Origin of the sequence: Kitasatospora arboriphila (assembly GCF_039528095.1) — a bacterium.
In the GTDB taxonomy this organism is placed as follows: domain Bacteria; phylum Actinomycetota; class Actinomycetes; order Streptomycetales; family Streptomycetaceae; genus Kitasatospora; species Kitasatospora arboriphila.
In genome coordinates, this window is sequence record NZ_BAAALD010000019.1 from 8,051 (window position 1) to 63,678 (window position 55,628).

The 55,628-nt window shown below is 74.2% G+C and carries 52 protein-coding genes and 1 pseudogene (1 of these 53 cut by a window edge); 21 read left to right on the plus strand and 32 right to left on the minus strand.

Annotated features, from left to right (window positions below):
• Nucleotides 1-371 precede the first annotated feature (371 nt).
• The gene (locus ABD353_RS12690; protein ID WP_344623726.1) at nt 372-1,367 is read left to right on the plus strand and encodes a LuxR C-terminal-related transcriptional regulator; all 996 of its coding nucleotides are present in this window, start codon (nt 372-374) and stop codon (nt 1,365-1,367) included.
• Between the two features lie 7 nt (nt 1,368-1,374).
• On the opposite strand, the gene ABD353_RS12695 is transcribed toward ABD353_RS12690, so the two are convergent.
• Together ABD353_RS12695 and ABD353_RS12700 are read right to left on the minus strand one after the other, a co-directional pair.
• Entirely contained in the window at nt 1,375-2,289 is a 915-nt protein-coding gene (locus ABD353_RS12695; RefSeq protein WP_425555147.1) for a 1-phosphofructokinase family hexose kinase, read from the minus strand.
• 64 nt (nt 2,290-2,353) lie between these two features.
• Nucleotides 2,354-3,208: an Fpg/Nei family DNA glycosylase gene (locus ABD353_RS12700; RefSeq protein ID WP_344623648.1), complete on the minus strand. Its 855-nt coding sequence runs from the start codon at nt 3,206-3,208 to the stop codon at nt 2,354-2,356.
• A gap of 131 nt (nt 3,209-3,339) precedes the next feature.
• On the opposite strand from ABD353_RS12700, the gene ABD353_RS12705 reads away from it, so the two are divergent.
• Nucleotides 3,340-3,549, plus strand: a complete 210-nt coding sequence (locus ABD353_RS12705) for an EF-hand domain-containing protein (protein ID WP_344623649.1) — start codon at nt 3,340-3,342, stop codon at nt 3,547-3,549.
• Between the two features lie 73 nt (nt 3,550-3,622).
• Here ABD353_RS12705 and ABD353_RS12710 read toward each other — a convergent pair whose 3' ends face one another.
• Entirely contained in the window at nt 3,623-5,527 is a 1,905-nt protein-coding gene (locus tag ABD353_RS12710) for an NAD-binding protein (protein ID WP_344623650.1), read from the minus strand.
• Between the two features lie 129 nt (nt 5,528-5,656).
• Here ABD353_RS12710 and ABD353_RS12715 point away from each other — a divergent pair, with 129 nt between their 5' ends.
• Nucleotides 5,657-6,496 (plus strand): EamA family transporter, encoded by an 840-nt coding sequence (locus ABD353_RS12715; protein ID WP_425555149.1) that lies wholly within the window; start codon nt 5,657-5,659, stop codon nt 6,494-6,496.
• Between the two features lie 82 nt (nt 6,497-6,578).
• Here the strand turns inward: ABD353_RS12715 and ABD353_RS12720 are convergent, their stop codons facing one another.
• The 5 genes from ABD353_RS12720 to ABD353_RS12740 form a co-directional block, all read right to left on the minus strand.
• The gene (locus ABD353_RS12720) at nt 6,579-7,157 is read right to left on the minus strand and encodes a GTP-binding protein (RefSeq protein WP_263102872.1); all 579 of its coding nucleotides are present in this window, start codon (nt 7,155-7,157) and stop codon (nt 6,579-6,581) included.
• Nucleotides 7,158-7,179: 22 nt separating this feature from the next.
• A complete protein-coding gene (locus tag ABD353_RS12725) occupies nt 7,180-7,551 on the minus strand; it encodes a DUF742 domain-containing protein (RefSeq protein WP_263102871.1) in 372 nt (123 codons plus the stop codon).
• The gene (locus ABD353_RS12730) at nt 7,548-7,982 is read right to left on the minus strand and encodes a roadblock/LC7 domain-containing protein (protein WP_030265945.1); all 435 of its coding nucleotides are present in this window, start codon (nt 7,980-7,982) and stop codon (nt 7,548-7,550) included. The genes ABD353_RS12725 and ABD353_RS12730 overlap by 4 nt, the downstream gene beginning before the upstream one ends.
• Nucleotides 7,982-9,850 (minus strand): sensor histidine kinase, encoded by a 1,869-nt coding sequence (locus tag ABD353_RS12735; protein WP_344623652.1) that lies wholly within the window; start codon nt 9,848-9,850, stop codon nt 7,982-7,984. Before ABD353_RS12735 ends, ABD353_RS12730 begins: the two co-directional genes overlap by 1 nt.
• A gap of 251 nt (nt 9,851-10,101) precedes the next feature.
• The gene (locus ABD353_RS12740; protein WP_344623653.1) at nt 10,102-11,328 is read right to left on the minus strand and encodes an acyl-CoA dehydrogenase family protein; all 1,227 of its coding nucleotides are present in this window, start codon (nt 11,326-11,328) and stop codon (nt 10,102-10,104) included.
• Between the two features lie 324 nt (nt 11,329-11,652).
• Here ABD353_RS12740 and ABD353_RS12745 point away from each other — a divergent pair, with 324 nt between their 5' ends.
• Entirely contained in the window at nt 11,653-12,726 is a 1,074-nt protein-coding gene (locus ABD353_RS12745; protein WP_344623654.1) for a GAF domain-containing protein, read from the plus strand.
• Nucleotides 12,727-12,811: 85 nt separating this feature from the next.
• Here the strand turns inward: ABD353_RS12745 and ABD353_RS12750 are convergent, their stop codons facing one another.
• Nucleotides 12,812-14,242 (minus strand): aminotransferase-like domain-containing protein, encoded by a 1,431-nt coding sequence (locus ABD353_RS12750; protein WP_344623655.1) that lies wholly within the window; start codon nt 14,240-14,242, stop codon nt 12,812-12,814.
• Between ABD353_RS12750 and ABD353_RS12755 the strand changes: the two genes are divergently transcribed.
• Nucleotides 14,241-15,134, plus strand: coding sequence for a DMT family transporter (locus ABD353_RS12755; RefSeq protein WP_344623656.1), 894 nt, complete (start codon nt 14,241-14,243; stop codon nt 15,132-15,134). The two genes, ABD353_RS12750 and ABD353_RS12755, sit on opposite strands and share 2 nt — an antisense overlap.
• Before the next feature lie 28 nt (nt 15,135-15,162).
• Here ABD353_RS12755 and ABD353_RS12760 read toward each other — a convergent pair whose 3' ends face one another.
• Nucleotides 15,163-16,248 (minus strand): sugar ABC transporter substrate-binding protein, encoded by a 1,086-nt coding sequence (locus ABD353_RS12760; protein WP_344623657.1) that lies wholly within the window; start codon nt 16,246-16,248, stop codon nt 15,163-15,165.
• Between the two features lie 226 nt (nt 16,249-16,474).
• Entirely contained in the window at nt 16,475-17,464 is a 990-nt protein-coding gene (locus ABD353_RS12765; protein WP_344623658.1) for an EamA family transporter, read from the minus strand.
• 227 nt (nt 17,465-17,691) lie between these two features.
• Here ABD353_RS12765 and ABD353_RS12770 point away from each other — a divergent pair, with 227 nt between their 5' ends.
• Nucleotides 17,692-19,149, plus strand: coding sequence for a lipase maturation factor family protein (locus ABD353_RS12770; protein ID WP_344623727.1), 1,458 nt, complete (start codon nt 17,692-17,694; stop codon nt 19,147-19,149).
• Nucleotides 19,150-19,301: 152 nt separating this feature from the next.
• Complete coding sequence (locus ABD353_RS12775; RefSeq protein ID WP_344623659.1) at nt 19,302-21,245, plus strand: hypothetical protein; 1,944 nt, start codon at nt 19,302-19,304, stop codon at nt 21,243-21,245.
• A gap of 87 nt (nt 21,246-21,332) precedes the next feature.
• Here the strand turns inward: ABD353_RS12775 and ABD353_RS12780 are convergent, their stop codons facing one another.
• A complete protein-coding gene (locus ABD353_RS12780) occupies nt 21,333-22,325 on the minus strand; it encodes an isopenicillin N synthase family dioxygenase (RefSeq protein ID WP_344623660.1) in 993 nt (330 codons plus the stop codon).
• Nucleotides 22,322-22,747, minus strand: coding sequence for a nucleoside deaminase (locus ABD353_RS12785; RefSeq protein WP_344623728.1), 426 nt, complete (start codon nt 22,745-22,747; stop codon nt 22,322-22,324). Before ABD353_RS12785 ends, ABD353_RS12780 begins: the two co-directional genes overlap by 4 nt.
• Nucleotides 22,748-22,939: 192 nt before the next feature.
• On the opposite strand from ABD353_RS12785, the gene ABD353_RS12790 reads away from it, so the two are divergent.
• The 4 genes from ABD353_RS12790 (at nt 22,940) to ABD353_RS12805 (ending at nt 28,116) form a co-directional block, all read left to right on the plus strand.
• Entirely contained in the window at nt 22,940-24,220 is a 1,281-nt protein-coding gene (locus tag ABD353_RS12790) for a PucR family transcriptional regulator (RefSeq protein WP_344623661.1), read from the plus strand.
• A 223-nt stretch (nt 24,221-24,443) separates the two neighbouring features.
• The gene (locus ABD353_RS12795) at nt 24,444-25,298 is read left to right on the plus strand and encodes an EI24 domain-containing protein (protein ID WP_344623662.1); all 855 of its coding nucleotides are present in this window, start codon (nt 24,444-24,446) and stop codon (nt 25,296-25,298) included.
• A 59-nt stretch (nt 25,299-25,357) separates the two neighbouring features.
• Complete coding sequence (locus tag ABD353_RS12800) at nt 25,358-26,611, plus strand: cytochrome P450 (RefSeq protein WP_344623663.1); 1,254 nt, start codon at nt 25,358-25,360, stop codon at nt 26,609-26,611.
• A gap of 212 nt (nt 26,612-26,823) precedes the next feature.
• Entirely contained in the window at nt 26,824-28,116 is a 1,293-nt protein-coding gene (locus tag ABD353_RS12805) for an ATP-binding protein (RefSeq protein WP_344623664.1), read from the plus strand.
• A gap of 66 nt (nt 28,117-28,182) precedes the next feature.
• On the opposite strand, the gene ABD353_RS12810 is transcribed toward ABD353_RS12805, so the two are convergent.
• Together ABD353_RS12810 and ABD353_RS12815 are read right to left on the minus strand one after the other, a co-directional pair.
• Nucleotides 28,183-28,443, minus strand: a complete 261-nt coding sequence (locus ABD353_RS12810; protein ID WP_030265899.1) for a hypothetical protein — start codon at nt 28,441-28,443, stop codon at nt 28,183-28,185.
• A 194-nt stretch (nt 28,444-28,637) separates the two neighbouring features.
• On the minus strand, nt 28,638-29,114 hold the full coding sequence (locus ABD353_RS12815; protein WP_344623665.1) for an Lrp/AsnC family transcriptional regulator: 477 nt from the start codon (nt 29,112-29,114) through the stop codon (nt 28,638-28,640).
• A gap of 122 nt (nt 29,115-29,236) precedes the next feature.
• Between ABD353_RS12815 and ABD353_RS12820 the strand changes: the two genes are divergently transcribed.
• From ABD353_RS12820 to ABD353_RS12830, 3 genes and pseudogenes are all read left to right on the plus strand, one after another.
• Nucleotides 29,237-29,860, plus strand: coding sequence for a LysE family translocator (locus ABD353_RS12820; protein ID WP_344623666.1), 624 nt, complete (start codon nt 29,237-29,239; stop codon nt 29,858-29,860).
• 109 nt (nt 29,861-29,969) lie between these two features.
• Nucleotides 29,970-30,269: pseudogene (locus ABD353_RS40405) on the plus strand (NAD-binding protein); the annotation flags it as partial.
• Nucleotides 30,270-30,687: 418 nt separating this feature from the next.
• Complete coding sequence (locus ABD353_RS12830) at nt 30,688-31,815, plus strand: NAD-binding protein (RefSeq protein ID WP_344623668.1); 1,128 nt, start codon at nt 30,688-30,690, stop codon at nt 31,813-31,815.
• A 3-nt stretch (nt 31,816-31,818) separates the two neighbouring features.
• On the opposite strand, the gene ABD353_RS12835 is transcribed toward ABD353_RS12830, so the two are convergent.
• The 3 genes from ABD353_RS12835 to ABD353_RS12845 all read right to left on the minus strand — a co-directional run bounded on the left by ABD353_RS12835 (nt 31,819) and on the right by ABD353_RS12845 (nt 34,664).
• A complete protein-coding gene (locus tag ABD353_RS12835; RefSeq protein ID WP_344623669.1) occupies nt 31,819-32,646 on the minus strand; it encodes a VWA domain-containing protein in 828 nt (275 codons plus the stop codon).
• A gap of 98 nt (nt 32,647-32,744) precedes the next feature.
• Nucleotides 32,745-33,521, minus strand: a complete 777-nt coding sequence (locus ABD353_RS12840; RefSeq protein ID WP_095872351.1) for an enoyl-CoA hydratase — start codon at nt 33,519-33,521, stop codon at nt 32,745-32,747.
• 111 nt (nt 33,522-33,632) lie between these two features.
• Nucleotides 33,633-34,664: an enoyl-CoA hydratase/isomerase family protein gene (locus tag ABD353_RS12845; protein WP_344623670.1), complete on the minus strand. Its 1,032-nt coding sequence runs from the start codon at nt 34,662-34,664 to the stop codon at nt 33,633-33,635.
• 81 nt (nt 34,665-34,745) lie between these two features.
• Here ABD353_RS12845 and ABD353_RS12850 point away from each other — a divergent pair, with 81 nt between their 5' ends.
• Nucleotides 34,746-35,354, plus strand: a complete 609-nt coding sequence (locus ABD353_RS12850) for a hypothetical protein (RefSeq protein ID WP_344623671.1) — start codon at nt 34,746-34,748, stop codon at nt 35,352-35,354.
• A 51-nt stretch (nt 35,355-35,405) separates the two neighbouring features.
• On the opposite strand, the gene fahA is transcribed toward ABD353_RS12850, so the two are convergent.
• The 7 genes from fahA to ABD353_RS12885 form a co-directional block, all read right to left on the minus strand.
• On the minus strand, nt 35,406-36,614 hold the full coding sequence (fahA, locus tag ABD353_RS12855; RefSeq protein WP_344623672.1) for a fumarylacetoacetase: 1,209 nt from the start codon (nt 36,612-36,614) through the stop codon (nt 35,406-35,408).
• Nucleotides 36,611-37,423, minus strand: coding sequence for a hypothetical protein (locus ABD353_RS12860; RefSeq protein ID WP_344623673.1), 813 nt, complete (start codon nt 37,421-37,423; stop codon nt 36,611-36,613). Before ABD353_RS12860 ends, fahA begins: the two co-directional genes overlap by 4 nt.
• Nucleotides 37,420-38,619 carry a homogentisate 1,2-dioxygenase gene (locus tag ABD353_RS12865; RefSeq protein WP_344623674.1) on the minus strand — a complete coding sequence of 400 codons (1,200 nt, stop codon included), beginning with the start codon at nt 38,617-38,619 and terminating at the stop codon, nt 37,420-37,422. The genes ABD353_RS12860 and ABD353_RS12865 overlap by 4 nt, the downstream gene beginning before the upstream one ends.
• Before the next feature lie 27 nt (nt 38,620-38,646).
• A complete protein-coding gene (gene hppD / locus ABD353_RS12870) occupies nt 38,647-39,855 on the minus strand; it encodes a 4-hydroxyphenylpyruvate dioxygenase (RefSeq protein ID WP_344623675.1) in 1,209 nt (402 codons plus the stop codon).
• Nucleotides 39,856-40,020: 165 nt separating this feature from the next.
• On the minus strand, nt 40,021-41,310 hold the full coding sequence (locus ABD353_RS12875; protein ID WP_344623676.1) for a phosphoribosyltransferase family protein: 1,290 nt from the start codon (nt 41,308-41,310) through the stop codon (nt 40,021-40,023).
• 92 nt (nt 41,311-41,402) lie between these two features.
• Complete coding sequence (locus tag ABD353_RS12880; protein ID WP_344623677.1) at nt 41,403-41,702, minus strand: putative quinol monooxygenase; 300 nt, start codon at nt 41,700-41,702, stop codon at nt 41,403-41,405.
• Nucleotides 41,703-41,738: 36 nt separating this feature from the next.
• On the minus strand, nt 41,739-42,629 hold the full coding sequence (locus ABD353_RS12885) for a hypothetical protein (RefSeq protein ID WP_344623678.1): 891 nt from the start codon (nt 42,627-42,629) through the stop codon (nt 41,739-41,741).
• A 266-nt stretch (nt 42,630-42,895) separates the two neighbouring features.
• On the opposite strand from ABD353_RS12885, the gene ABD353_RS12890 reads away from it, so the two are divergent.
• Entirely contained in the window at nt 42,896-44,230 is a 1,335-nt protein-coding gene (locus tag ABD353_RS12890) for a M28 family metallopeptidase (protein ID WP_344623729.1), read from the plus strand.
• Between the two features lie 48 nt (nt 44,231-44,278).
• Here the strand turns inward: ABD353_RS12890 and ABD353_RS12895 are convergent, their stop codons facing one another.
• Together ABD353_RS12895 and ABD353_RS12900 are read right to left on the minus strand one after the other, a co-directional pair.
• Nucleotides 44,279-45,985 (minus strand): acyl-CoA dehydrogenase family protein, encoded by a 1,707-nt coding sequence (locus tag ABD353_RS12895; protein ID WP_344623679.1) that lies wholly within the window; start codon nt 45,983-45,985, stop codon nt 44,279-44,281.
• Nucleotides 45,985-46,551: a PadR family transcriptional regulator gene (locus tag ABD353_RS12900; RefSeq protein ID WP_344623680.1), complete on the minus strand. Its 567-nt coding sequence runs from the start codon at nt 46,549-46,551 to the stop codon at nt 45,985-45,987. The genes ABD353_RS12895 and ABD353_RS12900 overlap by 1 nt, the downstream gene beginning before the upstream one ends.
• Nucleotides 46,552-46,645: 94 nt before the next feature.
• Between ABD353_RS12900 and ABD353_RS12905 the strand changes: the two genes are divergently transcribed.
• Nucleotides 46,646-47,692, plus strand: a complete 1,047-nt coding sequence (locus tag ABD353_RS12905) for a winged helix DNA-binding domain-containing protein (protein WP_344623681.1) — start codon at nt 46,646-46,648, stop codon at nt 47,690-47,692.
• 143 nt (nt 47,693-47,835) lie between these two features.
• Nucleotides 47,836-48,261, plus strand: a complete 426-nt coding sequence (locus ABD353_RS12910; RefSeq protein ID WP_344623682.1) for an SPW repeat protein — start codon at nt 47,836-47,838, stop codon at nt 48,259-48,261.
• 103 nt (nt 48,262-48,364) lie between these two features.
• Here ABD353_RS12910 and ABD353_RS12915 read toward each other — a convergent pair whose 3' ends face one another.
• Together ABD353_RS12915 and ABD353_RS12920 are read right to left on the minus strand one after the other, a co-directional pair.
• On the minus strand, nt 48,365-49,759 hold the full coding sequence (locus ABD353_RS12915; RefSeq protein WP_344623683.1) for a class II fumarate hydratase: 1,395 nt from the start codon (nt 49,757-49,759) through the stop codon (nt 48,365-48,367).
• Nucleotides 49,760-49,853: 94 nt separating this feature from the next.
• Nucleotides 49,854-50,786, minus strand: a complete 933-nt coding sequence (locus ABD353_RS12920) for a carbon-nitrogen hydrolase family protein (protein WP_344623684.1) — start codon at nt 50,784-50,786, stop codon at nt 49,854-49,856.
• A gap of 108 nt (nt 50,787-50,894) precedes the next feature.
• On the opposite strand from ABD353_RS12920, the gene ABD353_RS12925 reads away from it, so the two are divergent.
• The gene (locus tag ABD353_RS12925; protein WP_344623685.1) at nt 50,895-51,218 is read left to right on the plus strand and encodes a hypothetical protein; all 324 of its coding nucleotides are present in this window, start codon (nt 50,895-50,897) and stop codon (nt 51,216-51,218) included.
• 31 nt (nt 51,219-51,249) lie between these two features.
• Here ABD353_RS12925 and ABD353_RS12930 read toward each other — a convergent pair whose 3' ends face one another.
• Nucleotides 51,250-52,266, minus strand: coding sequence for a chitinase (locus tag ABD353_RS12930; RefSeq protein WP_344623686.1), 1,017 nt, complete (start codon nt 52,264-52,266; stop codon nt 51,250-51,252).
• 169 nt (nt 52,267-52,435) lie between these two features.
• Between ABD353_RS12930 and ABD353_RS12935 the strand changes: the two genes are divergently transcribed.
• Together ABD353_RS12935 and ABD353_RS12940 are read left to right on the plus strand one after the other, a co-directional pair.
• Entirely contained in the window at nt 52,436-52,807 is a 372-nt protein-coding gene (locus ABD353_RS12935; RefSeq protein ID WP_344623687.1) for an ADP-ribosylation/crystallin J1, read from the plus strand.
• Nucleotides 52,808-52,895: 88 nt separating this feature from the next.
• Nucleotides 52,896-54,164: a multidrug effflux MFS transporter gene (locus tag ABD353_RS12940; protein ID WP_344623688.1), complete on the plus strand. Its 1,269-nt coding sequence runs from the start codon at nt 52,896-52,898 to the stop codon at nt 54,162-54,164.
• A 19-nt stretch (nt 54,165-54,183) separates the two neighbouring features.
• Here ABD353_RS12940 and ABD353_RS12945 read toward each other — a convergent pair whose 3' ends face one another.
• Together ABD353_RS12945 and ABD353_RS12950 are read right to left on the minus strand one after the other, a co-directional pair.
• On the minus strand, nt 54,184-54,996 hold the full coding sequence (locus ABD353_RS12945; protein ID WP_344623689.1) for a class I SAM-dependent methyltransferase: 813 nt from the start codon (nt 54,994-54,996) through the stop codon (nt 54,184-54,186).
• A 57-nt stretch (nt 54,997-55,053) separates the two neighbouring features.
• Nucleotides 55,054-55,628, minus strand: the 3' portion of a protein-coding gene (locus ABD353_RS12950) for an ABC transporter substrate-binding protein (RefSeq protein ID WP_344623690.1). Its footprint extends 334 nt past the window's final position; only the last 575 of its 909 coding nucleotides appear in the window; the start codon falls outside the window, past its right edge — the gene reads right to left on this strand; its stop codon occupies nt 55,054-55,056.

Here is a 55,628-nt window from a genome sequence, read left to right on the forward strand (position 1 = left end):
CCGGCCGCCTCCCACCGCGGCGCGGGCCGCCCCCCCCCCCCCCCCCGCCAGGTGGACGCGGATCGCATACACGTCGTCCAGCCTGACGGATGCACAACACCTTTGGCGGCGGCGGCCGGTGTCAGATCTCCGCATGGCAGCAACATGCCACCGCCGGTCGGCGGCCCCGGCGGCGGCGCTACCGTGGAGAACGCGCGACGGGGGTCCGCGTCCGTTCACAGTTCATCCATCGGACCGTCGGGATTGCCCGCAAGAGTGTTCTGTGTTCGAGCCGGTGGCGATATGCTCGCGCCCTGTCGGATCCGCCGGTCGACCCGCTCGGGGGAGGGTGTGATGGTGTTCGCACTTCTGGTGGCGGGCTGTTGAGCGGGGTGGCGCCGATCGGCCTCGATCCGTTCGGCGAAGCCGTCTACAGAACGATGCTCCTGCACCCGGAGCTCGACACCCGTGGCATCGCGGAGCGGCTGGAGTGCGCCGAGTCCGAGGTACGGGCCGCACTCGACCGGCTCGCCGACCTGGCGCTCACCAGACCCACCGGCGCCAGCGACCGCTGGCGGGCCGTCAACCCGGAGCTGGGGCTGGCGACCTTACTCGCCCGGCAGGAGGCCGAGGCCGCCCGCCGCCAGCAGGAGATCGAACGGAGCAGGGCCGCGATGGCCGGCCTGATCGCCGAGTACGCCAGCGTCCACGCGCCGGCGAACCAGCCCGGCATCGAGCTCATCAGCAGTCTCGACGAGGTGCGTGACCGCCTCGTCCAACTCGCCTCCGACGCCGCCGCCGAGGTGCTGTCGTTCGCGCCGGGCGGGCCGCAGCCGCCGCAGGTGATGGAGGCCAGCCGGGTCCTCGACCTGGAGACCCTGCAGCGCGGTGTCCGGATGCGCACCGTCTACCAGGACAGCGTCCGCAACGACCCGGCCACCGTGCACTACGCGCGCTGGCTGCACGGACTCGGCGGGGCCGTCCGCACGGTGCCCACGCTGCCGCTGCGGATGATCCTGGTCGACAACGCGACCGCGATCGTGCCGATCGACCCGGAGGACGCCCGCAAGGGTGCCGTGCTGCTGCGCAGCCCCGGGGTGATCGCGGCGCTGCGGGCCCTGTTCGAGCAGGTCTGGGAGCAGGCCCGGCCGCTGGGCGAGAGCGTCCAGCGCGACCCGCACGGGCTGACCGCGCAGGAGCGCGAACTGCTGCGGCTGCTCGCGGAGGGGCTGACCGACGAGCGGGCCGGGCAGCGGCTCGGCGTCTCGCTGCGGACGGTGCGGCGGATGATGGCCGACCTGATGGTGCGGATGGACGCCCGCAGCCGTTTCCAGGCGGGCATCCAGGTCGCCGCGCTGGGCTGGCTGGGCGAGGCCGGCGCTCGCTGACCGTCCGTCAGGCGGGCACCGCCGTGGCGGTGGTGGTCTCCCGGAGGCGGAGGTGCGCGGCCCGGTCGAAGTGGCCGGCCCGTGGGGCGAGCACGGTGGCGGCGGAGAGGGCGACGGCCTCCGCGAGCACGGCGGGCCAGGGTGTTCCGCTGAGCAGTCCGACCGCGAGGGCGGCGACCACGGCGTCGCCGGCGCCGGTGGGGTTGCCGGCCACGGCCTCGGGCGGCGCGCACCGCCAGGCCCCTTCGCCGGTCAGCGCGTACAGGCCCTCGGGGCCGAGCGAGGCGACCACGGCGCCGGCTCCGCGGCGGTGGAGTTCGGCCGCGGCCGCGGGGACGTCGGTGCGGCCGGTGGCGGCGAGCAGTTCGGCGGCGTTGGGTTTGACGGCGGTCGGCCCGGCGGTGAGCGCCGCGGTGAGCGCGGGCCCGTCGGCGTCCAGGACGGTCGGCACCCCGTGGTCCCGGGCGAGGGCGACGAGTTCGCGGTAGCCGTCCCCGGGGGCGCCGGGCGGCAGGCTGCCGGAGAGCACCAGCACGCCGGCGGCGGGGAGCGCGGCGGCGACCTCGGCGGCCAGTCGGCGCAACTCGGCCGGGGAGATCCGCGGCCCGGGCTCGTTGAAGAGGGTGGCGTCGTCGCCGTCCGCGACGGCGACGGTGCGCCGGGTGTCCCCGGTGACCGGCACGGCGCGGTACGGCAGTCCGGCGGCGGTCAGGTCGGCGGCGACGGCGGTGCCCGTCGGGCCGCCGAGCGGCAGCACGCAGAGCGCCCGGTGGCCGAGTGCGGTGAGCACCCGGGCGGTGTTGACGCCCTTGCCGCCGGCCTGTGCGGCGACCGTGCCGACCCGGTGGGTGGTGTGCGGGCGCAGCGCCGGCACGGTGTACGTCACGTCCAGGGCCGGGTTCGGTGTGACCACCAGCAGCACGGTCGATCCCCCACTCTGCGCAAAGATGCTTGCAATCGACTCTGATTGAGCAGATTCAAGCACACTACTTGAGCAGGCGGGAGAGTCTGCGGTCGGCGAGCGTCCGTCCGCCAGTCTGGCAGGTCGGGCAGTACTGCAGCGAGGAGTCGGCGAAGTCGACGGACCGCACGGTGTCCCCGCAGACCGGGCAGCGCTCGCCCTCGCGGCCGTGCACCGCGAGCCCGGCCTTCTTCTCCGCCTTCAGGCCGTCCGCGGGCACCGCCCTGGCGTGCTCCAGCGCCTCGCCGAGCACCGCGTGCAGGGCTCCGTGCAGGGCGGTCAGCCGCTCGGGCGTGAGGGTGGCCGCCGTCGCGTACGGCGAGAGCTTCGCCCGGTGCGCGATCTCGTCCGAGTAGGCGTTGCCGACCCCGGCGATCACGGCCTGGTCGGTGAGGAAGGTCTTCAGCCGCTGCCGGGCGCCGGCGGCGAGCCCCGCGAGCCGCTCCTCGGTGACGGCGAGCGCGTCCGGGCCGAGCCGGGCGACGCCGGGCACCTGGGCCGGGTCGGTGACCACGTACGCGGCCAGCCGCTTGGTGGTGCCCTGCTCGGTGACGTCGAAGCCGGAGCCGTCGTCGAGGACCAGCCGCAGGGCCAGCGGTCCGCGCCGGCCGGGCGGCTTCGCGGGGAAGGACGCCCGCCGGTGCACCCAGCCGGCCCGGGCGAGGTGCAGCACCAGGTGCGGGCCGCCGTCGGTGGCGAGGTCGAGGAACTTGCCGTGCCGCCCGACCCCGGCGACCGGCCGGTCCTGCAGTGCCTGCGGGGGCGGGTCGAAGGTCTTCAGCACCTGCACCGACAGGACCTCGACGCGGGCCAGCGAGCGGCCCGCGCAGGCCTCGGTCATCCGCTCGGCCAGTGCCTGCACTTCCGGTAGTTCGGGCACCTCCCCAGTCTGGCCGGGCCCGGCCGGGGCGGCCATCGGATCGCCCGCAGGGGTGGTGGGGCTCCTCGCGGCCACCGGGCGCCGGTATCGTACGGGCGTCATCGCATCACCCAGAAGGAGCACCTGCCGAGATGGACATCGACAAGGCCAAGGCGAGTTTCAGCCGGTTCGACATCAACGGGGACGGGTTCATCTCGCCGGAGGAGTACTCCAAGGTCATGGCCGAGATGGGCGACCCCTACGTGACCGTGCCGGTGGCCCAGGCGGTCATCGCCAAGGCCGACACCAGCAAGGACGGCCTGCTGAACTGGGACGAGTTCTGGGCGATCCAGAAGGGCTGACGCCCGGCCGACGGGCTCGGCCGCGCGGGGACGCCCCTGGTGCGGCCGGGCCCGCGGCGTCCCCGCGTCCGGGTCAGTGGCGCAGCAGCCGGCCGAGGCCCTCCCGGGTGGCCGCGACCACCACCAGGTCGTTCGCGTCGAGCAGGTGCTCCGCGGGCGGGTTCCAGCGCAGCTCGGGGCGGGCCCGGTAGGCGAGGCCGAGGTCCCGGGCGCGCCGCTCCGGCTCGGCGACGTCCAGGGCGAGCACCTGCCAGTGCCCGGGGCAGTGCGCCGCGGCGACCGTCCGCCCGGCCAGCTCCGGGTGGCCGCCGACGTCCACCGCCGCGAGCAGCAGCACCTGCCGGCCGACCGCGAACGCACCCAGTACCTGCCGCCCCATCATCGCGGAGGCGAAGGCCGGCGCCGACAGGAACGAGACGCTGTGGCTGCGGGTCTCCGCCGACGGGTACGAGTCGCGCAGCGCCCGGTACACGTCGGCGGCGAAGTCGTCGTCGAACAGGCCCATCACCACCCGCACCTCGGGATTGCACTCGCGGGCCGACAGCGCCGCCTCCAGGTTGGTGGAGTCGTTGCTGGTGAGCGCGAGCATCGCGCGGGCCCGGCCGACCCGGGCGGCCTCCAGCACCCCCTCCTGGGTGGCGTCGCCCAGCACCACCGGCACCCCGTAGGCGCGGGCCCGGGCGACCCCGCGGGCCGTCGGGTCGCTCTCCACGCAGACCACCGGCAGGTCCAGCTCGCGCAGCCGGTCCAGCACCCGGCTGCCGACCCGGCCGAGGCCGAGCAGCACCACGTGGTTGGAGATCCCGCGCGGCGGGCGGCGCAGCGCCGAGGCGGCCCGGAAGGTGCCGAGCGCCTCCAGGGCGAGGGCGGTGAGCAGCGGCATCAGCAGCAGGCCGCTGAGCGCGGTGAGGATCTGCAGCACCTTGCGGGCGGGGGTGTCGGCGGTGGCCGGGTCGGCGATCGCGATCACGTCCAGCACCGCGAGGTAGGCGGTGTGCACCGGGTTCTCCCCGGTGAGGGCCGAGGTGAGGCCGGCGAACAGGGCGAGCAGGGCGGTCAGCGAGCCGAGCGCGAGCCGCAGCCGACGGGAGAACAGCGCGGCGACCGGCAGGCCGGACAGGCCCGGCAGGCGGCGGCGCGGCCGCTGTTCCTCGGGGTGTCCGAGGAGTTCCAGGACGAGCCGACGGCCCTCCGGCGGCGGTGCCGCGCCCGGGCCGGGCAGCAACACGGGGGAGCGGCCCCGGCCGCCGGGGAGGAGGGCGAGGGTGGCCAGCTCGGTGCCGGCGGCCGGGGTGTCCGGGGGCAGTTCGGCGGCCCGCAGCAGCCGGCCGTCGACGTGCACCACGGCCGGATGACCGGAGACGGCGGCGGAGACGAGGGCGGGGGCCGCGGTCGCCGAGGTGGACAGCACGGTGGTGGAGGCCTCGGGTGCGGGCCCGCCGTTCGGCGTCCGGGCTGCGGCGGCCCGGTCGAGCAGCTGGCCGACCCGGCGGCCGAGCCGCCGGTTGTAGACCCGCAGCACCAGCCGGACCCCGGGGTTGAGCCGGCGGGCCCGCAGCGCGGCCTGCACGTTGGCCTGGTCGTCGGAGCCGGTCAGCGCCAGCGCGGCGGCCTCCCGGATGCCGGCCTCGGCGAGCACCGCGGTGCTCGGCTCGGCGGCCTCCACCACCCGGACGGGCAGCCGCCGTTCCTCGGCCAGCGCGGCGATCTGCGGGCTCTGGCCCTCCCGGAGGGAGCGCACCACCACGGTGACCCGGCGGCCGTACAGCGTGGTGAGTTCGACGGCGAGCCGGAGGGCGAGGGTGTCCTGACCGCAGACGATCATGTGCCCGCCCTCGTCCGGCCGTTCGACCGCGGCGGGCCGCTCGGCCTCGGCCGGCCCTTCGGCCGGTGCGGGCCGGCCGGCCGGGTCGGCGCCGCCGTCCGCCGGGGCGGGCTGCGCGGGCAGGGCGGGAACGGGCCCGGTGGTGGTGGACATGCCGCCATCCTGGCAGGACCGTGACCGTAACGCGATCTTCCTGCAGCCGCGTTGATGATTCGTCACGTTCGCACAGGTTGGTACCCTCGGACGTCTGCGACGGGGACGGGAGCGGGCATGGACGCAACAATGGTGCCGGTGGTCGTACTGGTGGCGGCCGCACTCCACGCGGTGTGGAACGCCCTCGCCCACGCCCTCCCCGACAAGGTGGTCGGCTTCGCCCTCATCAACGCGGCATTCCTCGGCGGCGGCATCCTGCTCGCCTGCCTCGCCCCGCTGCCCGACGCCCGCGCCTGGCCCTACCTGGCCGCCTCCGCGGTGCTCCAGGTGCTCTACCAACTGCTGCTCCTGCAGGCCTACCGGCTGGGCGACTTCGGGCAGATGTACCCGCTCGCCCGCGGCACCGCACCCTGGCTGGTGGCCGCCCTCTCGGTGCTGGTGCTCGGCCGCCCGCTCGGCACCGGCCAGTGGGCCGGCATCCTGGTGATCTCCGCCGGCCTGGCCGGGCTGGCGCTGGCCGACGGCGTACCCGGCCGCGCCCAACTGCCCGCGGTGGCCGCGGCCCTGGGCACCGGCGCGATGATCGCCGGCTACACCGTGGTCGACGGGACGGGCGTGCGGACCTCCACCACCGTGCTCGGCTACATCGCCTGGCTGTTCGTCCTCCAGGGCGCCGGCATGCTGCTCACCGCCGTACTGCTGCGCGGCCCCTCGCTGTTCTGCGAGCCCGGCCCCGGCTGGGTGCAGGGCGTCACCGGCGGGGTGCTCTCGCTCGCCGCGTACGGGCTGGTGGTGTGGGCCCAGGCGCACGGCGACCTGGCGACGATCGCCGCACTGCGGGAGACCAGCATCGTGATCGCCGCGGTGATCGGCGCCCTGGTCTTCCGCGAGCGGCTCGGGGTGGCCCGGATGGCCGCCGGGGCGGTGGTGGTGGCAGGCATCGCCGTCCTCCAACTCACCCCGGCCTAACGCGGGGACGGCCACGAAGGTCAAGCCACCCAGGGGCAGTTACTCAGGGGCGCGGGAGGTACCCCCAGCGCCCCTGAGCAGGTCAGGCAGGCTGCCCCGCTGCTGCCAGGGCTCCGGTGCGGACGCGGTCCAGCAGGGCGAGCAGCACCTCCTTGCTGGAGGCCCGGTCGCGGACGTCGCAGAGCACCACCGGTACCGACTCGTCGAGGTCCAGTGCGGCGCGGACGTCCTCGGCGCTCGCCTCGCGGCGGCCGTGGAAGCAGTTCACGCCCACCGCGAACGGGACCCCGCGCTGCTCGAAGTAGTCCACCGCGGCGAAGCTGGACTCCAGCCGCCGGGTGTCCGCCAGGACGATCGCGCCGAGGGCGCCGAGCGCGAGGTCGTCCCACATGAACCAGAAGCGGAACTGCCCCGGGGTGCCGAAGAGGTAGAGCACCAGGTCGTCCCGGAGGGTGATCCGGCCGAAGTCCATCGCGACCGTGGTCGTCGACTTGTCGCGGACGCCGTCGAGGCTGTCCACGCCGACGCTGGCCTGGGTGATCCGCTCCTCGGTCGACAGCGGCTCGATCTCGCTGACCGAGCCGACCATGGTGGTCTTGCCCACGCCGAAACCGCCGGCCACCAGGATCTTGACCGCCCCGGGGACCAGGCTCTGGGTCATCGTGCTTGCTCCTCAGCTGTTCTCAGAGATTGCGCACGCCGTCGATGACGGCCTGGACGAGCGCCAGGTCCGGCACCTCGGCCAGTGGGACCGGTGCCCGCGTGATGATCAGCGAGGCGTCGGCGAGGTCGCCGAGCAGCACCTTGACCACGCTCACCGGCAGGTCGAGCTGGGCCGCGATCTCGGCGACCGCCAGCGGCCGCTCCCGGCACATGCCGAGGATCGCCGCCGGTTCGGGCCCCAGCCGGGTGGTGTCGACGCGCGGGTCGGCGGTGACCACCAGGGTGATCAGCGAGTAGTCGGTGCGGCCCGACTCCGTCCGCCCGCCGGTGATCGCGTAAGGGCGGACGAGATGCCCGGCCTCCCGGTCGAACCACGCCTCCTCGGGGGTCACGCAAGGTCACCCGCCCGGTCCCGGCCCGCATCGCTGCGCGGCGCGGCGGTGAGGTAGGCGCCGACCTGCTTGACGAGCATGTTGATCTCGTAGGCCATCAGGCCCGCGTCGACCGCCTCGGAGGTGAGCACGGCCAGCCGGGCGCCCTGGCCCGCGGTGGTGACGAAGAGGAACAGGTGGTCCATCTCGATCACGGTCTGCCGGACGCGGCCGCCGTCGAAGCGCTGGCCGGCGCCGCGGGCGAGGCTCTGCAGCCCCGACGCGACGGCGGAGAGGTGCTCGCCGTCGGCGCGGTCCAGGTTCTTGTCCATGCCGACGAGCAGCCCGTCCTCGGACAGCACCACGGCGTGCCTGGTCTCCGGTACCCGGGAGACCAACTCGTCCAGCAGCCAGTTGAGATCGCGCTGGGTTTCGGTGTGCTGGGTCGTCATCAGGGCTGGTCCTCGCGAGCAGGGGCATGGTCGGGTGCGGTGGTGGTGGGGGTCTCGGCGGAGGCCCCGGCGGGCTCCTCGGCGGGGAACGCCTTCGGCGGTGCACTGTCGCGGGCCGTCCGGGTGCCGCGCTGGATGGCGGCCATGGTGGCGCGGGAGCGCTGCGGCGAGGGGTCGTCCTCCGGGGCGGGCCGGGCCGGCCGGGCGGCCGTGCCATCTGCCGGGGTGCCGCCGCCGGTGGCGCGCTCGGCCGCGGCGGCCTCGCGGAGCTGGTCGGCGAGGCTGGCGTTGCGCACCCGCTTCGGCAGCACCTTCGGGGTGCGCAGCTCGCCCCCGGCGGTGAGGTCCTGCGGGTCCTGCAGTTCCTGGACGTCCGGGGCGGCGGGCGGCTCGGCCACGGCCGGCCGGACGTAGGAGGTCCCGGCGGCGGGCAGTGCGGGCGGCTGCGACCGCCGGGTGGGCAGCTCGCGCGGCTCCGGGGCGGTCTCGTGGACGGCCCGTTCGGCGACCGGCGCCGGCTCGGGCGCCACGGGATCGGCGGGTTCGGCCGAAGGCGCGGACTGCGCCGGGACGGCGGGAAGGTCGGGCGCGGTCGGCGCACGGAACGGCACGGCGGAGACCACCGCGCCCGGCAGGCCGGGGATCGGCGCGCCCGCGGTGAGCCCGCCCGCGGGACGGGCGGCGGGCTGCTCGGCCACCCGGGCGCCGAACGGCAGGCCGGGGAAGCCGGTGGGCGCCGGAGCGGCCTCCAGCAGCGCGGTGGGCAGCAGGACGACCGCGCGGGTGCCGCCGTAGGGCGAGGGGCGCAGCGCGACCTGGATGTCGTGCCGGCCGGCCAGCCGGGAGACCACGAACAGGCCCAGCCGCAGGTCGTCGCCGAGCGCGGCGACGTCCAGCTCCGGAGGGTCGGCGAGGTAGGCGTTGAGCCGCTCGTACTCCTCCTCGGACATGCCGAGGCCGCGGTCCTCGACCTCGACGGCGAGGCCCTTGGGGACCTCCTGCGCCGAGACCAGCACCTGGGTGTAGGGCGGGGAGAAGGTGGTGCCGTTCTCGATGAGTTCGGCGACCAGGTGGATGACGTCGGCGACGGCCTGGCCGGCCAGCGCGGTGCGCGGCACGCCCTGGACGACCACCCGGGCGTAGTTCTCGGTCTCGGAGACCGCCGAGCGCAGCACGTTGACCATCGGCACGGCGTTGCGCCAGCGGCGGGCGGGCAGCGCGCCGCCGAGGACGACGAGGTTCTCGGCGTTGCGGCGCATCCGGGTGGCCAGGTGGTCGACCGCGAACAGCTCCTTGAGCAGCTCCGGCTCCTCGTGGCGGCGCTCCAGCTCGTCCAGCATGGTGATCTGGCGGTGGATCAGCACCTGGGTGCGGCGGGCGATGTTGAGGAAGACCTTCTTGGTGCCCTCGCGGCTCTGCGCCTGCTGGACGATGGCCGCGACCGCGGTCCGCCGGACGGCGTCGACGGCCTCGGCGACCTGCTGGATCTCGTCGCCGCCGGAGCGGCGGGCGGCGCGGCCGTCGGCCGGCTCCGGCACGCTCTCACCGGCCTCGATCTGCCGGACGACGCCGGGCAGTTCGGTCTCGGCGAGGGTGCGGGTGATCTCCCGCAGGCCGTCCACCCTGGCGGTGAGCACCTGGGCGGTGCGGCGGCCCTGGACGAGGCTCCAGGCCAGCACCGCGGCCACGACGGCGGTGCCGAGCGCGAACGCCAGGCCCTGCCCGGCGTGCAGCAGCAGGACGCCGGCGTACCCCCAGGCGACGGCGAGGCCGGCGCAGGGCACCAGCACCAGGGGGAGGAGGGAGGTACGGAGGGAGCCGGTGCGGCCGGCGCGGTGGCCGGGGCGCTGGGCCGGTATGCCTGGCATCTGATTCCTCGTGCGGGTGCAGACGGCGTGAGCCCGTGCGAGTCGACGGGTGCCGGCGGGGACGAGCGGGAAGGATATACCGCTTGTTGACTGTCCGTCATCAATTGGCTCCGCACGGCCTGGCCGCCGACGGCAGCACGGTATCAGCCCCTACTGGCCGAAGAGCAACATCAACTGACGGAATGTGGACTGTACGACGGGTGTTCGGGTCCGCCCGGCGCCGGGCGCGCCGGGCGGACGCCGGGCGCCGATCAGACCGCGAGCGCCTGCGGGGCCCAGACCGTGCTGTGCACCTTGACCAGCTCGGCGAGCTTCTCCGACCACTGCACGCCGTAGCTGCCGGCGGCCACCTGGCCGAGGCGCAGCCGCTGGACGTCGGAGGTGCCGGCCGGCGGGTAGACGTGCGTGGCGTCGCGCAGGTAGCGCTCGATCCGGAAGTCCGACTGCAGGCCGCGGGCGGCGTGGATCTCCATCGCGTTGCGCGCCGAGTCCAGGGCGTACTCGGTGTTCACCAGCTTGGAGTTCATGAGTTCCGCGTCGCACGGCCGGCCGAGGTCCAGCAGGTGGGCGGCGTGGTACGCGGCCAGCCGGGCGGTCATCAGCCGGGACTGCATCTCGCCGATCTTCAGGCTGATGTTGGGGAGTTCGGCCAGCGGCTTGCCGTAGAGCGAGCGTTCCTCGGCGAAGGCGACGGTGTCCTCGACGATCGCCCGGTGGATGCCGAGGGCGACCGCGGCGAGGTTCGGCCGGCCGTACAGGATGCTGGAGGAGTAGGCGACGTCCAGTCCGGTGCCCTCGTCGCCGAGGCGGTTGGCGGCCGGGATGCGGCAGTCCTCGAAGACCAGCTCGCCGAAGCTGAAGCCGTGCAGACCGCTCTGGCAGCCGGGGTCGCCGAGCCGGAAGCCGGGTGCGTCGCCGGGCACCAGGAAGGCGGAGAGGCCGCGGGAGCCCTTGCCGGTGCGGAACACCACGCCGTGCACGTCGCCGATGTGCGAGTTGCCGACGAACCACTTGCGGCCGTTCAGCACGTAGTCGCGGCCGCGCTTGCGGGCGGTGCCGGACATGCCGAGCACGTGGCCGCCGGACTCCGGCTCGGTGACCGCGATGGTCGGCAGCGCCCGGCCGTCCGCGAACTGCGGCAGCCACTGCCGGCGCTGCTGCTCGGAGCCGAAGTGGATGACCTTGGCCACGCCGAGCTGGGAGGCCTGGGCGATGGCGCCCATCGCGCCGCTGACCCGGGAGAGTTCCTCGATGACGACGGTCTTGGCCAGGTGGCCGAGCCCCATGCCGCCGTACACCCGGGGGATGGTGACGCCGATCCATCCTCTGCGGGCGATCTCCCGTGCGAGGTCGTGCTCGACGGTGCGCTCCGCCTCCATCCGGGCGATGTGCGGTCGTACCTCCTTCTCGGCGAACTCCCTGACCTCGGCGCGCAGTTGATCGTGCCGCTCGTCGGTGAAGTAGTCCTGGCCCAGCATGGGCGTCCTCTCGTCGGTCGGGAGCGCCGCCGTCCCGCCTCCCGTACGGGGCGACCGGGGGTGGGGGACGGTCGGAACGGCCGCCGCGCCGTTGAGGGCCGCGCGCGGTTGGACGGGTGACCCGTCCTCGGCAAGCACTCATTGTCATATGCGTCACTGCCCACCTCCAGAGCGTGATCATGGATTGGCGTGAAACCGGTGCGACGTTTTCGGGGCAGGATTTGATCGTGCGACGGAAGGGAATGGATCTTTCCCCTCTGTTTCCGACCGTCTGACGAGACGTCGCCGATCCGGTCGGCAAGGAGTTCTGACACCATGTCCGCCATGACTGATGTGATGAGCGCTCAGAACGCCTATCCGGGCGGTGGGGGCGAGTCCGGACGGACCCGCCGGCTCCGCGACCTGGGACTCAACGACCCCAGCCCGGACGAGGCCTTCGACCGTTTCGCGCACCTCGCGGCCAGCATCACCCGCGCCCCGATCGCGATGGTCAACTTCATCAACGACGAGCGCCAGATGTTCCGCGGGCTCTACATCCCGCCAAATCCCGCGCAGACCCAGCCCGTCGAGGACGACACCTGGGCCGACCGCGGCATCGCCTTCGACCTCCCGGCCCGCGAGATGCCGCTCAGCCACGGGTTCTGCCCGCACGTGGTGGCGCAGCGCTCGCCGCTGGCGCTGGACGACATCCTGGCCTACCCCCGGTTCGCCGGTAACCCGGTCGTCGACGAGCTGGGCGTGCGCGCCTACCTCGGCGCCCCGCTGGTGGACGACACCAACACCGTCATCGGCACGGTCTGCGTGCTGGACCGCGAGCCGCGCCAGTGGGGCCGCGAGCGCCTCAAGGACATCCAGCACCTGGCCGAGGCGCTGCTCTCCGAGATCCGGCTGCGCGACAACCTGCTCGCCCAGCAGCAGGAGATGTTCGCGGCCTTCGACGGCTCGCCCTTCCCGATCATGCTCACCGACGGCCTCGACAACGCGATCCGCTACGCCAACGCCGAGCACGCGGGCATCTTCGGCGCCCCCGGCCCGTACTCCGACCTGGCCCAGGCCTACCCGCAGCTGGCCGCCGCCGGTCTGCCGCTCGCGGTCGGCGAGGCCCACCGCACCGGCCGGTCCACCGTGCTCAAAGACATCCGGGTGCAGTCCTACCTGCCGGGTGCCCGGCGCGCCGAGCAGGTGTACACCTTCACCTGCACCCCGCTGCGCAACGCCCGCACGGGCATGGTGAACGGCGTGCTGACGGTGGGCATGGACGTCACCGCGCAGTCCCGCACCGAGGAGGAGCTCGGCACCCTCGCCGCCCTGCTGGTGGACCGGCTGCAGCAGTCCGGCCGCAGCCCCGGCGAGATGCTCCCCCCGTACCCGCAGGGCCGCCCGGGCCTGTCGGGCTGACCGCCTTCCGGCCGGGGCGCGCACGGCGCCCCGGCCCGGCCGGCCGCCGCGGGGCCGGTGCCCGCCCCCGATCGGGGCGTACGGATCAAGCCATCCCGTCGAGCGCCGCGGCCAGCCGCTCCGCCCCGGCCACCAGCCGGTCGACGCCCTCGGCCGCGCCGTAGCCCGCCCGCAGGTGCGGGGCCGGCGGCTCTGCGGTGAAGTAGGCGCGTCCCGGCGTGACGGCGACGCGGCCGCGCAGCGCGGCGGCGGCGAGCTGCTGCGGGTCGGTGCCGTCGGGCAGCCGCAGCCACAGGTGGTGGCCGCCGGCGGGCAGCCGCTCCGGGAGCAGCTCGGGCCGCAGCCGCCCGAGCGCACCGGCGAGCGCCGTCCGGCGTTCCTGCAACCGCCCGGCCAGGGACCGCAGGTGGTGCGCCCAGGCCGGTGCGCCGACCAGTTCCAGCGCCGCCTCCTGCAGCGGCCGCGGCACGAAGAAGCTGTCGACGGCCTGGACGGCCCGCAGCCGCTCGAGGGCCGGGCCGCGGGCGGTGAGTGCCGCGACCCGCAGGTTGGCCGAGGTGGGCTTGGTCAGCGAGCGGATGTGCACCACCACGCCGTCCGGGTCGTCCGCGGCCAGCGGCGGCGGGGGCGGCGGGGCGTCGGCGTGCGCGAGCCGCCGGGCGAAGTCGTCCTCGACCACGAAGGCGCCGGCCGCCCGGGCGATGCGCAGCACCTCGGGCCGCCGGGCGGCCGACAGCACCGCCCCGGTCGGGTTCTGGTAGAGCGGCTGGCAGACGAACACCCGTGCCCCGCTGGCCGCGAAGGCGTCGGCGAGCAGGCCGGGCCGCACGCCGTCGGCGTCCACCGGCACCGGGACGGGGCGCAGCCCGGCCGCCCGGGCCACCGCCAGCAGCCCCGGGTAGGTGGGGGACTCCACCAGGACGGGCGCACCGGGTGCGGCCAGCGAGCGCAGCGCGGTGGTGAGGGCGCTCTGCCCGCCCGCGGCCACCAGCACCTCGGAGGCGCTCACCGTCCCGCCGATGTCGCGGGCGAACCAGGTGCGCAGCTCGGGAAGGCCCTCCAGCGGCGGCCTGCTCCAGGCGCCGGGCCGCCGGCCGGCCCGGGCGAGGGCTCCGGCCAGCGCCTGTTCGGGCAGCAGCGAGGAGTGCAGGTAGCCGCCGTTGAGGTCGATCACCTCGGCGGGCTGGACGGCGAGCGCGCCGAGCACCCCGGAGGCGTCGGCGGACCGGGCCGGCGGCACCCCGGCCTCGGCGCTGAGGGCGACCTCCTGCCAGGAGGTGTCCCCGGCGGCCGGCACCGGGCGCGGTGCCGCGGCCCGGAAGACCCCGGCGCCCGGACGGGAGACGACCAGCCCCTCGGCCGCCAGCAGGGCGATCGCCCGGGTGACCGTCACCGGGCTCACCTGGTGGCGTTCCATCAGGGCCCGGCTGGACGGCAGTCGGCCGCCGACCGGGTAGCGGTCCAGTTCGGACCGGAGAACCGCGGCAAGATCCGCCCCACTGCTACGCTCGTGCATGACAGCACACGATAGCGCTATCGCCTCCCGTCCAGTAGCGGTCGGCGGCACCGCACTCGCCGCCCTGGGCGTCCTCGCCTTCTCCTTCAGCTTCCCGGCCACCGCCTGGGCGCTCACCGGCTTCGGGCCGTGGACGGCCGCCGGCCTGCGCGGGGTGCTCGCGGCGGCCGTGGCCGGCGCCGGTCTGCTCGCCGCCCGGGTGCCGCTGCCGGACCGGGCGCACTGGCCGGGCCTGGCGGCCGTGGCGGTCGGCTGCGTCCTCGGGTTCCCGCTGCTCACCACGCTGGCCCTGCAGACCTCGTCCACCGCGCACTCGGCGGTGGTGATCGGCCTGCTGCCGCTGGCCACCGCCGTGGTGGCGGCGCTGCGCTCGGGCGGGCGGCCGTCCCGGGGCTTCTGGTGGGCGGCACTGGCCGGGGCGACGGTGGTGCTCGGCTTCACGGTGCAGCAGAGCCGCGGTGCGCTGAGCCGTGCGGACCTGCTGCTGGTCGCGGCGCTGGCGGTGTGCGCGGCGGGCTACGCGGAGGGCGGGCGGCTGGCCCGCTCGATGCCCGGCTGGCAGGTGATCGCCTGGGCGGTGGTGGCGGCGCTGCCCGCATCGGCGCTGGCGGCGGGCCTGGCGCTGGCCGCGGAGCCGGTCCACGCGGGGCCGCGGGCGCTGGCCGGTCTCGCCTACACGGCGGCGGTCTCGCAGTTCGGCGGCTTCGTGCTCTGGTACCGGGGGATGGCGGCGATCGGCGTGCCCAAGGCCAGTCAGCTGCAGCTCGCGCAGCCGCTGCTCACGCTGGGCTGGGCGGTGCTGGTGCTGGGGGAGCGGTTCTCCCCGGCGGCGCCGGTCGCGGCGCTGCTGGTGCTGGGATGCATCGCGGCCACCCAGCGGGCGCGGGGCTGACGCCCGCCCGCCGGGTGGCCGCAGGGTGTCACTTGACCTCGATGCCGGCTTCCTGGCAGGCCTGGGCGACCTGCGGGGTGCAGACCTCCTTGGCCTTGTAGAGGTTGCCGGCGATGACGGTCGAGGCCACCTTCTCCTTGGTGACGACGATCGGGCTGAGCAGCATCGACGGGATCTGCAGGCCGTTGCTCTCGGTCATGGCGCTCGCGACCGAGGTGATGTCCAGGCCCTTCACGAGGTAGACGGCCATGGTGGCGGCGGCGTCGGCCTCGGGCTTGTACGGCTTGTAGATGGTGTACGTCTGGTCGCCGGTCAGGATCCGCTGGATCGCGTCGAGCGAGGCGTCCTGGCCGCCGACCGGCACGTTCATGCCCGCGCCCTTGAGCGCGCCGATGATCGACGAGGCCATGCCGTCGTTGGCGGAGTAGACCGCCTGGATGCCGGTCTTGCCGAAGTGGCCGATCGCCTCGTTGACCTTGGTGGCCGCGAGTTCGGGCTTCCACTCGCCCGACTGCTCGTAGACGATCTTCTTGACCTTCTCGTCGAGGATCTTGTGCGCGCCCTTCTTGAACTGGGCGGCGTTCGGGTCCGACTCGGCCCCGTTGATCATCACGACATTGGCGTTCGACGCCTTGTTGCCCAGCGCGTCCAGCAGGGCCTGGCCCTGGAGTTCGCCGGTGCGCTCGTTGTCGAAGGAGATGTAGGCGGCGACCTTGCCCGCGGCGAGGCGGTCGTACGCGATGACCTTCACGCCCTTCTTGGCGGCGGCGTCCACCCAGGTCGCCGTGGCGCCCGAGTTCACCGGGTCGAGGAGGATGACCTTCACGCCCTTGGCCAGCAGTGCGTCGAACTGCTGCTTCTGGACGGTCTCGTCGCCGTCCGCGTTGGCGTAGTCGACCTCGCACTTGGTGCACAGCGCGGCGACGGAAGCCTCGATCAGCGGCTTGTCGAAGCTCTCGTACCGGGTCGACGACGACTTCTCCGGCAGCAGCAGACCGATGGTCTTCGTGCCGGAGGAGGTGCTCGCACTGCTGCCCGAGCCGCACGCGGCCAGTGACAGCGCCGCCGACACAGCGGCCGTGCCGGCGAGGATGCGACGCGTCATTGCGTTCATGGTGGGTGGTGCCTCCCTGACAGCGCCGCGGAGAGTGCGGCGAGCAGGAAGTCAATCCGCCGATGCCGCGGCCCGTCAACAAGTAAAACGTTCACTAAGATTTCTCGACCACATTGTTACCTTGTTGAATACATGATCTCCCTCCGGCCCCCCTCAAGCCGATGATGCCGACAACTTCTCAACTCACGGACAGGGCCCGGCCACCCGACGGTGCGCGCCCGTCCGATCAGCGCTCGGTCCGCACCACCAGGCACACCCCGGCCACCACCACGCCGCCGCCGACCGCGATCGGCCAGGTCAGCGCCTCGGACAGGACCATCCAGCCGAGCAGCACCGCGACCACCGGGTTCACGTACGCGTAGGTGGCCACCAGCGGCAGCGGCGCGCGCTGCAGCAGCCAGGCGTACGCACTGAATGCGATCAGCGAGCCGAACACCACCAAATAGGCGAGCCCGGCCCAGGACGCCCCCGACACCGCGGCCGGGTCGAAGCCCTGCGGCTCGTGCCGGACGAGGGCCAGCACCAGCGCCCCGACGCCGCCCGCGAGCATTTCGTACACGCTGGCCGTCAGCGGATTGGCCGGCATCGGCAGCCGGCCCGCCAGCACCGAGCCGCAGGCCCACAGCAGCGAGCCGACCAGCAGCGCGACCAGGCCCAGCGGCCGCACCTCGCCGGTCAGGCCCGGTGCGCTCAGCACCACCAGCCCGAGCAGGCCGACCAGCACCCCGCCCAGGGTGGCCGCCGGCGTCCGGTGCCCCAGCACCCGGCGCAGCACCACGACCCACAGCGGCACGCTCGCCACCATCAGCGCGGCCAGCCCGGACGGCACCGACTGCTCCGCCAGCACCACCATGCCGTTGCCGCCGACCAGCAGCAGCAGGCCGACCAGCACCGCCGAACCCAGCTCGCGCGAGGACACCCGCAGCGCGGCGGGCCCCTGGCGGACGGCGATCAGCACCGCCAGCACCAGCCCCGCCGCGACGAAGCGCATCGCCCCGGACAGGAACGGCGGCATGGTCTCCACCACGACCCGGATCGCCAGGTAGGTCGAGCCCCACACCACGTAGACGATGCCGAGCGCGCCCCAGACCGCGCCGGACAGGCCGCGCGGGGGAGCGGCGTCCTTCGGGGCCGTGACGGGAGTACTCGCAGGGACGGACCGGGACGGATCTGGACAGGACGGGTCGGCGGCTGGCTGCGGCGAAGCCGATGTCATGGGTGTCTCCCTGGTTCGGTACTGAACATCCGGTATGAGATCACAGTCCGGGCGGACCGCGGGAGCCCCGTCCCACCCTGCGGCCGGCGCGCCCGCCCCCGTGGCCGCCCGCCCCGTGCGCCTTCCGGATGAAGTCGGCGGCCCGGACGGACGCCACCGCGCGCCGGACCGGCCGCGCAGTGGTAGGCATGGACGGTCCGAGCGCGGACGACCGAGGAGCGCACGAGGTGGAGTGGTTCGCGGCCCCCGACTACTGGCTCGCCCGCCAGGTCTTCCAGCGGCTGGTCGCGCTGCTCTACACCGTCGGGTTCGTCGCCGCGGCCAACCAGTTCCGCGCCCTGATCGGCGAGCGCGGCATGCTCCCCGTCCCGCGCTTCACCGCCGCCGTCCCCTTCCGCCGCTCGCCCAGCCTGTTCCACTGGCACTACAGCGACCGGGCCTTCGCCGCCACCGCGTGGGCCGGGGCCGCCCTCTCCGCCGCGCTGGCCGCCGGGGCGGGCGACCTCGTGCCGCTCTGGGCCGCGATGCCCTGGTGGGCGCTGCTCTGGGCGCTGTACCTCTCCGTCGTCAACGTCGGCCAGACCTGGTACGCCTTCGGCTGGGAGTCGCTGCTGCTGGAGTCCGGGGTGCTCGCCGCCTTCCTCGGCAACGGCGACGTCGCCCCGCCGGTCACCGTCCTGTGGCTGCTGCGCTGGCTGCTCTTCCGCGTCGAGTTCGGCGCCGGACTGATCAAGTGGCGCGGCGACGCCTGCTGGCGCGACCTCACCTGCCTCTACTACCACCACGAGACCCAGCCGATGCCCGGCCCGCTCAGCTGGTTCTTCCACCACCTGCCGAAACCGCTGCACCGGGTCGAGGTCGCGGCCAACCACACCGTCCAACTGCTCGTGCCGTTCGCGCTCTTCCTGCCCCAGCCGGGGGCGAGCATCGCCGCCGCCCTGATGACCGTCACCCAGCTCTGGCTGGTCCTCTCCGGCAACTTCGCCTGGCTGAACTGGCTCACCATCGCCCTGGCGCTCTCCGCGGTCGACGCCGACGCCGTCGGCCGCGTGCTCCCGCTCCCCGACGCCCCGCACTACCCCGCCGCCCCCGTCTGGTACGAGGTGCTGGTGCTCGCGTTCACCGCCGGCGTGCTCGTCCTCAGCTACCGGCCCGCCCGCAACCTGCTCTCACCCCACCAGGCGATGAACCGGTCCTACGACCGACTCCATCTGGTGAACAGCTACGGCGCCTTCGGCTCGGTCACCCGGATCCGGCACGAGATCGTCCTGGAGGGCACCGACGCCGAACTCCCCGGCCCCGACACCCGCTGGCACGCCTACGGATTCCGGGGCAAACCGGGTGAACTCCGACGTATGCCGCGACAGATCGCCCCCTACCACCTCCGCCTCGACTGGCTCATGTGGTTCGCCGCCATCTCCCCCTCCTACGCCCGGCCCTGGTTCGCCCCGCTGGTCGCCCGGCTGCTCGTCAACGACCCCGACACCCTCCGGCTGCTCCGCCACAACCCCTTCCCGGACACCCCGCCCACCTTCGTCCGCGCCCGCCTCTACCGTTACCGGTACAGCAGTTGGCGCCGACTCAGGTCCACCGGCGAGTGGTGGCGGCGCGAACCCCTGCGCGACTTCCTCCCGCCGGTCACGCTCAGCGACGTCCGGCACCTCGCACCCCGGACCGGGCCATGACACGGCACAGCTCCGCAACAACGCGCCAGGTGCTCGCGCCCGTCGAACGGGCACCCGTATTCTGGCCCTCGCGCCGTACCCGCCGAGCCGCATCTCGGCGCCTCTCTCCGCAGAACCCCCCTCCCGTCACCCGCCACGAACCGGACTTCCACATGACAGTGCGCTACCTGAACGACGCCGACGCCTCGGTGCCGGCCCCGGCTGCCACTCCGGACGGCGAAGCCGGGCCGGACACCCGCGAGGAGCTCGGCCGGTATGCCGACCAGGGCGGCTTCACCCTGACCCCCGACGCCAACCCGTGGCTCGCCGCAGCCACCACCGTCACCGAGGGCGAGGACGCGCGCGCCGCCTCCACCGTCCTCGCCGAACTGCGCAGCCTCGAGATCCGCGCCGTCGGCGGCGCGGTCAGCGGCCTCGCCGCCAAGGCCGAACTCGACGTCCCGGACACCCTGCTCGGCCTGAGCACCCTGCTCGACGTCCTGCAGCGCGTCCAGTCCGCCACCACCACGCTCAGTGCCGAGGCCTTCTCCGCCGACCTCGACGCCCTCGCCGCCGCCACCGGCACCCGCCGCTGGCGCACCGAGCAGAACGTGAAGCTGTCGATCGGCCGGCGCTGGACGCTGCGCTCGCAGGCCAAGGCGCTCACCGGCGGCAAGAAGATCGGCCGCGCCGACCTGCACGCCGCCCTCGCCGCGGCCGCCGGCGCCCGCAGCGACTGGTCCGCCCTCGCCACCGGCGGCGCCAACCCGGCCGTCCCGGTCGACGGCGCCCTGCTCGCCGAGACCGCCCAGGCCATCGACTCGCTCGGCACCGCCGTCCGCGCCCTCGGCCGCCTGCTGCCCGGCCAGGAGCCGGAGTCCCTGCCGCTCGGCGAACTCGCCGACCTGGTCGACCGCCTGGCCGCCGACGAGGGCACCCTCTTCCGGCTGCCCGCCCTCGCCTCCCTCCGTACCGCACTCGCCGAGGAGGGCCTCGACGGCCTGCTCGCGGAGCTGACGGAGCGCCAGGCCGACCGCGAGGCCGCCCTCGCCGCGTACGACCGGCACACCGCCGGTGCCGCCGAGGACGGTACGGACGCGGAGGAAGCCGCCCGCCAGGCGCTCGCGGCCGGTCCGCGGGGCGAGCAGACCGCGGAGGCGGTCGAGGCCGCCGAGGTTGCTGAGGTCGCTGAGGCCGTCGAGGCCGTTGAGGCGGTCGAGGTCGAGGTCGAGGTCGAGGCCGAGGTTGAGGTCGAGGCCGAGCCGGTGGTGGCCGAGGTTACGGTCGAGGAGACCGTCGCCGACGTCGAGCCGGTGGCTGAGGTCGAGCCCGAGCCGGTGGTCGAGCCCGAGCCGGTCGCCGAGGTCGAGGTTCCGGTCGAGGTCGAGCCGGTCGCCGAGGTCGAGGCGCCTGTCGAGGAGCCGGTGGCTGAGGTCGAGCCCGAGCCCGTCGTGGAGGAGCCGGCCGTCGAGGCGGAGGCTGCCGCCGAGGTCGAGCCCGTTGTCGAGGCCGAGCCCGAGCCCGTCGTGGAGGAGCCGGCCGTCGAGGCGGAGGCTGCCGCCGAGGTCGAGCCCGTTGTCGAGGCTGAGCCCGAGCCGGTGGTCGAGGCCGAGCCGGTGGTCGAGGCCGAGCCGGTCGCCGAGGTCGAGGTTCCGGTCGAGGTCGAGCCGGTGGTCGAGGCTGAGCCCGAGCCCGAGCCCGTGGTCGAGGCCGAGCCGGTCGCCGAGGTCGAGGAGACCGTCGAGGCCGTCGCCGACGTCGAGCCGGCCGTCGAGGCGGAGGCCGTCGCCGAGGCCGAGGTTCCGGTCGAGGAGCCGGTTGCCGAGCCGGTGGCCGAGGTCGAGCCCGAGGTCGTCGTCGAGGAGCCGGTTGCCGAGCCGGTCGTCGAGGCGGCTGCCGGTGGCCGGCCGGAGAAGCCGGAGATCACCCCGGGCAAGGCGGTGACCGCCTACACCCCGGCCGAGCTGGTGGCACTGGTGGGCTGGCTGGACGGTGACGGCACCGAGCGTTCGGACGACGAGCTGCTCCGCGCCGCGATGAAGGAGCTGGGCTTCACCCGCCTCGGCCCCCGCATCAAGGAGGCGCTGGGCGCCGCCGTCTCCGAGGTCCGTGCCTGACCGGACCGACCGTGCCGGGTCCGTGCCCGCCGACTCCCCGACCGGGGGCGGCGGGCACGGCCGTGTCCGGGCCGGGTGCCGGTGCGGTCAGCCGACGGTGATGGCGTCCAGTTTGGCCCGCAGGTAGGCCGTGGAGTCGACCGGTGGGTGCGCCACCCGTCCGATCGGCGCGGGCAGCGGGCTGACGCGGGTGTGCGGGTCGCACTCGTAGAAGTAGACCAGGGACATGAGCTCCTCGTCGGGGGCCTCGGGGGAGGGCGGCAGGACGCGGTGGCGTCCGGACCGCCAGCGGTCGCCCGTCCAGCGGGCCATCAGGTCGCCGATGTTGACGGTGAGCGCGGCCGGGTCCCAGGGGGCGTCGGCCCAGCCCTGTTCCTCCGTCCAGATCTGGAGCCCGCCGCGGCCCTGCTGGCGGTCGAGCAGGGTGACCGTGCCGAAGTCGGTGTGCGGGCCGATCCGGTACTGGCCGGGCAGTGGTTCGCCGAGCGTGCCGGCCGAGGGGTACCAGTTGATGTTGCAGGTGTAGGTGGGGGCGCCGGTGTGCCGGGTGAAGAAGTCCCCGGGCTGTCCGAGGGCCGCCGCGAGCAGCCGCAGCGTCTCGTCGGCGACGGTCCGCATCCTCGCCATGTGCGTCTCCACCAGGGCCTGCAGGCGCGGTGCCTCGGCGGTCGGCCAGACGTTCGGCCGGAACCAGTAGTCGTCCACCTCCTTGTCGCCGGTGGGCCGGTCGGCGCCGACCGTCCAGGACTCCTTGAGGTCGGGCGGGGTCTCGGTGCCCTCGGCGTAGCCGTTCGCCTCGGCGCCGGGGCCGAGCCAGCCGCGGCCGCCGACCGCGACGGCGTAGCGTTGCTTCACCGCCTCCGGCAGGGCGAAGAACCCGCGGGCCGCCGCCCGGACCTCGGCCCGCTCCCGTTCGGTCGCACCGTGCCCGGTGAGCAGCAGGAATCCCGCGCGGCCGAGCGCCTCGTCGACGCTGCGGGCGATCGCGGCGCGCTCGTCCGCCGTGCCGTCCGTCCAGGCCCGGAGGTCGACGGTGGGGATCCGTGCCTCTGCCGTGCCGTCCGCTCCTTCCCGGCTCACTCGCCGATGTCCTCGAACCACAGCTCCGGGCGGGCGGCCACGAAGTCGGTCATCAGCCGGATGCACTCGGGGTCCTCCAGGACCGTGACCAGCACCCCGTGTTCGGCCAGCCAGTCGTGGCCGCCGCTGAACGTCCGGGCCTCGCCGACGACGACCCGGCCGATGCCGAACTGCCGGACCAGGCCGGAGCAGTACCAGCAGGGCGACAGGGTGGTGACCATCGTGGTGCGGCGGTAGCCGCGCATCCGGCCGGCCGCCCGGAACGCCGCCGTCTCCGCGTGCATCGACGGATCTCCGTCCTGGACGCGGCGGTTGCGACCGCGTCCGAGCAGTTCGCCGTGCTCGTCGAAGAGCGCGGCCCCGATCGGGATCCCGCCCTCCGCCAGCCCGGCGCGGGCCTCCTCGACCGCGACCGCGAGCATCTTCTGCACATCCACCGGCTCCACCTCCCGATCCGAAACACCGTGGCAACGAAGGGTGCGTACCCTCCCTGGCGCCCGGTCCGACGCGTTGCCGGGTCCGATTCCCCGCCCGGCGGCACGTGCCGCCCGCCCATCTGCCGCGAGTTGCACCCGTCCGTCCCACCCGTCACGTCCACCAGCCGGGAGGCCGCCGTGCCCGCACTCACCGTCCGCGAGGTCCTCGCCCTCGACGTCCTCGGGCCGGCCGCCCCGCTGCTGCTCGCCGGCCAGGGCGGGCTGGACCGGCCCGTTCGCCGGGTGCACACCGGTGGGGTCCCCGAGGGCTGCGCCGTGCTGTCCGGCGGCGAACTCCTGCTCACCGACGGCCACGGACTGGCCCGGGCCACCCCGCAGCGGCAGCGCGCCTGGGTCCGTGAGCTGGCCGGGCGCGGCGCGGCGGCGCTGTTCGCCGAGGTCGGCCGGGCGCTGCCGCGGATGCCGGCCGGCGTCACGGCCGAGGCGGAGCGGCTGGGGCTGCCGCTGGTGGCACTGCGCCGGGTGGTGCCGTTCGCCCGGGTCGCCGAGGCGGTGAACTGCGCGATAGGTCCCCGTCCGGCGACCGGTCCCCGGCCCGCGACCGGCCGGGCGGCCCCCGGCCCGCGGCCCTCCCCGGACGCCTCCGGGGCGCGGGCGCTGATCGGCGCACTGCTGGACGGGACGGACGCGGCCCGCGCCGGAGCCGCCGCCCGCGCCGCCCCGGCCGGATTCCGGCCACCGGAGGGTCACCGGGTGCTGGGCCTGGCGGCCCGCGGCCACCGGCAGGCGGTGCCGGCCCGTTCCACCGCACCGCCGCTCGACCGACTGCCCGACCGACTGCTGGGTCGGGTGCCGGGCACCGTCCTGGCGGCCGAGCTCCGTGGCGGTCTGTTCGCGCTGCTGGCGGTGCCGCCCGCCCCGGACCCGGTGCGTGCCGTCCGGGCCGTGCTGCAGGAGGCGTCCCTGCCGGGAGCGGTGGTCGCCCTCGGGCCGGCCGTCCCCGCCGCGGCCGGCTGGGTCCGCTTCGGGGAGAGTCTGCGGGAGGCCGTCGCCACCCTCGGACTCGCCGTCACCGTGCCGTCCGCCGAGCCGTGCGGCCCCGGCCCGCAGCAGCCGTACGTCACCACTGCCCGCGCCTTCGCCCTGGAGCGGGAACTGACCCGTTCCGGCGGCCCGGAGCGGTGGTCCCGGCTGGCCGGGGACGTGCTCGGCCCGCTGCTGGCGTGGGAGTCCCGGCACGCCGGCGACCTGGTGCGCACCCTGGAGGTGCACCTGCGCCACGGCTGCTCGCCGACCCGCACCGCCGCCCTGCTGCACATCGGCCGGCAGTCGCTCTACCAGCGGCTGGAGCGGATCGAGGGGCTGCTCGGGACGGCGGTCGCCGACCCCGAGGCGCAGGCCGAACTGCTGCTCGCCACTTGTGCACACCGGCTGCTGCAGGCTCGCCGGGCCCACTAGGACGTGTCTTCAAGGCGTGTGGATGCCACACAGGTGCCCCCACGCGCCCCTGAATCGACCACCCGAGCGCCCTTCGAAGGCGGTTCCCAGCGGTCGTCCGACGGACGGTCCGTCACCGCCCGGGCTCCGGGCGCCCGTGGCCGGGACGACCCGTTACCCCCTTGTGCCGCGACCGCGACCCCGTAGGCGATCATGGGGTGCGCCCGGCCCGTAGGCTGGGGCCATGCGAGATGTTGCGGCGGGGATCGGGTACCTCCTCAAGGGCCAGCGCTGGGTGGCCCGGCACGGGCGCTGGTGGGGCTTCGGGATGATCCCGGCGCTGATCACCCTGGTCGGTTACGCCGGTGCGATGACGGCGCTCGTGCTGTACGCGGGCGACCTCGCCGACTGGGCGACGCCGTTCGCCGACGGCTGGGGCTCGCCCTGGCAGGGCCTGCTGCGAGGTGCGCTCGCGGTGACCGCGGTCGCCGTCGGCGGGCTGCTGTCGGTGATCACCTTCACCGCGGTGACCCTGCTGGTCGGCCAGCCGTTCTACGAGTCGCTCTGCGAGAAGGTCGACGAGACGGAGGGCGGCGCTCCGGCCCGCCCCGACGTACCGCTCTGGCGCGAGCTGTGGATCTCGGCGCGGGACAGCCTGTACGTCCTCGTCCGGGTCGCCGCGATCGGCCTGGTGCTCTTCCTCTGCGGCTTCCTGCCGGTGGTCGGCCAGACCGCCGTCCCGGCGATCGGCTTCGTGGTGTCCGGGTACTTCCTGACCGCCGAGCTCACCGCGGTGGCGCTGCAGCGCCGCAGCGTCCCGCAGAAGGAGCGGCTGCGCCTGCTGCGGTCCCGCCTCGGTCTGGCGCTCGGCTTCGGCGTGCCGCTGGTACTGCTGTTCCTGGTGCCGTTCGTGACGGTGCTGGCGATGCCCGGCGCGGTGGCCGGCGCCACCCTGCTGGGCCGCGACCTGGCTCCGGTGGAGCCGTCGGACGAGGCGTCGGACGAGCCGGACGACGACGAGGAGGACGAGGACGACGCCCGCGGCAGCGGCTCCGCCCCGGCCCACCGATCGGATCACGCCATCGACCTGGGGAAGTGAAACCACAGCGAGTCACGGCGATTTGACTTTCCGCCACCGGGTGGAAGATAAAAGCCGTCATGAGCGCACCGGCAGGCACCCAGGCCACCGCGACCCCGCCCGCCCCCGCGGGCGTCGACCTCGCCGATCCCGGCTTCTGGCGGCTGCCGGAGGCCGACCGGTCCGCGGCCTTCGCCGAACTCCGGCGCCTGGACGGCCCGGTGCGCTTCACCCACCGGGCCACCGGCCGGAGCTTCCTCGCGCTCGTCCGGCACGCCGACGTGGTCGCCGCCAGCCGCACCCCGGAGGTGTTCATCAGCGGCCCGGGCGTGACCACGCCCGAGCCGGCCCGCTGGGTGCGGACGGTGTTCGGCGACTCGATGGTCAACCTGGACGACCCGCGCCACGCCGACCTGCGCCGGATCGTCTCCCGCGCCTTCACCCCGCGGCTGATCTCCCGGGTCGAGGAGGACATCCGCCGGGTCGCGGTGCGGATCGCCGACGAGGTGCTCGACCGCCGCCCGGAGGACTTCGTCACCGCCGTCGCCGCGGAGCTGCCCTACCAGGTGATCTGCAACATGATGGGCATCCCCGAGCGGCAGCGGCGGCAGATCCTCGCCCAGGTCAACCACGCCTCGGAGCACACCGGGGTGGCCCGCGGCCGGCTGCGGGTGCCCGGGCGGGGCCTGCGGGCGCTGGCCCGGATGCAGTTGGTGATCGCGGCGCTCGGCCGCGAGCGCCGCCGCCGGCCGACCGAGGACCTGATCTCCGCGCTGGTCACCGCCGACGTCGACGGCCGCCACCTCAACGCCCGCGAGCTGGGCGCCTTCTTCTCGCTGCTGCTGGTCGCCGGCGTGGAGACCACCCGCAACGCGCTCGCCCACGGCCTGCACCTGCTCACCAGCCACCCGGCCCAACGCGCCCTGCTGACGGAGGACTTCGACGCGCGGATCGGCGGCGCGGCGGAGGAGATCGTCCGGCACTCCAGCCCGATCATCCAGTTCCGCCGCACCGTCGCGGTCGACCACGTCCTCAACGGCACCCGGCTCGCCCAGGGCGAGAAGGTGGTGCTGTTCTTCGCCTCCGCCAACCGCGACGAGGCGGTCTTCACCGACCCGGACGCCTTCGACATCACCCGCTCGCCCAACCCGCACCTCGGTTTCGGCGGCGGCGGCCCGCACTTCTGCCTCGGCGCCTACCTGGCCCGGCAGGAGATGAAGGTGCTCTTCCGCGAGCTGTTCACCCGGATGCCCGAGCTGCGCTCGGTCGGCGAGCCGGTGCTGATCCCGTCCAGCTTCGACCACCGGGTCCGCTCGCTGCGCTTCACCTTCTGAGCCCTCGGAGCTTCCTGAGCCCTCGGAGCTTCCTGAGCCCTCCGGGCTTTCCCGAACCTCCCCGACCTGCCCTTTCGCGGCGCGGCCGGCCACCCGCAGTCCGTACGGTTCGCACCCGGTCGCTTGTCCGCTCCGGCAGGCGCCGCCGCCCACCGCCTCCCCCTACCGTCCTGGCATCCCACCAGGACGGACGAGAGGCGCGCACCGTGCAGGTGTCCACCACCGAGTGGCTGATCCACGACTACCGCGAGGACGACCTGGCGGCGGTCGTCCATCTCATCGACACCACCGCCGGCCTCGGCCAGGAGTCGGTGTTCTCGCTGGCCGAGTGCATCACCGCGCTCACCTCCCGGCAGCCTGCGGTGGTCGCGGTCAGCCGCGGCGCCCCGATCGGCGCGGCCCTCGCCCACGTCGCGGGGGACCGGGCCTGGGTGATGCGGATCGCCATCGCCCCGGGCTGGCGCGGCCGCGGACTCGCCAGCGCCCTGCTCCGCGAGCTCGAACGCCGGCTGGTGGACCGCCGGGTCCGGCGGATCGCCTACGTCCTGCCGGAGGAGGAGCAGCTCGGCGAGGGCCTGCACAACGCCGGGTACAGCCGTCGGCCGGCCGTCGCCTACTTCGAGAAGACCGAGCCGCAGCACGGGCCGTCGGCCGGTCTGCTGGAGGAGCTCGGCGGCCGGGTGCTGCCCGGCGACCTGTGGCAGAAGGTGGCCGGCATGGAGGCCGAGAAGGCGCTGATCGAACGCCGGGTGGTGCTGCCGCTCGCCGAGCCCGAGCGGGCCGCCCGGCACGGCGTCCGGCCGCCGCGGGCCGTCGCGCTGTTCGGCCCGCCCGGCACCGGCAAGACCACCTTCGCCCGGGCGGTCGCCTCCCGGCTCGGCTGGCCGTTCGTGGAACTGCTGCCGTCGCGGCTCGCCGACGAGGGCAACCTCGCCGCGGCACTGCGCACGGCCTTCGCCCGGATCGCCGAACTGGAGCGGGTGCTGGTCTTCATCGACGAGGTCGAGGAGATCGCCCCGGTGCGCGGCGAGGGCGCGGCCGGCGGCATGCACGGGGTCACCAACGAACTGCTCAAGCTGATCCCGGGGTTCCGCGAGGGGGAGGAGCGCCTGCTGGTGTGCGCGACCAACTCGATCCGCTCGCTCGACCCGGCCTTCCTGCGCCACGGCCGGTTCGACTACCTCGTCCCGATCGGCACCCCGGACGCGGCGGCCCGCCGTGCGATCTGGTCCCGGTACGCGGCGGGCCGGGCCGGGGTCGACCTCGACGCCCTGGTCGCCGCCAGCGGGCTGTTCACCCCCGCCGACATCGAACACGCCGCCCGGATCGCGGCCCAGGCGGCGTTCGAACGCGATCTCGGCGAGCCCGCCGAGGGGGAGCGGGCGGCCGCGGCAGGGGCCGCCACGGAGGACTACCTCGCCGCCATCGCCCAGTGCCGGCCGACCGTCACCCCGGCGATGACGGAGGAGTTCACGGCGGACATCGGCTCGCACGCCCGGATCTGAGCAGCTCGCCGTCCGGCGCACTCCACCCGGCCGCCGTCCTCGCGCGGCGGCGGCCGGGCCGCCCGCTCAGCTGCCGGGATGGGCGCCGACCGCGTCGCGGATCTGGTCGCCCAGCCCGCCGTTGGCCCGCGCGCAGTTGCCGCAGCAGAAGAACATGCCGGCCACCTCCACGCCGTGGCCGACGATCCGCACGCTGCAGTGCTCGCAGCGCGGCGCGAGCTTCTCCATCGCGCACTCGAAGCTGTCGAAGGTGTACGTGTCGCCGCTGACCGTCTTGATCTCGAAGGACAGCCAGTAGTCGTTCTTGCACACCACGCAGACCGCCATGGTCTCCACCTCGTTCCGTCGTCCGTGTTCCGGGCCTTTCCGAGTGTCCGGCCGGTCCGCGGGGGCGGCAATCGCTGGGCTGCCGAACGGCGGCCGGGGACCACCCGCACGGGTGGCCGCGTGGCGGGGACCGGGCGCGGCGGGTCCGGGTCCAAGGCCGGGGCCGGGGGCCGTGGGTCCCGGTGCGGCGGGGATCAGCCGCGGGAGCCCGCGGCGGGCCGGACCGGCAGGCCGGTGTCCTCCTTCACCCGCTTCATCGTCATCAGCGAGTTGACCTGTGCGATCCCCGGCAGGCCGGACAGCACGTCGGTGATGAACCGCTCGTACGCTGCGACGTCCGCCACCGCGATCTTCAGCAGGTAGTCCGGGTCGCCGAACAGCCGGTGCGCCTCGACCACCTCGGGCAGCTCGGCCACCCGCTGCTCGAACTCGGCGACCGTCGCCCGGTCCTCGTGCCGCATCACCACCGTCACGAAGGGCTGGAAGCCGCAGCCGACCGCCGCGCCGTCCAGCATCGCCCGGTACCCGCGGATCACCCCGGACCGCTCCAGCTGCCGCACCCGCCGCAGGCAGGGCGAGGGCGTCAGGCCGACCCGGTCGGCCAGCTCGGCGTTGGTCAGCCGGCCGTCCTGCTGGAGCTCGTGGAGGATTCTGCGGTCAGTGCGGTCCATGGCGCAACATTCTGCCAAACGACCCCGATGAACTGCGCAAACAGGTCATCGGCTGCTCAGCCGTTCCGGCTACCTTCGGTCACCGACACCCGACCGCCGGCCACGGAGAGCAGCGCACCGCCATGGACGCACACGCCCTGATCCTCTTCCTGGGGGTGGACCTCCTGCTGGTCTGCACCCCCGGACCCGACTGGCTGCTCATCGCCGCCCGCGGGCTCGGCCAGGGCCGCCGCGCCGCGCTGCTCGCCGTCGCCGGGGTCTGCGCCGGCTACACCGTCCACACCCTGCTCTCCGCCGCCGGACTCGCCGCCGCCCTGCGCGCCGTCCCCGCCGTCCTGCCCACCCTCCGCTGGGCCGGTGCCGCCTACCTCGCGGTGCTCGCCGTCACCATGCTGCTCTCGCTGCGCCGCGACGGCGGCAGCCCGCCCGAGGCCCGGCCCCAGCCCGCCCGCGCCGTGCTGCGGCAGAGCGTCCTCACCGCCCTGCTCAACCCCAAGGGCCTGCTGCTCTACCTCTCCCTCGTCCCGCAGTTCGTCGACCCCGCGGCCGCCCTCCCGGTCGGCGGCCAGGTCCTCGCCCTCGGCGCGCTCAACGTCCTGTCCTGCGCCGTGGTCTACGCCGCCGTCGCCCTGGCCGCCGGCCGCGCCCGCACCACCCTCGGCTCCACCCCGACCGCGGCCCGCCGGATGACCGCCGTCTCCTCCGTCCTGCTGCTCCTGGTCGCCGGCGTCACCGCCACCGCCTGACACCGCACCGGGAGACTGCGCAACACCGGCCGCGGCACACCGAACTGATCACACGTCAGACACCTTCCGGCCGCCCGCCGGAAGGATTCTGCGCATACGCTTCACCGGTATGACAGGGGACGGACACCGCGGGCACTACATCGTGTGCGGCGGGAACGCGCTGGCCCACCGGCTGGTGCTGGAGCTGACGGAGCACTACGAGGTGCCGGTGGTCGCCGTGCTGCCGGACCGGGACCGCGACCACGGGCCGCGGATCGGGCGGCTGCCCGGCGTCGCCGCCGTACTGGAGCACGGCACGGTGACCGAGGAGGCGCTGCGGGCCGCCGGGGTCGAAGGCGCGCTCGGCATCGCCCTGGTCGACGGCGACGACCAGCAGAACATCCACGCGGCGCTGACCGCCCAGGGCACCAACCCGGGCATCCGGATCGTGCTGCGGATGTTCAACCAGCGGCTCGGCGAACACATCGAACGGCTGCTGCCCAACTGCGCGGCCCTCTCCGGCTCCGCCACCGCCGCCCCGGCCTTCGCCAACGGCGTCCTCGGCCGCCCCAACTCGGTGCCGGTCGGCGGACGCTACCTCTACGTCGCGTACGACGAGGACATCGGCGCGGGCCGGCTCTGCCTGGTCGCCGACCGGATCGACCGGCAGGACCTGTCCCGGCTGCGGCTGCTGCCGGAGACCGCCGGCCGGGCCGCCGAGTTCATCGAACTGGCCCGAAGATACGGCGACAACGGCCCGCCCGGCACCGGCCGCCGGCCAGGGAGGGCTGGCCGCCCTGCAGGCCCTCGGCTCCGAACCGCCGCTGCGCATCCCGTGGACCTCCCGGTTGCGCTGGACGCTGCTCGACGCGCTGCGCTACGTCACCGGCGTCCGGATGCGGCTGGTGCTCAGCACCGCGTTCGCCGCCGTACTGCTCAGCACCGCCGTGCTCTACCTCGCCCACCGGGACGTCGGCTGGACGCTCTACCTCGCGCTGCTCGACCTCGCCGGCGCCGCCCAGCCGGACGACCCGGCGGCGGGCGCGCCGGGCGGGATCTGGGCCAGGGCCGCCCAGGTGGTCATCACCTTCTGCGGGATCACCTTCATGCCGGTGGCGACCGCCGTCGTGGTCGAGGCGCTGGCCAGCGGCCGCCGCGGCGTCCCCCGGGCCCCGAGCGCGGGGGTGCGCGGCCACGTCGTGGTGGTCGGCCTCGGCAGCGTCGGCATCCGGGTGGCCACCCTGGTGCAGGACACCGGCGTGCCGGTGGTCTGCGTCGAACGGGACCCGCAGGCCCGCGGCATCGCGGCCGTCCGGGCGCGGGGCATCCCGGTGCTGGTCGGCGACGCCCCGCTGGAGAGCCAGCTGCGCCGGGCCCGGATCCACAGGGCCCGGGCGCTGGCCGCCGTCACCAGCGACGACGCGGCCAACCTGGAGGCGGCGCTGGAGGCCCGCGCCGTCCGGCCGGACATGCGGATCGTGGTCCGGCTGTTCGACGACGACTTCGCGCACCACGTCTACGCGACGCTCGGCAACGTCGCCTCCCGCTCCGTCTCGTACCTGTCCGCGCCGGCCTTCGCCGCGGCGCTGATGGGCCGTGAGGTGCTGGGCACCCTCTCGGTGTACCGGCACGTGCTGCTGATCGCCGAGGTCGCCGTCGACGACGCCTCGGGCCTGGCCGGCCGGGACCTGCGCGGCATCGAGCAGCCCGGCGGCGTCCGGGTGCTCGCCGTCCGGCTCGCCCGGCGGCTCGCCGACCTGCAGTGGAACTTCGCGGACCGGGCCCACCGGCTGGCGGCCGGCGACCGGGTCGTGGTCGCCGCCACCCGCAGCGGCCTGGCCCGGCTCGCCGCGCCGGTGCCGCCCGCCGTACCGCCGCAACCGCGCAGTCCTGAACCGCGCAGTCCCGAACCGCGCAGTCCCGAACCGCGCAGTCCGGAACCGCCGGCCGCCGGGCCCGTGACGTCGGAGCCGTGAGGTTCAGCCGGTGACGCCGGCCGCCTTCGCCGCCTCCAGCCAGGCGGGGTAGGCGGCCAGCAGCCGTCCGTACAGGGTGTCGTCGGCGAGCGAGCGCGGGTTCCGGCCGGTGGCGCAGAAGCCGGCGTTCGGCGTGGCCCGGCCGGCCAGGCCGGTCAGTGAGCGGAGGAAGGCGAAGTGCTTGGCGTCGTGCTCGCCGAAGCCGAGGAACTGCCAGAAGACCGGCAGCTGCGAGGAGGAGCGGATCAGCGCCAGCACGTCCTTCTTGTCGAAGGCGGCACCGTCCGTCTGGAAGATCACGAAGGCCGGGTCGGTCGCCCCGCACTCCGCGTAGTGCTTCAGCACGGCCTTCATCGCCGGGGCGTACCGGGTGCCGCCGAACTTGGCGCCGACCGCCGCCCGCACCTGCTGCACCGCACCGTCGTGCCGCCCGATCACGACCTCCTGCGCCTCGTACGCCCGGTCGTTGAAGAGCACCACCGGGACGGTGCCGTCGTCGTCGAGGTTGGCGGAGAGCGCCAGCGACTGCTCGGCGAGGCGCTGCACCGAGCCGTCCCGGTAGAGGCCGCTCATCGAGGCGGAGTGGTCGAGCACCAGGTAGACGGCGGCGCGCCGGCCGTCCAGGCCCTGCTTGCGCAGCGAGACCCCGGCCGTCTTGTACAGCGACACCAGCGAGGGCGCGGTGGCCTGCAGCTTGTCGAGGCTGATCGCCGGGCCGGCGCCGTTGCGGGCCGGTGCGGCGGGCCGCGCCGCGGCCGCGGCGGGTGCGGGCGGCGGGGCGTCGGCCGGTGCGGCCCCACCGTTCCGGCGCCGGCGGAAGAAACTCCACATGGTCGAACCCCCCTGCTGTCGCGAGCTGCGATCGTCGCAGGCAGCGGCCCCGGTGCGCAATGGATCGCACACCGGGGCCGGGCGGGGCCGACGGGCCGTCAGCGGCCCTGGAACTCGGGCTTGCGCTTCTCGGCGAAGGCGGCCATGCCCTCCTTCTGGTCGGCCGTGGCGAAGGCCGCGTGGAACAGCCGGCGCTCGAAGCGGACGCCCTCGGCGAGGGTGGTCTCGAAGGCGCGGTTGACACTCTCCTTCATCATCACCGCGGCCGGCGCCGACATCGCGGCGACGGTCTCCGCGACGGCCATCGCCTCGGTCAGCAGGTCGGCGGCGGGGACGATCCGGGAGACCAGGCCGGCCCGCTCGGCCTCCTCGGCGCCCATCATCCGGCCGGTCAGGCAGAGCTCCATCGCCTTGGCCTTGCCGACGGCGCGGGTGAGCCGCTGCGAGCCGCCGATGCCGGGGATCACGCCGAGCTTGATCTCCGGCTGGCCGAACTTCGCGGTGTCGGCGGCGATCAGGATGTCGCAGAGCATGGCGAGCTCGCAGCCGCCGCCGAGGGCGAAGCCGGCGACCGCGGCGACCACCGGCTTGCGGAGCTGGCCGAGCCGGTCCCACGGGCCGAGCCAGTCGTCCAGGTAGACGTCGGGGAAGCGGTTGCCCTGCATCTCCTTGATGTCGGCACCGGCCGCGAAGGCCTTCTCCGAGCCGGTGACGACCAGACAGCCGATCTCCGGGTCACGGTCGAAGGCGGTGGCGGCGGCCACGACCTCGTTCATCAGCTGCGTGTTCAGCGCGTTGAGCGCCTTCGGCCGGTTGAGCGTGATGATGCCGACCCGGCCCTTGCGGTCCACCAGGATCGTCTCGTACTCGGTCATCGTCCTTGACTCCCTTCGCTGCGCCGCCGCTCGGCGCGCGTCCTGACGGTGGATACGATCTCCGACCGACCGGTCGGTGCGCCAGTCTCGCCAGGCGAGACGGTCGTCACCTCAGGCCGGACCCAGGCCGAGCGGGTCGCCGGTCGGTACGAAGAAGCGGGCCACGTCCTCGGCGGTGACGTCGGCGAGCGCGGCCGGCTTCCACTGCGGGTCGCGGTCCTTGTCGACCACCTGGGCGCGGATCCCCTCGACCAGGTCGTGCGAGTCCAGCGCGGCGCAGGAGATCACGTACTCCTGCTCCAGGGTCTCGCCGAGGCTGCGGTGGCCGCGGGCCCGGCGCAGCGCGGCGAGGGTGACCTTGAGGGCGGTCGGCGACTTGGCGCGGATCTCCGCGGCGGGCGCGGGCCCCGCGGGCTCGCCGGCGGCGTCGAGCCGGTCGAGGATCTCCTCGACGGTGTCGGGGGCGTAGCAGTGGTCGATCCACCCGCGGTGCCCGGCGAGGGCGGCGGCCGGCGGTTCGGCGGCGTGCGCGGCGAGCGCCTCGGCCGGGTCGGTGCCGGCGAGCGCGGCGGTGAACGACTCCAGCGCGGCGACGGGCACGAAGTGGTCGGCGAAGCCGCACAGCAGCGCGTCGCCGGGGCCCATCGAGCCGGAGGTGAGCGCCAGGTGGGTGCCGAGCCCGCCGGGGGCGAGGGCGAGCAGCCGGCTGCCGCCGACGTCCGGCATCAGGCCGATCCGGGTCTCCGGCATGGCGACGTTCGACCGCTCGGTGACGACCCGGACGGAGCCGTGCCCGGAGAGGCCGACGCCGCCGCCCATGGTGATGCCGTCCATCACGGCGACGTACGGCTTGGGGTAGCGGGAGATCAGGTGGTTCAGCCGGTACTCGTCGGCGAAGAACACCCGGGCGCCGGCCCCGCCGGCCAGCGCGTCGTCGTGCAGCTCCCGGATGTCGGCGCCCGCGCACAACCCTCGCTCCCCGGCCCCGGTGAGCACCACGGTGCGCACGGCGTCGTCGTCGGCCCAGGCCAGCAGGGTGTCGCGGACCTCCAGGAGCATCCCGTGGGTCAGCGCGTTCAGCGCCCTCGGCCGGTCCAGGACGATCCGCCCCGCCCCGCCGTCCCGTCGGACCTGCACACTCATGCCCCTGCTCCCGTCTCGAAGGCCGTGCCGGGGGAAACGATACGGGTGACCGGTCGGCGGAACCGGCGGTGAGGGGCGGGCATGGGAACCTTTCTGGACATCACCCTCGCGGTGGCGCTGGTGCTGCTGCTCGGGCGGACGACCTTCCGGCGCGGCCCCAACGCGGGCAGCATGGCGCTGATCGTGGTCGTGGGCGGGATCGCGCTGTGGCGGGGGCTCGGGCCGGGCGCGGGCTGGCTGGTGCCGGTCGTCTTCGCGGTGCTGGCGCTGGCCCTGCTGCAGGTCGCGCTCGCCGTCGCGGTGCTCGGCCGGGTCAGAGTCGCCGCCCCCGCGGAGTTGCGGGGGGAGATCCTGGCGGCGGCGGAGCGGGCGGACGGTCCGAGACTCCTGGTCCTGGCGGTGGCACCGTTCGGCACGGTGCTCGTCCAGGGCATCGCGGACGAGCCGGTGAGCACCTCGGTGCGGCTGACCGAGGGCTGCCCGATCTGCTTCGTCGAGGGCGTCGCCCTGGCGGTGGCCGAGGACGGGTCCGCGGTCGACGACTACCGGGGCAGGCTGGCCGAGGGGGCCAACCAGCTGCTGCGGCTCAGCCGCGGGGTGATCGACGACCGCTGGCAGGCCGAACTGCGTCCGGTCAGCGGGCCGCGGAAGACCTTCCGCCCGGTCGCCTGCCCCGTCCACCCCGGCTGAGCGGGGCGGTCGGGGCAGGCGACCGGGCGGTGCGCCGGGGCAGCCCGCGGGTCAGGGCAGGATGCGGCCGGTGACCTCGCCGAAGCCGATCCGGCTGCCGTCGGGGCCGGGGGCGGTGGCGGTCATCACCACCTCGTCGCCGTCCTCCAGGAAGGTGCGGGTGGTGCCGTCGGGCAGCTTGACCGGGTTCTCGCCGTTCCAGGTGAGCTCGATCAGGGCGCCGCGGGTGTCCACCTCGGGGCCGCTGACGGTGCCGGAGGCGAACAGGTCGCCGGTGCGCAGCGAGGCGCCGTTGACCGTCATGTGGGCGAGCTGCTGGGCGGCCGTCCAGTACATGGTGGCGAACGGCGGCCGGGAGATCCGGTGGCCGTTCAGCGACACCTCGATGGCCAGGTCGAGGCCCCACGGCTCGCCGCCGCGGTCGTCGAGGTAGCCGAGCGGCTCCACGTCGCGGGCGGGCGGCGCGACCCGGGCGTGCTCCAGGGCGTCCAGCGGGACGATCCAGGGCGAGACCGAGGTGGCGAAGGACTTGCCCAGGAAGGGGCCGAGCGGCACGTACTCCCACGCCTGGATGTCGCGTGCGGACCAGTCGTTGAGCAGGCAGACGCCGAAGACGTGCTCGCGGAAGGCCGACATCGGGACGGCCGTGCCGAGCTCGCTCGGCGCGCCGACGACGAAGCCGACCTCGGCCTCGATGTCGAGCCGGCGGGACTTGCCGAAGCCCGGCGCCGCGTCGGCGGGGGCCTTGCGCTGGCCGCTCGGGCGGACCACCGGCGTGCCGGAGACCACCACCGTGCCGGCCCGGCCGTGGTAGCCGATCGGCAGGTGCTTCCAGTTGGGGGTGAGCGGCTCCGAGCCCGGGCGGAAGATCCGGCCGAGGTTGGAGGCGTGGTGCTCGGAGGCGTAGAAGTCGACGTAGTCGGCGACCTCGAACGGCAGGTGCAGTTCGACCTCGGCGAGCGGCAGCAGACAGGGGGCGACCGCCGGGCGGTGCGCCTCGTCGGCGAGCCACTCGGTGAGGGCGCCGCGGACCTCGCGCCAGGTGCGCCGGCCGGCCGCCATCAGCGGGTTGAGGGTGTCGGCGTCGAGCAGCACGGACGGCGCGCCGACGGCCCGGGCGGCCGCGCCGGCGTCCAGCACGTGGTCGCCGATCCGCACGCCGATCCGGCGGCGGCCGGGCTGGTCGTTCGCGCTGAAGACGCCGTACGGCAGGTTGTGGATGCCGTACGGCGAGTCCTGCGGGATGGCGAGCCAGGTCAACGGTCCTCCAGCGTGGGTGGGTGGAGCAGGCCGAGGTCGGCCAGGTCGGCGAGGGGTTCGGCGATGCTGCAGGTGCCGAAGGAGGTGAACGAGCGGCGGGCGGCGGCGACCCGGTCGTCCGTCAGGGCGGCCACCGCGGCCGCGACCACGGCCGGCGAGCGCTCCTCCAGCGCCGCCACCGCGCCGTCCCGGTCGCCCGCGGCGGCGGCCAGCAGCACGTTGAGGAAGCCGTGGTGCTCGAAGCCGGTCACCGGATCGGTGTGCCGGACGGCGTGGTGCAGCCCGGCGGTGCACTTGTACGGCACCGCCCGCTCGGCGCAGCCGACCAGGAAGGCGGCCAGCTCGCCGACCGGCGGGAAGGCCCCGGCGGTGAGCCCGCCGGTGCGGTACTTGGCCCGGTGGGGGGTGCCGGCCAGGGCGTCCAGCGAGTCCTCCGTCCGGCCGTCGCGCGGCAGTTCGACGGCCGCGGCGATGCCCTCGGGAAGTTCCGCGGCGAGCTGCGCCACCGTGGCGGCGACGTCGTCGGTGGCGATCTCGATGCTCACCACGTCGAGGCCGGCGGCCTCCTTGAGCGCCGTGGCCGGGCCCGCACTGCCCCCCGGCAGTACCAGCCCGACCGGCAGCGGGCCGGTGCCGGCGGTGCGCACCAGGTCCGCCAGCCGGCCGGGGCCGCAGAGGAACGGGCCGACCGTCTCCGCGTACCAGGCGGTGCGGTGGCCGCGGTGGGCCGGCACCGCCTCGGCGAGCGGCAGGTCGCCGGGCGGGAAGAGCGCGGCGTCGTCGAAGAGCCCTGCGTACAGCGGCGTCACCGGCCCGGCCCCCGTCCGCCCGACCACGTCCAGGCGTAGCCCGGGTCCTCGCTCGCGGTGCCGCCCTCGCCGAGCTCCAGCGGCTTGAAGGTGTCGACCATGACGGCGAGCTCGTCGAAGAACTCGGCGCCGATCGAGCGCTCGTACGCGCCCGGCTGCGGGCCGTGGGTGTGGCCGCCGGGGTGCAGCGAGATCGAGCCCTGGCCGATGCCCGAGCCCTTGCGGGCCTCGTAGTCGCCGCCGCAGTAGAACATGACCTCGTCGCTGTCCACGTTGGAGTGGTAGTACGGCACCGGGATCGACAGCGGGTGGTAGTCCACCTTGCGCGGCACGAAGTTGCAGATGACGAAGTTGTTGCCCTCGAACACCTGGTGCACCGGCGGCGGCTGGTGGATCCTGCCGGTGATCGGCTCGTAGTCCTCGATGTTGAAGGCGTACGGGTACAGGCAGCCGTCCCAGCCGACCACGTCGAACGGGTGGTGCGGCACGGTGTAGCGGGTGCCGACCACGCCGTGGGTGCCGCGGTGCTTGACCAGCACGTCGACGTCCGCGCCGTCGACCAGCAGCGGCCCGACCGGCCCGCGCAGGTCCCGCTCGCAGTACGGCGCGTGCTCCAGCAGCTGCCCGAACCGGGACAGGTAGCGCTTCGGCGGGGTGATGTGGCTGTTCGCCTCGATGCAGTACGCGCGCAGCGGGCCGTCGCCGGTGGGCACCCAGCGGTGCGTGGTGGCCCGCGGGATGATCACGTAGTCGCCGCGGTGGACGTCCAGCGAGCCGAACACCGTCTCCACGGTGGCCTCGCCGTCCTCCACGTACACGCACTCGTCGCCGAGCCCGTTGCGGTACAGCTCGCTGGGCGCCCCGGCGACCACGTACGAGATCCGCACGTCGGAGTTGCCGAGGACGAGGCGGCGCCCGGCCACCACGTCGGTGCCCTTCCACTCCTCGCCGAAGAGCTGGTGCAGCTTCAGGTGGCGGGGGATCAGCGGAAGGTTGGGCGTGGTGGCCTGGCTCGGCAGCTCCCACGGCCGGGCGTCCACGATCGCCGAGGGGATGCCCCGGTGGTAGAGCAGCGAGGAGTCCGAGCTGAAGCCCTCCTCGCCCATCAACTCCTCGTAGTACAGCCCGCCCTCGGGCGTGCGGTGCTGGGTGTGCCGCTTGGGCGGGATGTCGCCCAGCTGCCGGTAGTGCGCCATGTCCCGGTCTCCTCGTCAGGGGGTGGGTCAGAGGTTTCCGCGCTTCTCCTGCTCGCGCTCGATGGCCTCGAAGAGCGCCTTGAAGTTGCCCTTGCCGAAGCCCAGCGAACCGTGCCGCTCGATGAACTCGTAGAAGACGGTCGGGCGGTCGCCGATCGGCTTGGTGAAGATCTGCAGCAGGTAGCCGTCCTCGTCGCGGTCGACCAGGATGCCGCGGGACTTCAGCTCCTCGATCGGCACGCGGACCTTGCCGATCCGCTCGCGCAGCGCCGGGTCGTCGTAGTAGGAGTCCGGGGTGTTGAGGAACTCGACGCCGCGCGAACGCAGCACGTCGACGGTGGTGAGGATGTCGTTGGTGGCGAGGGCCATGTGCTGGCAGCCGGCGCCGGTGTAGAACTCCAGGTACTCGTCGATCTGCGACTTCTTCTTCGCGATCGCCGGCTCGTTCAGCGGGAACTTCACCCGGTGGTTGCCGCTCGCGACGACCTTGGACATCAGCGCGGAGTACTCGGTGGCGATGTCGTCGCCGACGAACTCGGCCATGTTCACGAAGCCCATGACCCGGTTGTAGAACGAGACCCACTCGTCCATCTTGCCGAGCTCGACGTTGCCGACCGCGTGGTCCAGCGCCTGGAACAGCCGCTTCGGCGCGCCGGCGGGCCGCTGCACCTTGCTCTCGGCGACGACGTAGCCGGGCAGGTACGGGCCGTTGTAGCGGGAGCGGTCGATCAGGGTGTGCCGGGTCTCGCCGTAGGTGGCGATCGCGGCGCGGCGCACGGTGCCGTTCTCGTCGGAGACGTCGTTCGGCTCCTCCAGGACGGTGGCGCCCTGGGCGCGGGCGTGCGCGATGCACTTGTCGACGTCCGGCACCTCCAGCGCCAGGTCGACCACGCCGTCGCCGTGCCGGCGGTGGTGGTCCAGCAGCGGGCTGTCCGGGGAGACACCGCCCTTGATCACGAAGCGGCACGAGCCGGAGCGCAGCACGAAGGCCTTGCGGTCGCGGCGGCCGGTCTCCGGGCCGGAGTAGGCGACCAGCTCCATGCCGAACACGGCCTGGTAGAACTGCGCCGTCTGGGTGGCGTTGCCGACGACGAACACCACCGCGTCCTGGGCGGTCACCGGGAAGGGGTCGCCCGCGGGGTCGTGCTCGACCAGGCCGACGAGCGTGCGGAGCTGCTCGGCGTCGAGGCCGGCCTCCAGCTCGGCGGGGGTGAGTTCCACGGCGTTGGCGGTCATCGGTGCTCCTCCACGTTGAGGTTCTCCGCACCGCGAGGGGTCGGGCGGTAGCGGTTGCGCAGAGCTTGCCTTCGGTCCGGAGGTTGGGCAACAGCTGCGATTTCCACTGATCAATGTGTACAAGGTGAGCAGGTCGGGGCCTGGCGGGCTGTACGGATTGCCCAGTCATCGGGCCACCGGCGAGAGGTGCTGCGCGAACCAGTCCGCGGCCAGGGCGGCGACCGCCTCCAGCGCACCGGGCTCCTCGAAGAGGTGGCCTGCGTCCGGGACGACCGCCAGCGACGCCGGCGCCCCCAGCTGCGCCTCCGCCCGCCGGTTCAGCTCCAGCACCGTGCGGTCGGCCCCGCCGACGATCAGCAGCACCGGCGCCGACACCCCGCCCAGCACCGGCCCGGCCAGGTCAGGCCGCCCGCCGCGGGAGACCACCGCGGCCACCCGCAGACCCGGCTCGGCGGCCGCCCGCAGCGCCGCGGCCGCGCCGGTGCTCGCGCCGAAGTAGCCGACCGGCAGTCCGGCGCAGTCCGGCCGCGCCGTGACCAGCCGGGTCACCTCCGCCAGCCGCCGGCCGAGCAGCTCCGTGTCGAAGACCTTCTCCCGGTCGATCTCCTCGGCCGGGGTGAGCAGGTCGAACAGCAGTGTCGCCAGCCCGGCCCGGTTGAGTTCGCCCGCCACGTACCGGTTGCGCGGACTGAGCCGGCCGCTGCCGCTGCCGTGCGCGAACAGCACCAGGCCGAGGGCGTCCTGCGGCCGGGTCAGCACCCCCAGCAGCTCCACGCCGCCCGCCTCCAGGGTGATCTCCGGGTCCTCCGGCTGCTGCTGCCGGGCCGCGGCCTCGTCGAGCAGGGCGATCACCTCGGCGTCCGAGGTCTGCGAGAAGTCCGTGTAGAACTCGCCGATCGCCCAGAACCGGGCCGGGGTGTGCGGGCAGACCAGGTCGTCGACGTCCCCGCCCAGCCGGGCCGCCCAGTCCTGCGGCGCCACCGGCACCGCCAGCACCACCCGGGCCGCCCCGCGGGCACGGACGATCCGGCAGGCCGCCAGCGCGGTCGAGCCGGTCGCCACCCCGTCGTCCACCACGATCACCGTCCGGCCGGCCAGCGGAACGGGCGAGCGGCCCCGGCGGTACCGCTCGGCGCGGCGCTCCAGCTCGGCCCGCTCCTCCCGCTCGACCTCGGCGAGCTGCTCGGGCGAGACCCGGGCGCCGCGCACCACCGCGTCGTTGACCACCCGGGCGCCGCCCTCGCCGATCGCCCCCATGCCCAGCTCCGGCTGGAAGGGCACGCCGAGCTTGCGGATCACACAGATGTCGAGCGGCGCCCGCAGCGCCCGGGCCACCGGCGCGGCGACCGGGACGCCCCCGCGGGGCAGCGCCACCACGACCGGGTCGGCCCCGCGCCACCGCTGCAGTTCGGCCGCCAGCCGGCGGCCCGCTTCCTCACGGTCGGGGTAGTACATGGCTGAGCCTCTCCACGTCCACCGTACGTCCGGTTGCCGGTGCAGTCGGGGCAGCAGCTCAGGGGCGCCGGGGGCACCTCGACCGCTGCCTCCTACGGCAGCGCCGCCGCGAGGACGTCCACGTAGCGGATGTCGGGCGGGGCGGCGAGGAGGCGGGGGGCGGCCTCCATGAGGGCGGCGGCGATCCGGCCCTGGAGGTGGTACTCGCGGCCCTGGGCGTCGTCGAAGGTGTCGAAGATGCCGAAGACGGTCTCGCTCTCGCGGAAGGCGAACCAGGTCCGGGTGTCCACCTCCTCGACGGCCATCGGCAGCGCGCCGAGCAGCAGCTCGGCGACCTCCTCGGCGTGTTCCGGCTTGGCCTCGATGCGGGCGAGCAGTCCGACGGGCGGCATGGGGCCTCCAGGTGGGGTCGGGTGGGGCGGCGGGTCTCAGGCGTGCCGGGCGAAGTCCTCCAGGGAGACGGTGTACTCGCCGCTGTCGGCCGAGTGCCGCACGCAGTAGGCGCGCGGGTACCAGCCGGGCACCTGCCAGGCCTGCGGCTGCTTGACCGGCCGGCACGCGTCGGCCGGGTCGGCGCCCTCGGCGGCCTGCAGCGCGGCGAGCGTGACCATCGGCTCCAGGAAGGTGATCCGGGCGTCGTAGGTGCCGTACACAAAGGTGCGGGTGAATCCCTTGCCGTGCCACTCCTCGCCCGTGAGGTCGGTGAGGTGGTTGCCCATGGCGACCTGGGCGAGGCCCTTGTCGGTGTAGTCGGCGGGCAGGTACTCGGGCGGCAGCGGCCTGGTGGCCGTCGCGAAGTCGGTGCAGTCGATCAGGATGCCGCACGGGCCGGGGCGGATCGCCTGCCGTTCGGCGTCGGACTGCAGGTAGAAGTGCACGTCGAGGTGGGGGCGGTCGTAGACCTTCGGCGGGCCGTGGCCGGCCGGGTCCCAGTCGAGCAGGGCGAAGTCCAGCGGCATCCCGGGCAGGTCGCGCAGGGCCCGGGGCAGGGCGAGCGCGTACTCGTGGCCGCCGGCGCACTCGTGCATGGGGTCGACGGTGCCGTCGCCGTCGCGGTCGTAGCAGTGCCGGCCGTCGGCGGGTTCGGTGGGCAGGTCGGTCAGCGAGCCGCGGGTGAGGGCGACGCCGATCTCGACGGGCTCGTCGCCGCGCAGGCGGGCGTAGGTGTGTGCGGCGCCGTCGCCGAAGGGGACGGGGCGGCCGTAGACGGTGCGCAGGTGTTCGGCCGCGGCGGCCGGGGCGGCGGGCAGCAGGGCGGTGGCCAGCAGCGCGGCGGCCAGCAGGCGGCGGACGGGGCGGGGGCGGGGGTTCGGCGGCACGACGGCGGGCCTTTCGCAGCGGGGGCACTCCTGGCCACTGTGCCGGGCATGGACCTGACCGGCGCCCGGTGCTGCTCCGTCCGGGGGCGAGCCGGTGAACGGGTGTCAGGCGAACGGCCGTTGTGTGACGGCCTCTTGACGGTGGCTTTACCGAAGCCCGACCATCATGAGCGCGTCAACTTCACGGCCGCCCACCCCCACCCCACCGGGCGGCCGCACCGTCAGGTCCCGTTCTGCCCCACCGGAATCCGGAGTCCTACGTGTCCCTGCATGCCTTCCGGCGTGCGCAGCGGCGATCCCGCCTGCGCCGTCCCGCCGCCCTGGCCGCCGTCGCCGCCGCCACGCTCGCCGCGACGCTGCTCGCCCCCTCCGCGTCCGCCGGGCCCGCCCCCGCGCTCGCGGCGGCCCCCGACATCCCGGTCGCCAACGTCAAGGCGCACCTCGCCCAGCTGCAGTCCATAGCCACCGCCAACGGCGGCAACCGGGCGCACGGCCGGGCCGGGTACAAGGCCTCGGTCGACTACGTGAAGGCCAAGCTCGACGCGGCCGGCTACACCACCGCGCTGAAGACCTTCACCTACAACGGCGCCACCGGCTACAACCTGATCGCCGACTGGCCGGGCGGCGACGCCTCGCACACGGTGATGGCCGGCTCACACCTGGACTCCGTCACCGGCGGGCCCGGGATCAACGACAACGGCTCCGGCTCGGCCGGCATCCTGGAGGTCGCGCTCGCCGTGTCGCGGGCCGGCCTGCAGCCCACCAAGCACCTGCGGTTCGGCTGGTGGGGCGCCGAGGAGTACGGCATGGTCGGCTCCAAGAACTACGTCAACGGCCTGTCCGCCGGCGAGCGTTCGAGCATCGAGGCGTACCTCAACTTCGACATGATCGGCTCGCCGAACCCCGGCTACTTCGTCTACGACGACGACACCAAGCTGGACAACCTGTTCAAGACGTACTTCTCCGGGATCGGCGTGGCCACCGAGCCGGAGACCGAGGGTGACGGCCGCTCCGACCACGCGCCGTTCAAGAACGCGGGCATCCCGGTCGGCGGCCTGTTCAGCGGCGCCGACTACACCAAGACCAGCGCCCAGGCGAGCAAGTGGGGCGGCACCGCGGGCCAGGCCTTCGACCGCTGCTACCACGCGTCCTGCGACACCAGCGCCAACATCGACGACACCGCGCTGGACCGGATGAGCGACGCGATCGCCCACGCGGTCTGGACGCTCGGCACCGAGAGCGCGCCGCCGCCCGGCAAGGTCTTCGAGAACACCACCGCCGTGGCGATCCCGGACGCGGGGGCCGCGGTGACCTCCTCGATCACCGTCTCCGGGGTGGCAGGCAACGCGCCCGCCGCGCTGCAGGTGGGCGTGGACATCAAGCACACCTGGCGCGGCGACCTGGTGATCGACCTGGTCGCACCGGACGGCAGCAGCTACCGGCTGAAGAACTCCAGCTCCAACGACTCGGCCGACAACGTGATCACCACCTACACCGTCAACGCCTCCAGCGAAGTGGCCAACGGCACATGGAAGTTGAAGGTGCAGGACGTGGCCGCGCAGGACACCGGCACGATCGCCGGCTGGAAACTGACCTTCTGACGGGCAGGGCGGAGGGGGTGCCGGAGAGGCGGCACCCCCTCCCTCGCACTACGGCTGCATCTCGTAGGCGCCGGACAGCGCCTCGACCTTCGCCCAGACCCGGGCGGCGCGCTCGGCGTCGGCCACCGGGCGGCGGACGTGCGCCAGCGCCCAGGCGGCCTGCTCCTCGGTGGTGGAGGACTTGCCGTGCAGTTCGGTGGCGTGCGCGGAGAAGTCCCGCACCAGGGCGTCGAAGATCTGGTCCAGGACGTCGCCGTCGAGGCCGGTCAGCTCCGCCTGCTCCAGCACCAGCTGGCCGTAGACGACCAGCGCGAAGAGCTGGCCGATCTCCAGCAGGAAGTCCAGGTCCTGCTGCTGCTCGGCGCTCGGCGCGTGGGCGAGCAGCAGCGCGCAGAGGCCGTCCGCCTGCTCGCGGAAGCGGGCCACGTTCGGCACGGCGGCGTGCGTGTCGTAGGCGGTGCGCCAGTCGTGGAAGCGGATCGCGCCCAGGCCGCGGGCCGGGCCCTGGCGGAACAGGAACTCGTCGTCCGCGGCGTCCACCCGGTTCGGCACCGGCGCGAACTCGGCCGGGTTGAACAGGTAGTTGCCCATGAACTTGAGGATCAGCGCCAGGTTGACGTGGACGGTGCCCTCCAGCTTCGGCAGGCCGCGGATGTCCTTGGCGGCCTTGTCGAAGTAGGTGTCCGCCTCGAAGCCCTTGGCCGCGATGACGTCCCACATCAGGTCGATGACCTTCTCGCCCTCGGTGGTGACCTTCATCTTGGTCATCGGGTTGAAGAGCAGGTAGCGGCGGTCCTCCGGAGAGGCGGTGCGGAAGTAGTCCACCGAGCGGGAGCTGAACAGCTTCATCGCGACCAGGCGCGCGTACGCGTCCGTCAGTTCGCGCTTCACGTGGGCGAACTCGGTGACCCGCTTGCCGTACAGCACCCGGTTGTGGGCGTGCGTCACGGCCTCGTACATCGCGTGCTCGCAGATGCCGATCGAGGCGGTGCACAGGTTGAACTTGCCGACGTTGACGGTGTTCAGCGCGGCGTCGAAGGCGGCCTTGCCGGTGTGCAGCACGTCCTCGGCGCGCACCGGGTACTCCTCCAGGCGGAACTCGCTGACGTACATCTGCGCGTTCACCACGTTCTTGACCAGGTGGTACGCCTCGTGCCGGCTGTCGGCGGCGAAGAAGACGTAGCCCTCCGGGCCCTCCACGTCGGAGCGGCGGCCGAAGACCGACACCAGGCCGGCCACGTTGCCGTTGCCGATGTAGTACTTGGAGCCGGTGGCGGTGAAGCCGCCCTCGCCGTCCGGGGTCAGCACCATGTCGGTGGAGTAGATGTCGGCGCCGTGGCTGCGCTCGGACAGGCCGAAGGCCATCACGTGGCCCTCGGAGAGCAGCTGCGCGGCGCGGGCGCGGACGGCCTCGTTCTCGCTCTGCCAGACCGGGCCGAGGCCGAGGATGGTGACCTGCCAGGTGTACCAGTAGCCGAGGCCGTAGAAGCCGAGGATCTCGTTGAGCTCGGCGATCCGGGCGGTGTCCCAGCGCTTCGCCGGGTCGGCCGAGGACGGCGTCAGGAACTCCGCGAACAGGCCCTCCTTGGCGGCGAACTCCAGGAAGTCCGCGTACCAGGCGCGGTCGATGTAGGTGTCGATCAGCGCCTTCTTGCCACGCGACTCGAACCAGTCGACGGTGGCGCGCAGCAACCGGCGGGTGGTGTCGTCGAACTGCGCGGGGTCGTAGGAGCGCGGGTTGAACAGCTGCATCATCAGGTCCCAGGGGTCGAGGGTGGCGTGGCTTGCAGGCGGTGCAGGGTGGTGAGCACGTCGTCCAGCCAGGCGAGGATCATCCGCTCGTACTCGATGCCGCCGCGCAGCACCACGTGCTGGAGGCGCTGCTGGGCGTCGAGGGCGTCCGGGTCGGGGAAGTCGCGCTGCTCGCCGGAGAGGTAGCGGGCGAGCAGGGCGGCGTGCTCCGCGCGGTGCCGCTCGACCTCGGGGACGAGCGCGGCCGGGTCGTCGAAGGCCGCGGCGCGGATCTTCACGGCGAGTTCGTGCCGGACGGTCTCCGGTTCGACCGGCTCGCGCAGCCAGCCGACCAGGACACCGCGGCCCGCCGCGGTCGCCGAGTACACCTTCTTGTCCGGCCGCCCGTCCTGGGCGACCTCCTCCGCGGCGACCCAGCCGTCCGCCTCCATCCGCCGCAGCACCCGGTAGATCTGCTGGTGGGTGGCCGTCCAGAAGCGCCCGATGGAGCGGTCGAAGCGGCGGGCCAGTTCGTAGCCCGACCCGGGCTGCTCCAGGAGGGAGACGAGGATCGCGTGCTCCAGTGCCATGCCCGCATCCTGCTATGCAACGAGTTGCATAGGCAATGCGGGCGCGCCGCGTGAGACGCACCTCACGCGGTCCGCCCGGCGGAAGAATGGCCGGGTGGACGAGGTGGAGCTGCTGCGGCGGCGGATGCAGGCACAGTTCGGGCGGGCACGGACGCGGGCCGCGGCGGCCGCCGGGACGTCGGGGGGCGTGCAGGCGCAGGACGCCGGGGCGGCCCGGCTGGGGCTGCGGGCCCGCGGCGTGGCGGACCCGGGCGAGCCGGGGCGGGCGCTCGCCGCGGGGGAGACGGTGGTGCTCGCGCTGATGCGCGGCACGCTGCACCTGGTGCCGGCCGAGGACGCGCGCTGGATGCTCGGCCTGTTCGCCGCCCGCAACCTGGCCGCCGGTGCCCGGCGGCGCCGCGAACTCGGGCTCACCGAGGAGGTCTGCGCCCGCGCCGGGGAGCTGCTGCCCGCACTGCTGGACGTACCGCGCGGCCGCGCCGAACTCGTCCGGCTGCTGAACAACCAGGGCCTCGGGATCGACCCGACGGGCCAGGCCCCGGCCCATCTGATGGGCTGGGCGACGGCGCACGGGCTGCTCTGCCGGGGCGCCGACGTGACGCCGCGCGATCCCGGCTACCTGCCGCTGCCGCAGGGCCGCCCCGCGCCCGAGGGCCCGGCCGCCGAGCTGGCCGGCCGCTACCTGGCGGCCTTCGGCCCGGCGGAGGCCGCCGACTTCGCCGCCTGGTCCGGTCTGCCGGTGCGCGAGGCCCGGCGGGCCGTGGCCGCGGCCGGGCCGGAGGAGGTCGCACCGGGCCTGTTCGCGGCGCCCGGCGCCGGGCCGCTGCCGGCCGGGCCACCGGTGGTGCGGCTGCTCGGCGCCTTCGACAACTACGTGATCGGCTACCGGAACCGGGACGCCCTGCTGGCGCCGGAGTTCGCCCGGCGGATCAACGCGGGCGGCGGGATCGTGAAGCCGGCCCTGGTGGCGGACGGCCGGGTGCTCGGCAGCTGGCGGCGGGAGAAGGGGGCCCTGGTGGTCGAGCCCTTCCGGGCACTGCCGGCGGCGGTGCGGGACGAACTGGACGGGGAGGCCGCGGCCGTGGCGGCGTTCCTGCAGGTCGACGCCGCACTGAGGGTCGAGCGGCCGGGCACATCATGACAAAAGGGTGATAATCAGGCGTAAAGGTTAGATAAGGGACACAATGGGTACGGGGCAGTCGCCTGCCTCGTCACCGACCTTGGAGGTGGTTCCCGGTGTCGACCCAGCTTCCGGGTATGGAGCGCCATCCGGACATCCTTGCCATGCGTGAACACTACGAGCGCGTCACCTCGACGATGCTCGCCCAGGGCGTCGAAGCGCTCTGCATCATCGCCGGAATCTTCCTGGCGATCTCCCCGTGGGTCGTCGGGTTCGCCCTCTTCCCCGCCGCGGGCGGCATCCAGGGCGTGACCCTGAGCAACCTGATCTGCGGTCTGACCTTCGCCTTCCTGCTGGGCGGCTACGCCACCGCCTTCGAGCGGACCCACGCGCGCGCCTACGCCGGACTGGCACTCGGCGCCTGGACGATCGTCGCTCCCTGGGCGACCGTCGGCGACCAGGCGTTCTACCGGACGATCTGGACCAACTGCGTGACCGGCGGCGTGATGGTCTGCCTCGCGGGTGCGGCCATCGCCATGGCGATGACCGGCATGTCCTCGAAGATGGGTATGGGTAGGAGCCGCGGATGACGGAGACCGACACGGACAACCCCCCGACGGGTGCGGACCCCACGGTCCGCACCCGTCGACCGTTCCACCGGCTGTTCCGGCGACCCGGTCCGCGGACGGGCCGTCAGGGGCGGGTCATCCGCAGCACGTCCAGCGCCTCGTCCAACTGCGCCTCCGTCAGCAGGCCGCGCTCGACGTAGCCGCGCTCCAGCACCACCTGGCGGATCGTCTTGCGCTCGGCCAGCGACTGCTTGGCCACCTTCGCGGCCTCCTCGTAGCCGATGTACCGGTTCAGCGGCGTGACCACCGACGGCGAGGACTCCGCGTACTCCCGGGCCCGCTCGGCGTTCGCGGTCAGCCCGTCGACCGTGCGGTCGGCCAGCAGCCGGGCCGCCGACGCCAGCAGCCGCACCGACTCCAGCACGTTGCGCGCGATCACCGGCAGCATCACGTTCAGCTCGAAGTTGCCGCTCGCACCGGCCACCGTCACGGTCGTGTCGTTGCCGATCACCTGGGCGGCCACCATCAGCACCACCTCGGGGATCACCGGGTTCACCTTGCCCGGCATGATCGACGAACCGGGCTGCAGATCCGGCAGGTTGAGCTCGCCGAGACCGGTGCGCGGACCGGAGCCCATCCACCGCAGGTCGTTCGCGATCTTCGTGAAGCCGACCGCCACCGTCCGCAGCTGGCCGCTCAGTTCGACCAGCCCGTCGCGGGCGCCCTGGGCCTCGAAGTGGTCGCGGGCCTCGGTGAGCGGCAGCCCGGTCGCCCGGGCGACCTCCGCGATCACCGCGGCGGAGAACCCCGGCGGGGTGTTGATGCCGGTACCCACCGCCGTACCGCCCAGCGGCAGTTCGGCGACCCGCGGCAGCGCGGCACGCAGCCGTTCTACGCCGTACCTCACCTGGGCCGCGTACCCGCCGAACTCCTGGCCGAGGGTGACGGGCGTGGCGTCCATCAGGTGCGTCCGGCCGGACTTGACCACCTCGGCGAACTCGGCGGACTTGCGCTCCAGCGCGGCCGCCAGGTGCTCCAGCGCCGGCACCAGCTCGTTGCCGACCGCCCCCGTCGCCGCGACGTGGATCGACGAGGGGAACACGTCGTTCGACGACTGGCTCGCGTTCACGTGGTCGTTGGGGTGCACCGGCCGGCCGAGCCGCTCCCCGGCCAGGGTGGCGATCACCTCGTTGGTGTTCATGTTGGACGAGGTGCCGGAGCCGGTCTGGAAGACGTCCACCGGGAACTGGTCGTCCCAGCGGCCCTCCGCCACCTCCTCGGCGGCGGCCGCGATCGCCTCCGCCGTCGGCGCGTCCAGCACGCCCAGCTCCGCGTTGACCTTCGCCGCGGCGGCCTTGATCCGGGCCAGCGCCGCGATGTGCGAGCGCTCCAGCCGCTGGCCGGAGACCGGGAAGTTCTGCACCGCGCGCTGCGTCTGCGCCTGCCACTTGGCGGCCGCCGGCACCCGGACCTCGCCCATCGAGTCGTGCTCGATGCGGAACTGCTCCTCGTCACCCATGGTGGGACACCTCCTGCACAGCACAACGCCCGACGAGCCCGGGTATTTCCTGGGGCCTAGGGGCGCGGGGAACTGCGCAGTCCGGGGGTGGCTGTCATGACGGTTCCGGTTGGGCCGTGATGTGGGCGGTGGCCCGCTTCCCCATTGCGCAGCTCCCCGCGCCCCCGGTGGTGCTGAGGGTTGCCGTGGTGCGGGTGGGGGTGGTGGTGAGGCCGGGCTGGAGGAGGACGGGGTCGTCGGTGCGGGCGCGGGCCAGGACGGCCGGGTCGAGGTCGACGGTGAGCAGCTCCGGTGCGTCCTCGGCGGCCTCGGCCAGCAGGTGCCCGTCCGGGCCCCAGGCGGCGCTGAGCCCGCAGCCGGTGTACGGCCCGGAGCGGCCGACGTGGTTGGCCAGCAGGACGTACAGGGTGTTGTCGAGTGCCCGGGCGGGGAAGACGGTGCGGCGCTGGTGGGCGCCGGGGCCGGTGCCGAACAGGGCGCCCACCAGGTAGGCGTGGGCGCCGTCGAGGGCGGCGGCGCGGGCGTGCTCGGGGAAGCCGGAGTCCCAGCAGACGCCGATGCCGAGCCGCCAGCCGTCGAGTTCCAGGGTGCAGCCGCCGGTGCCGGGGGAGAAGCCGGCGGCGCGCTCGTTGGGGGTGGCGAACTGCTTGCGGTAGACGGCGGCCGTGCGGCCGGACCCGTCCAGGGCGAGGGCGGCGATGTGCAGCGTGCCGGTGTCCCGGTCGCGGACGGGGGCGCCGACCACCACGGCGGTGCCGGTCCCGGCGCAGGCGGCGGCCAGCGGGGCGAGCCGGGGGTCGTCCGGGGCGACGGTCAGGGTGTCCGGGTCGGCGGCGATGCCGACGGTCTCGTAGCCGGTCAGGAAGAGTTCGGAGAGCAGCAGCAGCCGGGCGCCCTGCGCGGCGGCCCGGCGGACCAGCGCGGCCGCGGTGGCGGCGTTCGCGGCGATGTCCAGCGGGACGAGCGGGGCCTGCGCCACGGCGACGCGGAGCGGGGAGGCGGGAAGCGTGTGTACAGGGATGCTCACGGGTCTCAATCCTTACATGTCCGGCCGTCCGCACTCAAGGCCCCGGTCGGCCCGGACCCGTCCGCGTGGCGTGCGCCGCCGTTCCGGGCCCGGTGCCACCATGGCGCCATGACGGAACCGTCGGACCCGGCCGCGCGCTACGCGGAGATCGCCGAGGAGCTCGCCCCGCGGGGCGCGACGCAGTCGAAGATGTTCGGCATGCCCTGTCTGAAGGACACCGCGGGCAAGGCCTTCGCCGGCCTGCACGAGGACGAGTTGGTGTGCCGGCTGGGCCGGGACACGCCCGCCCTCGCGGAGGCGCTGCGGCTGCCGGGCGCCCACCTGTTCGATCCGATGGGCGGCCGGCCGATGAGGGACTGGGCCTGCATCCCGCTCGGCGCGGCCGCCCACTGGGACAACTTCGCCGAGGCCGCGCTGATCGCCCCGCGCTGACCGCCGCCGCAGCGTCCCGGTGCCGCCCGGCTCAGCCGTGGTAGCCGGCGACGATCTTCGTGAAGGCGTACGCCGACTGGGAGATCCCGCTGCAGGAGTCGCCGGCCTGGGTGCCGGAGGGGCAGGCCCGGTCCCGGTTGACCGCCCAGAAGGTGAACCGGGCCAGGTGGTGCGCCTTGGCGTAGTTCAGCATGGTGGTGAAGTCGCCGGTGGAGACGGTCTCGTCGGCCTCGTCGGTCTTCCCGTTCATCGAGGAGATGCCGATGTGCCGGTACGCGGTCGCGCTGTCGTAGCCGTACGCGCTCGCCACCGCCTTCTGCAGACCGTCGGCGGCCTTGGTGGAGACGCTGCCCATGGAGCCGCTGTGGCTGCCGAAGTCGAAGGGCATGATCGTCCAGCCGTCGAGGGCGAGCCCGGCCGCGGCGCCCTTCTTGATCAGGTCCAGGCCGTTGGCGTCGGGGCCGGTGGGCGTGGTGCCGAAGGTCAGGTAGGTGCGGATGCCCGGGTTCTTGCTCTCGACCGTCTTCAGGGCGGAGACCACCCGCTGCCGGACGGCCGCGCTCGCCACCTCGGTGTTCTCGATGTCCACGTCGATCGCCTTGAGCTTGTAGGCGTCGATCACCTTCTGGTAGGCCGCGGCCAGGGCGCTTGCCGAGGTGCACTTCTCGCCGAGCTTGTTGCCGCTCCAGCCGCCGAAGGAGACCACCACGTCCCCGCCGGCCGCCCGGATCGCGTTGATCGCGCTCTGGTCGCTGCCGCCGGTCAGCGGTCGGCTGCCGTCCCACTTGGGGTTGCAGCCGCCGTCGCTGAGCATGAAGGCGAGGGTGAACTGCTTGACCCCGGTCGCCGCCATCACGTCGGTCGGCTTCTGCGGGCTGCCCCAGCCGAGGTACTCGTACGGGGCGTTGAGGCCCACCGGGTCGGCGGCCGCGGCGGTGGCGGCCTGTCCGGCCGGCGCCAGGGCGAAGGTGCCGGCGGCGAGCGCGGCCGCGCCGGCGAGGGCGAGCAGGGGGCGGACGCGCCGGTGCCGCAGGGCGTGCGAGGGCATGGTTCTCCGTTCGTCGTGGGTTGTCGCGGGAACCGTCAGGAAAGTTTCCTAACTTCGTCCGCACAGCAAAGCAGCGCCTCGTGTGCACATCAAGAGCCGGTGCCTTAAGGGAAGTTGAAGGCCGAAAATGCGTCGCCGGGCGGGGTCGGCGGCCGATACGGTCGGGTGTATGCAGACCACCACCCTCTGGCGTCCGACCGGCCCGAAGGAGCTCGCGCTCGTCGAGGCCTCCGGATGGCGCGCCTGGCCGCCCCGTCTGCCGGAGCAGCCGATCTTCTACCCGGTGCTCAACGAGGACTACGCCGTCCGGATCGCCCGGGACTGGAACGTGCCCGCCTCCGGCGCCGGCTACGTCACCCGGTTCGAGGCCGACAGCGCCTACCTGGAGCGCTTCCCCGTCCGGCAGGCCGGCGGCGAGACCATCCTCGAACTCTGGGTCCCCGCCGAGGAGCTGGCGGAGTTCAACCGGCACATCGTCGGCACCATCGAGGTCGTCCGCAGCTTCGGTGCGGCCGAACGGCCGGACGCCGCCCGAGCCTGAGCCGGGCACACCGGGTTACGGTACGAATCCCGGCACCCGCGGCCGGCCGCGCCGAGCAGCCACCACCGATCCGATCCCGAGGAGCGCCATGGCAGGCCCGACCGTCGACGCCGGCGGCGAGCGGACCACCCCCGCCGCCGGCCCGGCGACCGCCGCACGGCCCGGCCGGGCCACCGTCGCCGCCCTCGGCGGCCTGGTCGCGCTCGGCCCCTTCACCACCGACCTCTACCTGCCGGCCCTGCCCTCGCTCGCCGCGGACCTGCACGCCACCGCACCCGCCGTCCAACTGACCTTCACCGCGCAACTGTTCGGCATGGCCGCCGGTCAGCTGGTGTTCGGCCCGCTGAGCGACCGGCACGGCCGCCGCCGCCCGCTGCTCGCCGGCATCGCGGTCTACTCCCTCGCCACCCTGGTCTGCGCCCTCGCCCCCGGCCTCGGCGTGCTGGTCGCCGCCCGCTTCGTGCAGGGCGTCGCCGGCGCGGCCGGGCTGGTGATCGCCCGGGCCGTGGCCCGGGACTGCTACGAGGGCGTCGCGATGATCCGCTTCATGGCCTCGCTGGCGATGATCTCCGGCCTGGCCCCGATCGTCGCGCCCGTGCTCGGCGCCCAACTGCTGCACGTGACCGACTGGCGCGGCACCTTCGCCGTCCTCGCCGTACTCGGCGCCGTCCTCACCGTGCTCGCCGCGGCCGCCCTGCACGAGTCGCTGCCGCCCGAACGCCGCCACCGCGGCGGCCTGACCACCACCCTACGGGCCGTCGGCGGGCTGCTCCGCGACCGGAGCTTCCTCGGCTACGTCCTCACCAGCACCTTCGCCTTCGGTGCGCTCTTCGCCTACGTCAGCGGGTCCTCCACCGTGCTGCAGGAGGTCTACCGGGTCTCGCCGCAGACCTACAGCCTGCTCTTCGCCGTCAACTCGGTGGCCCTGATGGCCTCCACCCAGCTCAACGGCCGGGTGCTGGTCACCCGGCTGCGCCCCGACACGCTGATGCTGCTGGGCCTGGTGACCGCGGGGGCGGCCGGGCTCGCGCTCACCCTCTTCACCGGGGTGTGGGACCTCGGCCTGGCCGCGGTCTGCCCGGCGATGTGCCTGCTGATGGCGGCCATGGGCGTGGTCGGCCCGAACTCGGCGGCACAGGCGCTCACCACGGCCCCGCACGCGGCAGGCTCCGCCTCCGCCCTGCTCGGCCTCGGCACCTTCCTCTGCGGAGCCGTGGTCGCCCCGCTCAGCAGCGCGGGCGGCGAGCCGTCCGCGGTGCTGCTGGGCACGGTGGTGCTCGGCAGTGCGCTGCTCTCGCTCACGGCCTTCCTGACGCTGTGCCGGCCTTGCAAGCCGTCTGCCGGGCAGGCGGCGTAGGTCCCACCGGCGCAAACCGTCAGCTCGGGGCGGTCGCCGCGGTCAGCAGGTGGCCGCTGATGCCGAGCAGGGAGGGCTCCGACTCGGTGGTGCGCAGGGCCGTGAGCACGGTGCCGCGGCGCTCCGGGTCGTCCAGCCACGTGTTGACGTCGCCCATCAGCCAGGCCGCGCCCTCCAGCCCGTACTGCCGGGCGTCCGGCAGCCCGGCGGCGGCGAACTCGTCGAGGACGTCGGCCGGGTGGTGGAACCAGGCGGTGGTGAAGAGCGGGTTGTCGCCGGTGCCGCCGAGCAGGCCGGTGGCCGCGCAGGCGTCGGTGGCCGCGCGCGGGCCGGGCTCGAAGTAGCGGCCGACCCGCAGCTGGTCGTGCAGCCCGGCGTACCGGTTGATGGTGGCGGCGACCACCGCACCGCCCGGTCGGCAGACCCGGCGGGCCTCGGCGAGCGCCCGCAGCCGGTCGGCGCGTTCGGTCAGGTGGTAGAGCGGCCCGAGCAGCAGCACCGCGTCGTACGAGCCGTCGGCGGCCTCCAGCGCGCGGGCGTCGCCGAGGGCGGCGCGGACGCCGGGCAGCGCGGACGCCTGCTCGACGTGCAGCGGTACCGGGTCGAGCAGGTGGACCTCGTGGCCGTCGGCGGCCAGCCATTCGGCGTGCACGCCGGCCCCGCCGCCGACGTCCAGCACCCGCAGCGGGGCGGGGCCGAGCAGTCGGCGCAGCACGTCCTGGGTGCGCCAGAACTCCAGCCGGTTGTGCTCGCGCCGCAGTCGGCCCTGTTCGGCCCCGCGGTTGTAGTAGTCGAGGATCTCCGGGCGGACGGTCACGGTGTCGTCGGTCATGCGAGCCATCATGATCGTCCGCCCGGCGGCGGTCACCGGGTTTTCGGGTGCCGGCGGTCAGCCCAGGCCGTTGGTCTTCAGCCAGTCGGCGGCGACCGCCGACGGGTCCTCCTTGTCGACGGCGACCCGCTTCATCAGGGCGGTGAGGCCGGCGGTGTCGAGCTTGGCGGAGACGGCGTTCAGCGCGGCCGTGGCGGTGGCGTCCACCCCGGCCTTGTTCACCAGCGGGACGACGTTCTGCACGCTGAAGAGGTTCTTCGGGTCGGCGAGCGCGACCAGGCCGAGCTGGACGATCCGCGGGTCGGTGGTGAAGACGTTGCCGACCTGGACGGTGCCGTCCTTGAGGGCGTTCGCGGTGGTGTCGGCGGTCGGCTTCCACTCCTTGAAGGTCAGCCCGTAGACGTCCTTGAACTGCTGTTCGCGGCGGGACTTGAACTCCGGCGGCCCGCCGACCACCAGGTCGCCCGCCTTGCCGGCGAGGTCCGCGACCGAGGTGAGCTTCAGCCGGTCGGCGGTCTCCTTGCTGACCGTCAGGGAGTCCTTGTCCTCGGCGGCGGCCGGGTCGAGGATGCCGAGTTCGGCGGGCAGCTTGCGCCCCAGCTCCGCGTCGACGGCCTCGGTGCCGGCGGCGG

Coding starts and splice junctions, on each gene's coding strand:
- ABD353_RS12705 (WP_344623649.1), top strand. CDS start 3,340: ATGGACATCGACAAGGCCAAGGCGAGTTTCAGCCGGTTCGACATCAAC.
- ABD353_RS12710 (WP_344623650.1), bottom strand. CDS start 5,527: ATGTCCACCACCACCGGGCCCGTTCCCGCCCTGCCCGCGCAGCCCGCC.
- ABD353_RS12715 (WP_425555149.1), top strand. CDS start 5,657: ATGGTGCCGGTGGTCGTACTGGTGGCGGCCGCACTCCACGCGGTGTGG.
- ABD353_RS12720 (WP_263102872.1), bottom strand. CDS start 7,157: ATGACCCAGAGCCTGGTCCCCGGGGCGGTCAAGATCCTGGTGGCCGGC.
- ABD353_RS12730 (WP_030265945.1), bottom strand. CDS start 7,982: ATGACGACCCAGCACACCGAAACCCAGCGCGATCTCAACTGGCTGCTG.
- ABD353_RS12735 (WP_344623652.1), bottom strand. CDS start 9,850: ATGCCAGGCATACCGGCCCAGCGCCCCGGCCACCGCGCCGGCCGCACC.
- ABD353_RS12740 (WP_344623653.1), bottom strand. CDS start 11,328: ATGCTGGGCCAGGACTACTTCACCGACGAGCGGCACGATCAACTGCGC.
- ABD353_RS12745 (WP_344623654.1), top strand. CDS start 11,653: ATGACTGATGTGATGAGCGCTCAGAACGCCTATCCGGGCGGTGGGGGC.
- ABD353_RS12755 (WP_344623656.1), top strand. CDS start 14,241: ATGACAGCACACGATAGCGCTATCGCCTCCCGTCCAGTAGCGGTCGGC.
- ABD353_RS12750 (WP_344623655.1), bottom strand. CDS start 14,242: ATGCACGAGCGTAGCAGTGGGGCGGATCTTGCCGCGGTTCTCCGGTCC.
- ABD353_RS12760 (WP_344623657.1), bottom strand. CDS start 16,248: ATGAACGCAATGACGCGTCGCATCCTCGCCGGCACGGCCGCTGTGTCG.
- ABD353_RS12765 (WP_344623658.1), bottom strand. CDS start 17,464: ATGACATCGGCTTCGCCGCAGCCAGCCGCCGACCCGTCCTGTCCAGAT.
- ABD353_RS12775 (WP_344623659.1), top strand. CDS start 19,302: ATGACAGTGCGCTACCTGAACGACGCCGACGCCTCGGTGCCGGCCCCG.
- ABD353_RS12785 (WP_344623728.1), bottom strand. CDS start 22,747: ATGCTCGCGGTCGCGGTCGAGGAGGCCCGCGCCGGGCTGGCGGAGGGC.
- ABD353_RS12795 (WP_344623662.1), top strand. CDS start 24,444: ATGCGAGATGTTGCGGCGGGGATCGGGTACCTCCTCAAGGGCCAGCGC.
- ABD353_RS12800 (WP_344623663.1), top strand. CDS start 25,358: ATGAGCGCACCGGCAGGCACCCAGGCCACCGCGACCCCGCCCGCCCCC.
- ABD353_RS12810 (WP_030265899.1), bottom strand. CDS start 28,443: ATGGCGGTCTGCGTGGTGTGCAAGAACGACTACTGGCTGTCCTTCGAG.
- ABD353_RS12815 (WP_344623665.1), bottom strand. CDS start 29,114: ATGGACCGCACTGACCGCAGAATCCTCCACGAGCTCCAGCAGGACGGC.
- ABD353_RS12820 (WP_344623666.1), top strand. CDS start 29,237: ATGGACGCACACGCCCTGATCCTCTTCCTGGGGGTGGACCTCCTGCTG.
- ABD353_RS12835 (WP_344623669.1), bottom strand. CDS start 32,646: ATGTGGAGTTTCTTCCGCCGGCGCCGGAACGGTGGGGCCGCACCGGCC.
- ABD353_RS12840 (WP_095872351.1), bottom strand. CDS start 33,521: ATGACCGAGTACGAGACGATCCTGGTGGACCGCAAGGGCCGGGTCGGC.
- ABD353_RS12845 (WP_344623670.1), bottom strand. CDS start 34,664: ATGAGTGTGCAGGTCCGACGGGACGGCGGGGCGGGGCGGATCGTCCTG.
- ABD353_RS12850 (WP_344623671.1), top strand. CDS start 34,746: ATGGGAACCTTTCTGGACATCACCCTCGCGGTGGCGCTGGTGCTGCTG.
- ABD353_RS12865 (WP_344623674.1), bottom strand. CDS start 38,619: ATGGCGCACTACCGGCAGCTGGGCGACATCCCGCCCAAGCGGCACACC.
- hppD (WP_344623675.1), bottom strand. CDS start 39,855: ATGACCGCCAACGCCGTGGAACTCACCCCCGCCGAGCTGGAGGCCGGC.
- ABD353_RS12875 (WP_344623676.1), bottom strand. CDS start 41,310: ATGTACTACCCCGACCGTGAGGAAGCGGGCCGCCGGCTGGCGGCCGAA.
- ABD353_RS12880 (WP_344623677.1), bottom strand. CDS start 41,702: ATGCCGCCCGTCGGACTGCTCGCCCGCATCGAGGCCAAGCCGGAACAC.
- ABD353_RS12895 (WP_344623679.1), bottom strand. CDS start 45,985: ATGATGCAGCTGTTCAACCCGCGCTCCTACGACCCCGCGCAGTTCGAC.
- ABD353_RS12900 (WP_344623680.1), bottom strand. CDS start 46,551: ATGGCACTGGAGCACGCGATCCTCGTCTCCCTCCTGGAGCAGCCCGGG.
- ABD353_RS12910 (WP_344623682.1), top strand. CDS start 47,836: ATGCGTGAACACTACGAGCGCGTCACCTCGACGATGCTCGCCCAGGGC.
- ABD353_RS12915 (WP_344623683.1), bottom strand. CDS start 49,759: ATGGGTGACGAGGAGCAGTTCCGCATCGAGCACGACTCGATGGGCGAG.
- ABD353_RS12925 (WP_344623685.1), top strand. CDS start 50,895: ATGACGGAACCGTCGGACCCGGCCGCGCGCTACGCGGAGATCGCCGAG.
- ABD353_RS12930 (WP_344623686.1), bottom strand. CDS start 52,266: ATGCCCTCGCACGCCCTGCGGCACCGGCGCGTCCGCCCCCTGCTCGCC.
- ABD353_RS12935 (WP_344623687.1), top strand. CDS start 52,436: ATGCAGACCACCACCCTCTGGCGTCCGACCGGCCCGAAGGAGCTCGCG.
- ABD353_RS12940 (WP_344623688.1), top strand. CDS start 52,896: ATGGCAGGCCCGACCGTCGACGCCGGCGGCGAGCGGACCACCCCCGCC.
- ABD353_RS12945 (WP_344623689.1), bottom strand. CDS start 54,996: ATGACCGACGACACCGTGACCGTCCGCCCGGAGATCCTCGACTACTAC.